Below are 57,434 nucleotides of genomic sequence, written 5' to 3'. Positions count from 1 at the left end.
CGCCCAGGCGCACCAGTTCACCGCTTTCCCGAGCCAGGCGATCGAGCACCGGCTGCACGATATCGGCACCGCTGCGCGACAGGTAGCGAAAGCCCAGGGCGACCAGGCGGGTCGACAAGTGATAACGCAGGTTCTCGGGGTTCTGGCGCACGTAACCCAGGCGCGTCAGTTCGGCAAGCAGGCGGTGCGTGGCGCTCTTGGGAATCTGTAAGTGTTCGGCCAACCCTTGCAGAGCCCAGCCGTGGGGATCGCTGGCAAGACATTCCAGCACATTGAACACCCGTTCGATTTGACTGCCGGCCATGAAAAATCCAGATGAGAGACGTCGATTCCAAAATATGCGAAGTGTAATGCAAATTCTGGAACCCGACATTCAATGTTGACCGATGAACCAAAACCCGTGGCGATTGCCTGAGAGCTCAGGCGTACACCCTGCGCCTTCAAAAGCTAGACTCACTGCGAATGTCTGTCCGTTAACTGGCGGCAACCCCACTCAGCAGCAACACTCTTCACACGGTCAATCAGAGGATTTCCCACATGTTATGGAAAAAAGGTCGCCGCAGTGACAACGTGGTGGACGCCCGCGGGGACGGTGGGGGCGGCGGCGGGATGCGTTTCGGCGGCGGCAAGGGGCTGAGCCTGACGGCCATTGTCCTGATCGTCGGCATCGGCTGGATCACCGGCCAGGACCCCATGCAGATTCTCGGGCAACTGGCCGGGCAGATGGACCAGACTTCGGCCCCTGCCTCCTCCCAGACCCGGCAAGCGCCGCCCGCGAACGATGAACAGGCCGAGTTCGTGCGCTCAATCCTCGGTGATACCGAAGACACCTGGGGCCAGGTCTTCCAGCAGGCCGGGCGCCAGTACCAGCAACCCAAACTGGTGCTGTTCAGCGGCCGGGTCAACTCGGCTTGCGGCCTCGCTTCATCAGCCACCGGCCCGTTCTATTGCCCGGCCGATAAACAGGTCTACCTGGACATGAGTTTCTTCCAGGAAATGTCCCAACGGTTCGCCGCCGCCGGGGATTTCGCCCAGGCCTACGTCATCGCCCATGAAGTCGGACATCACGTCCAGACACTGCTCGGGGTGTCGGCAAAAATCCAGGAGGCTCGCCGTCAAGGTCGCCAGATGGAAGGCGATGGTGGCTTGCTGGTACGTCAGGAATTACAGGCCGACTGCCTGGCGGGCGTCTGGGCCAACCATGCGCAGAAGCGCCTGAACTGGCTGGAGCCGGGGGACGTCGAAGAGGCCTTGACCGCCGCCAACGCCATCGGTGATGACCGCCTCCAGCAGCAGGGCCAGGGCCGGGTGGTGCCGGACTCCTTTACCCACGGCACCTCGGCGCAACGGGTTCGCTGGTTCAAGACCGGGTTTGCCCAGGGTCAAGTCAGCCAATGCGACACCTTCGCGGCGAAAAATCTGTAATGAAGTGGGGTGCCCTCCTCAGCCTGCTGCTGTGCTGCACCTTTACCCAGGCAAACGAACAGGGCGTGGGCGTGGTCGCTCAAGGGCGACTGCAGCTCAAGGGCGGCGCCATGGTGGTCGGCGTGAGTCCGCCCCCGGCGTCTATCCAGCGCGTGTTGATCATCCTCCATGGCCGGCTGCGCAACGCCCAGACGTATCTGCACAGCGCCGAAAAAGCCGCCGCACACGCCGGTCAACTGACCACGACCCTGATCATCGCCCCGCAGTTTCTCAACGAACATGACGTTGCCCGCCATCAGTTGTCCAATGACCTCTTGCGCTGGCAGGGCAACGACTGGATGGCCGGCGGCTTATCCACGGGCCCCAAGGCGGTCAGTTCCTTTCAGGTCCTCGACGACATCGTCGCCCGGGTCAGTGACCGGCAGCAGTTTCCCGAGGTGAAAGAGATCGTCATCGCGGGCCATTCCGGCGGTGCGCAGGTCGCGCAGCGCTACGCCTTGCTCGCTCGCGGCCAAACCCGGATCACACCCAGATTCGTCATCGCCAACCCGTCCTCCTATGCCTATTTCGACGCGCAGCGCCCCATGGCCTTCGACCCGGCCGGTTGTCCCGGCTTCAACCATTGGAAGTACGGCCTGCAGAACCTGCCCGCCTATGCCGCCGGGCAAACGCCCGCTCAACTGGAAGATAACTACATCAAACGCGACATCGTTTATCTGCTTGGGCAACAGGACATCGACCCTGAGCACCCAGCGCTGGATAAAGGCTGCGAAGCGCAGACCCAAGGGGCGTATCGGTTACTGCGCGGGCAGTTCTTTTTCGACTACCTGACCCGGCGTCATCCTGAAGGGCTGAACCAGCGGCTGATCGAAGTCCCCGGGGTAGGGCATGATGGGGATGGCATGTTCAATTCGGCGCAGGGGCAGAGGGTTCTGTTCGGTCAGTGAGTCCTGCAGTGGTAGACAGGGCCTCATCGCGAGCAGGCTCGCTCCCACAATAGATCTGCGGTGGGCACAAATTTTTGATCGACACAGATTCCCTTGTGGGAGCGAGCCTGCTCGCGATAGCTATCTATCAGCCAACATAACTTTCAAGCCGACAGCATCCGCCGCAACTCCCCACAGTCGCGCGCATGCCAGTCCGCCAGCTCCGGCCACGGATTGTCCGGCAGGTTCACCAATACCGTCCGCGTGCCCGCCGCACGGCCGCAGTCCAGGTCGAAACGGTAGTCGCCCACCATCACCATCGCTTCGGGCGCCACACTCCAGGCCTCGGCCAGTTTCAACAGACCGCCTGGATGAGGTTTGGGCGGCGCTTCGTCACGGCCCAGCACATCCTCCACGGCGAAACAGTCGGCCAAACCGATAGCCTGCAGGGTTACATGGGCCAACTCGCGGGCGTTACGGGTCAGAATCCCCAGGCGATAGCCGCGCCCCGCCAGTTCGCGCACCAGCTCGACCGCCCCCGGCGCAGGCCTGGAGCCCAGCGCCAGGTCCCGCTCGTGTTCCAGCAGCCAGGCATGCTTGGCGGCGGCTTCGTCAGCCGGCAACGCCGCCAAGTGGGTCAGAATGTCGTCTTCGGCCGGGATCGCCAGCGCCACGCGGATCGCCGCAAAATCATGCACGGCGATAGTCAGCGTACCGTCCATGTCGAACACCCAGTGGCGCACATCGGCCAGGCTCATGCCCAGTCCTTGCGGTGACGGATCAGGCCTTCCTGGGTCACCGACGCCACCAACTGTCCGGCGCGATTGAACACGCTGCCACGGGAGAACCCACGGGAATTGCCGGCCCACGGACTGTCCATCGCATAGAGCAACCAGTCATCGGCGCGCAGGTCGGCGTGGAACCACAAGGCATGGTCGAGGCTGGCAACCTGCATGTCCTTTTGCCAGACCGACTTGCCGTGGGGCAGCATCGAGGTGGTCAGCAGACCGAAGTCCGAGGCGTAGGCCAGCAGGTATTTATGCAGGGCCGGCGAGTCCGCCAGGGCACCATCGGCCCGGAACCATACGTACTTGACCGGATCGGCCGGCTGCGGATTGTAGGGATCTTTCTCGGTGACCGGGCGCACCTCGATCGGTTTGGGGCACAGCAGTTTTTCCCGCATGTGTTCGGGCAGCAGGTGCGCCCGCTGCTGGGTCAGTTCCAGCTCCGAAGGTAGGTTCTCCGGCCCTACCACCTGGGGCATGGAGTTCTGGTGCTCGAAACCCTGCTCGTCGTATTGAAACGAAGCGCTGCATGTGAAAATCGGGTGGCCTTTCTGGATCGCCGTGACCCGGCGAGTGCTGAAACTGCCACCGTCACGCACCCGGTCCACCTGGTAGACCACCGGCAAGGCCGCATCGCCTGGGCGCAGGAAATAACCGTGCATCGAATGCACATGACGGGCCTCTTCAACGGTCTGGCTGGCCGCCGACAGTGACTGGCCCAGCACCTGGCCGCCGAACAACTGGCGGAACCCCAGGTCCTGGCTGCGACCGCGAAACAGGTTCTCTTCGATGGGTTCCAGGGTCAGCAGGTCGACCAGATCTTCCAACACGTGGCTCATTCAGACTTTCCTCACACAGCTCAACCGCGCAGCCGGTGCTGCGACGGTGGATCGATTGTTGGCCCGGGCCATTGTGGCGGGCATTGTAAACGTCCGTGTCGGCTAACCGTGCAGGGTCTGTAGCCACTGTTCACGGTTGATGCGATAGAGCACATGTTGACGCAATGGATGACCGACGGCGAGCTTTGGGTGTTCGAAGTCATCGGCCGGGTCATGCTGCATGCCGATCGCTTGCATGACTTTCTGCGATGGCAGGTTATCGACGGCGGTGAACGCCACCACCTCCTCCAGCCCGAGGCGATCGAACGCACACCGCAGGGCCGTCCATGCGGCTTCGCTGGCATAACCCAAGCCCCAATGCTCCCGGGCCAGACGCCAGCCGATCTCGACTGCCGGAGTGAAGTGCGCGTCGAACCCGACCACGCCCAAGCCGGTAAAGCCAATGAAGGCCCCGGTGTCCTTGCGCTGCAGGGCCCACAAACCAAAACCATGCTCGGCAAAATGGCCCCGCACGCGCCCGATCAGCGCGGCGCTTTCCAGGCGGCTCAGGGGCGCCGGAAAATAACGCATCACCTGCGCATCGGCAGACATGGCGGCAAACTCCGGCAAGTCCGCGTCGCGCCACTGGCGCAGTATCAGCCGCGCGCTTTGCAGTTCCAGTATCGGCTCCATTTCCTTCCTCTCCATGCCCCAACGCCTACTCAAGCGAAATCGCCACGCCCAAATAAACGGCCCACGGCCGCTGCCGGAATCAAGGTGGAGACACCGACGATGTGTCCACCATGATCGAATGAGCCACGCGGCCGCGCCAGGTATCAATTATCGACAGGCTTGCCTTTGCTGGCGAGGCGTTCGTCGCGCTCGTGGGGCGCTACCGGTTCAGACTGCGCTCGTAAGCGGCCAGGACGGTACGCTCCGACTGCACCAGATAGGCTTCGAGCAACCGGGTTGCCTCCGCTGATTGCCCCTCTTCGATACAGCGCAGGATTGAAACGTTCATATCGACATAGGGCATATGCAGGAACTCCGGATCTTTGAGCAGGCCGAACGCCAGCCGCAGCTCGGCAGATATCTGACCGTAGAACACCACCAATCGCGGGCTGTCGGCGAGTTCGACGATCGCCTTGTGGAACATCATGTTGGCGGTGCCGACAGCCTTCCAGTCCTTGACTTCACGGGCGCGCATGCCCGCCTCCACCGCCTCACGCATATGCAGTGTTCCCGGATGCAGCGGGTAACCCTGGGCAATGGCCTTGCATTCGATAAAGCGGCGGACACGATAGATGTCGATGATCGACGCCATATCGGGCACCGCCACGCTCACCCCGCGATTGGGTTCATGCTTGAGCAACCCCTCACGGGTAAGGACCCTGAACGCTTCCCTCAAGGTGTTGCGGGAAATCTGCAGGCTTTCGGCCAGGGCCGCTTCGGACAGTCGTTGACCCGGAACCAGTTCACCTTCGACCAGCATTCTGCGGACTTCCTGGGTGATGGACTCTCCCAGCGAGCGAGGAAGGGAAGGTGAAACGTCGTTCATGTGCAATCCAGGATAAGAGAAAGCCACGATGTTCCACGAGAGCTTGGTGCAAGGCAAGAAGCCAGGGGCCTGCGTGCATCATTAAGTAACACGCACGAGTGACAAGGTTACAATTCGGTGCAGATTGTAGCCTTCCACGATCATGATTGTTCAACGATCCAATAGGTATGGATCAACACTTTCAACCAGATTCCTGGGTTTTGGCATGTTCGTTGCTCAACACTCATCATCTCCCACCGTAGGAATGATGCCGTGACACAGATCGCTCATGAGTTCACAAAGGCGCGACGCTCTTCCCTGATCGCCGCAATCTTCATGATGGCGACCTCCGCCATCGGCCCTGGCTTCATTACCCAGACCGCGACCTTTACGGCAAACATCGGCGCGGCGTTCGCCTTCGGTATCCTGGCCTCGATCCTGATCGACTTCGTCGTTCAACTGAATGTCTGGCGAATTGTTTCGCTGACCCGGATGCGCGCGGCCGACCTGGCCAACCGGGCGATTCCGGGGAGCGGCTACCTGCTGGCAGTCCTGGTGATCTTCGGCGGCCTGGTCTTCAACGTCGGCAACATCGCCGGTGCCGGACTGGGGCTCAATGCCCTGATGGGCCTGGATGCAAAATGGGGCGGTGGTCTGAGCGCCCTGCTGGCCATCGGCATTTTCTCCTCCCACCGTGCAGGGATTGCCGTCGACCGGCTGATCGTCGTGCTGGGCCTGGTGATGATCACCCTGACCCTGTTCGTCGCCTTCGCCTCCAACCCGCCACTGGGCGAAGCCCTGTACCAGACCGTGCTTCCAGACCAGATCAACTTCGCCACCATCACCACCATTGTCGGGGGCACGGTCGGCGGTTACATCACCTACGCAGGGGCTCACCGCCTGCTGGATCGAGGCACCACCGGGGAAGAGAATCTTCAGGCCGTGTCCAAGGCCGCCTTGAGCGGCATCATGGTCACCGGCGTCATGCGCTACATCCTGTTTCTGGCCATCCTCGGCGTTGTGGCCAGTGGCGTCGTCATCGACACCTCCGGTCAAGGCGCAAATCCCGCGGCGCAAGCCTTCCAGGCCGCGGCAGGGCAGTTCGGCCTGCGCGTGTTCGGCCTGATTCTCTGGGCCGCCAGTATTACCAGCGTGATCGGTGCCGCCTACACCTCCATGTCCTTCATCACCGTGTTCAAGCCGAACATCACTGAAAAAGGCCGAAACCGCGCCACCACTGTGTTCATCGCCCTGTCGCTGCTGATCTTCACCCTGATGGGCACCGCCCCCGCCGCGCTGTTACTTTTTGCGGGTGGGTTCAACGGCCTGATACTGCCCATCGGCCTGAGCATCTTCATCTACGTTGGCTGGCGCCGGTCGGACTTGATGGGCGGCTACCATTATCCACGTTGGCTGCTGGTGCTCGGCGCGCTGACCAGCGTGTTGACCTGGTACATGGCGTTCAAATCCGTTGGGCCGATCTTCGCCTTCCTCAACGTGGTCTGAGCCCGATAGAAACAAAGGAGCCACTCTCATGCCAAATATTGATCTCAACAGTGACCTGGGCGAAAGCTTTGGCGCATGGAGCATGGGCGACGATGCCGCGATGCTCGATGTCGTGACCAGCGCCAATGTCGCCTGCGGTTTCCACGCCGGCGACCCGGCCGGCATCTTGCGGACACTGAAAGCGGCGGCGGCAAAAAATGTCACCATCGGTGCCCATGTCGCTTACCCGGACAAAGTGGGCTTTGGTCGACGCAACATGGACGTGGCCAGCGATGAGCTGACTGCCGACGTGATCTACCAGATCGGCGCGCTGCAGGGCCTGGCCAAGGCCGCCGGCACGTCGGTGCGCTACGTAAAACCCCACGGAGCCTTGTACAACACCATTGCCCACGATCGCCGGCAGGCGCTGGCGGTGATCGAAGCCATCCGCGCTGTCGACCCGACTCTGATACTGGTGGCCCTGGCCGGTTCCAGCCTGATCGAACTGGCCCGTAACGAGGGCTTGCAGTGTGTCGCCGAAGCCTTCGCTGACCGCGCCTACACACCCCAGGGCACGTTGGTCTCGCGACGCGAACCCGGGGCCGTGCTGCACGATCCCAAGCTCGTGGCCCAACGCATGCTGCGCCTGGTGGAAGACGGCACTGTCGAAGCCATCGATGGCAGCCTGACCCGAATCCAAGCCGATTCGATCTGCGTCCATGGCGACAGTCCCGCTGCTGTGGAAATGGCCCGCGAGCTGCGCCGGGTATTGGAACAGGCGCACATGTCCTTGCTGCCCTTTGCCGGAGCACACTCATGAATGCCCTGGATCTCGCCCGCCAGGCGGCGATTGCCGCTGCCCGGGATGCACGCGCGACTTACCGTAACGGCCTGATCGCCCCCACGGCGGGTATCGCGCCGGGCATGACCCAGGCCAACCTGATCGCCCTGCCGCGCGCCTGGGCGTACGACTTCCTGCTGTACGCCCAGCGCAATCCCAAAGCCTGCCCGATCCTTGACGTCAGCGACGCCGGCAGCCCGAGTACGCTGCTGGCTGAAGGGGCCGACCTGCGCACTGACATCCCGCTGTACCGCATCTGGCGTGATGGAAAGCTGGCCGAGGAAGTCAGCGATGCCACTCAGGCCTGGGCTGAACACGACGATATGGTGGCCTTTTTGATCGGTTGCAGCTTCACCTTTGAAACCGCCCTGCAAGAGGCCGGTATCGACGTGCGGCATATCACCGATGGCTGCAATGTGCCGATGTACCGGACCAACCGTGCCTGCCGCCCGGCCGGACGTCTGCACGGTGAAATGGTGGTGTCCATGCGCCCGATCCCGGCCGATCGTGTAGCGCAGGCAGCGAGTATTTCCGGGCGTTATCCTTCGGTCCATGGCGCCCCAGTGCACATCGGCGAACCGGCGCTGCTCGGCATCCAGGACCTGGCGCGCCCCGATTTCGGCGACGCCGTACGCATCGAACCCGGTGAGATTCCGGTGTTCTGGGCCTGCGGCGTGACTCCCCAGGCAGCGGTCATGGCGTCGGGCGTGCCCTTCGCCATCACCCATTCGCCGGGCCATATGTTCATCACCGATGTGCCTGACAGCACCTACCACGTCTAGGAGTCTCCCGTGCGTTTTCTACCGGTCAACCTGGACGCCCTGCTCGTCGAATTGAAAGACCTCGACGAGACCCTGGCGTTGTACGACACCCTGATGGCCGAGCCCATTGCCGGTGTGGAGCACATCATTCCCGCCGCTCGAACGTTGCTGATCGAGTTCCGCCCCAGCGCCATCGAACGCCAAGCGCTGGTTAACCGTATCGCTGTCCAGGATTTGAGCCAGCGCCGCGCGCACGAACATCGTCGAGTGGAAATCCCTGTGCACTACACGGGTGAAGACCTCGACGAAGTCGCCACTTTGCTGGGCCTGAGCCGCGACGAGGTGGTCCGCCGCCACACCGCCCATGACTACACCGTGGCCTTCTGCGGTTTTGCCCCAGGCTTCGCCTACCTCACCGACGGTGCCGGCTTCCAGGTGCCGCGCCGGCAAACCCCGCGCACCCGCATCCCCGCCGGCGCCGTGGCCCTGGCCGGTGAGTTCAGCGGCGTCTATCCGCAAGCCAGCCCCGGCGGCTGGCAGATCATCGGGGTTACGCCCTCACGCATGTGGGACCTGAACCGCGATGAACCGGCGTTGTTACGCCCCGGTTACAAGGTTCGCTTTACCGATGCCGGCCCTCTTCCGGCCGGCGGTTTGCCTGCGCCCACCCCGCCGACACGCGCCGCCCCACACAGCGGCGCCTGCCTGGAAATCATCACCCCCGGACTGCACAGCGTCCTGCAGGACTTGGGGCGTCCCGGCCAGACCAGCCAAGGCGTGTCCAAATCCGGGGCGCTGGACCTGAGTGCCCTGCGAGCGGCCAACCGCGCCGTGGGCAACCGCTCGGACATGGCCTGCATCGAAGCGCTACTCGGCGGTTTGAGTGTTGTCTGCCATGGCCGCACCGTGATCGCTGTCACCGGCGCCCAGACCCCGGTCAGTATCACCACGGCCGGCGGCCTGCAATGGCAAGCACCCAACTATCAGCCCATCGAATTGGACGAGGGCGATCGCGTCAGCCTCGGTTCACCCAAGGCGGGGCTGCGCAGCTACCTGGCGATTCGCGGCGGGTTTGACGTCACGCCCGTGCTCGGCAGCCTGTCCACGGACACCCTGGCCCAAGTCGGCCCCCCTGCCCTGGCCGCCGGCGACCGCCTGGGTTTTGCAACACTCGGCACGGGCACCAGCGTATCGCTGAACGAAGCGCCGGCCTTTGAACTGCCAACGGCAAGCGACATCGTCACCCTCGACGTGGTCATGGGCCCCCGCACCGACTGGTTTACCGAGGACGCCATCGAGCGCCTGAGCAGCCAACTCTGGCGGGTCAGCGCGCAATCCAATCGGGTCGGCATTCGTCTGGCCGGGGAAACGCCGCTGACGCGCAGCAATCACCAGGAGTTGCCCAGCGAAGGCACCTGCGTGGGCGCCATCCAGGTTCCGGCCAGCGGCCAACCCGTGCTGTTCCTGGCGGACCACCCATTGACCGGCGGCTATCCGGTGATCGCCGTGGTGGCCAGCCATCATCTGGATCTGGCCGGACAAATACCGGTCAACGCGCAGATTCGCTTCAACCCACTGGATGAATTCCACGAGATTCAACCCAGCACAGCTGCTTCTTTTCCAACTGCCGATGCGAAGAAAATCCCATGAAAAAATTATTGATCGCCAACCGTGGTGAAATTGCCGTACGCATCGCCCGCGCCTGCCGCGACTACGGCGTGCAATCTGTCGCCGTCTACGCCGACGCAGACATCGATGCCCTGCACGTGCGCCAGGCTGACGAAGCCTATTCACTGAACGGTCAGCGTCCGGCCGAAACCTATCTCGATATCGGCAAACTGCTTGCTGTCGCCAAACGCAGCGGCGCCGACGCCGTGCACCCGGGTTATGGTTTTCTGTCGGAGCGGGCCGATTTCGCCCGGGCAGTAATCGACGCGGGGCTGATCTGGGTCGGCCCCAACCCGGAAACCATCGATGTGCTGGGGGATAAGGTCCAGGCGCGAAAACTGGCCCAACAGGTCGGCGCCCCCCTGGTAGCCGGTACGCCAGGACCGGTCGAAGGCGCAGCCCAGGTGCTGGCCTTTGCCGAGCAACATGGCCTGCCGATTGCCATCAAGGCCGCCTTCGGCGGCGGCGGGCGCGGGATGAAAGTCGCCTGGCGCATGGACGAGGTCGCCGAGCTGTTCGCCTCGGCCGTGCGCGAAGCCGAAGCGGCCTTTGGTCGTGGCGAATGTTTCGTCGAACAGTTCCTCGACCGCCCTCGGCATATCGAAGCGCAGATCCTGGCTGACAAACACGGCAAGGTGGTCGTGGTAGGGACCCGGGATTGTTCGCTGCAACGACGCAACCAGAAACTGGTGGAGGAAGCGCCAGCGCCTTTTATCAGCGAAGAACAGCGCCAGCGCATTCATCAGGCCGCCCACGATATCTGCGCCAAGGCCGGTTACGTCGGTGCCGGCACGGTGGAGTTCCTGCTCAGTCAGGATGGCACGCTGTCGTTTCTGGAGGTCAACACGCGGTTGCAGGTCGAGCATCCGGTAACCGAAGAAACCACCGGCGTCGACCTGGTGATCGAGCAACTGCGCATCGCCGATGGTTTGCCGTTGTCCTTCAGCCAAACGCCCACACCGCGCGGCCACAGCTTCGAATTTCGCATCAACGCCGAAGACGCAGGCAAGGGTTTCATGCCGACCCCCGGACACATCACCGCCTTCCAGCCACCCTCCGGCCCGGGCGTACGCCTGGACAGCGGCGTGACCAGCGGTTCGCAAGTGCCCAGCACCTTCGATTCGATGATGGCCAAACTGATTGTCACGGGCGCCACCCGCGAGCAGGCGATCGTGCGCGCCCGGCGCGCCCTGGCCGAATTCAATATCGAGGGTATCGCCTCGGTACTGCCATTTCACCGGGCCGTGATGGACCATGACGACTTCACGGGCGCGGGTCGATTTGCCGTGCATACGCGCTGGATCGAAACTGACTTCGCTGACCAGATCACCCTCGCACCACGCAACGCCATGTCGGCCGACCCTGGGGTGCTGCGCACGTTCGTCGAAATCGACGGCAAGCGCCACGAACTGGGCCTGCCGGCCGAGCTGTTGCGCGGCTTGAGCCTGAACGCCCCGGCCACGGCGGGCGAACGCACGGCCCCAAGCGAGTGGGATGATCCACACGCGCTACGCACCTCGGTCGCGGGCAATCTGCATACCTGGGTCGTCGAAGACGGCGAAGCGGTGAACGCCGGTCAAGTGGTCGCCGTTATCGAAGCGATGAAAATGGAAACATCGATCCTGGCCCCTGCTGACGGCAAGGTGCGGATTGCTGAACAGGCAGGCGCCTATTTCGAAGCCGGCTCGATCATCGGCCGCATCGAAACCGCTCACTGATCCAAACGTTTTTCTTACGCAGATAACACGCGCAACGGGTGAATAACCCGGTTGCCGCGTGCTGCCCGCAAAAAATGTTCGATGTCATGTTGCATAGACACTAACGATAAAACACACACCCTCAATCTGGCGTTATCTGGAGCATAAAGAGCATGTTGATCAACAAGGCTTTTGCGGTGGCGGGTACCTGCGCGTTGGTTTTTCCATTGGCGGCATCTGCCGATTTTATTGCCGACAGTAAGGCCAGTGTAGAACTGCGCAACTTCTACTTTGATCGCGACTTTCGCAACGGCCCACCCACGGCCCAGCGTGACGCGGCAAAAGAATGGGCGCAGGGCATCATGATGCGCCTGGAGTCGGGGTATACCGCCGGCACCGTGGGCCTGGGCATCGACGCCGTTGGCATGCTCGGCCTCAAGCTTGACGGCGGTGATGGGTCCGGTGGCACGGGCCTGTTGCCGGCTGACCTGGGTTCGAAAAACGGCCGCGGCTCACAGGACGAATATTCCAAACTCGAACTCACCGCCAAGGCGAAAGTTTCGCAAACTGTTTTGAAAGTCGGCTCTCTCGCCTTCCGCACGCCCGTGGTATCGAGCAATGACACGCGCCTGTTGCCGTCGACTTTCGAAGGCGCGCTACTGACGTCCAGCGACATTGATCAGTGGGTCCTGCAAGGGGGCAAGCTGGAACAAATAAAATTCAACAGTTCCTCCAACTATCAGGACTTCACCGGTAACCGCATCGGCGGTGTCAGTGATGACTTCCGCTTTGCCGGTGGTACTTACAGTTTCAACAAAACCCTCAGCACAAGTTTATTCTATGGCAACCTGGAAAATGTCTATCGGCAGTTCTTTGGCGGCGTCGTCTATGAAATTCCCCTCGCCGAACAACAGTCGCTGAAGTTCGATCTGCGCTATTCGAAGAGTACCGACGATGGTCACTTCCGCCCCCTCGATAACCGGGCAGCGAACGGGCTGGTTTCCTACACCCTGGGCGCCAACGTGTTCACGGCCGCCTATCAGCGCATGAGCGGAGACGATCCGTTCCCCTACATCGCCAACAGTGACCCCTACCTCGTCAACTTCGTACAGATCAACGATTTCGCCAACACCCAGGAGCGCTCATGGCAACTGCGCTATGACTACAACTTCGCCGCGCTGGGCATCCCCGGGCTCACCTTCATGACGCGTTATGTCAACGGCGACAATGCCCAAGTCGCAGGCAGTAACACGGGTAAAGAGTGGGAGCGCGATACCGACATCGGTTACGTGATCCAAAGTGGTTCATTGAAGAATCTCGGGGTCAAACTCAGGAACGCGACGGTTCGTTCGAACTTTGGCAATGACCTGGATGAGACCCGTCTGATCGTGAGTTACACATTAGCGCTCTAAGAATCACCGCCCTCCCTGTGGGAGCGAGCCTGCTCGCGATAGCCGCGGATCAGCTTGCATGGATGTTGGCTGACAGATCGCTATCGCGAGCAGGCTCGCTCCCACAGGGATCTGTGCTGATAGAATGCCCCGCTTATTCCCGTCCTCCGTAGCTCACGCCATGACCCCAACCGCCCGCCCCCATACCCCGAACATCGCCATCATCGGCGGCGGCCCTGCCGGCCTGATGGCGGCCGAGGTGTTGAGCCAGGCCGGGATACAGGTCAACCTGTACGACGGCATGCCCTCAGTGGGCAGAAAATTCCTGCTGGCCGGTGTCGGCGGCATGAACATCACCCACTCGGAGGACTTCTCACCGTTCCTGTCCCGCTACGGCGAGCGCGCGCCCAATATCGCCCCGCTGCTGCGGGCATTCGGTGCGCAGGAGTTATGCGAATGGATTCACGGATTGGGCATCGATACCTTTGTCGGCAGTTCCGGACGAGTATTTCCGACCGACATGAAAGCCGCCCCGCTGCTGCGCGCTTGGCTCAAGCGGCTGCGCGATGCCGGCGTGGTGATCCACACCCGCCATCGCTGGCTTGGCTGGAACCCGGACGGCAGCTTGAAAATGGCCTCCCCCGACGGTGAAAAGGCGTTGCAGCCCAACGCGACGCTGCTGGCCCTGGGCGGCGGTAGCTGGTCACGCCTGGGGTCGGACGGTGCCTGGATGCTGCCCCTGGAACAGCGCGGCGTAGCCCTGGCGCCACTGCAGTCGAGCAATTGTGGATTCGACGTGCAGGCCTGGAGCGATCTGATGGTCAACAAATTCGCCGGTGCCCCGCTGAAAAATGTCGCCATCGGCCTGAACGATGACAAGCCGCGCCTCGGCGAATGCGTGATCACCGCTACCGGTATCGAAGGCAGTCTGATCTATGCCCTGTCGGCGCCGATTCGCGAAGCCATCAACCAGCACGGTAGCGCGACGATCCATCTGGACCTGCTGCCGGGCCGGCCGCTGGACAAGATCCAGCAAGCGTTGAGCAAGCCTCGCGGTTCACGCTCGGTGGCCAAGCACCTGCACAGTCAATTGGGGATCGATGGGGTCAAGGCTGCGCTGTTGCGCGAGCAAACACCTGCCGATTGCTTCGCCGACCCGGCGCGGCTGGCCAAGGCAATCAAGGCCTTGCCCATCACCCTGGTAAAAACCCGCCCGCTGGACGAAGCCATCAGCAGTGCCGGTGGCGTGACCTTCCAAGCCCTCGACGAACGCCTGATGCTCAAGCAGATACCTGGCGTGTTCTGTGCCGGGGAAATGCTCGACTGGGAAGCACCGACCGGCGGCTATTTGCTCACGGCCTGCTTTGCCAGCGGCCGGGCGGCTGGCCTAGGGATGTTGGAATTCTTGAATGGTTGATTCGTAGGAGCTGACGAGTGCAACGAGGCTGCGATCTTTTGATCTTTCGCTCATGACTCAATGGTCTGGGAAAAGATCGCAGCCTCGTTGCACTCGTCAGCTCCTACAGGTCTCAGGAGACCTTTGAGATCAAGGCTTACGCTTACGCGGCCCGGTATTGAACACCGGGACTTTGCGCACAGGCTTGACCGAAGGCTCCATGGGCGAGGCGTCGCCGCTGTCGACCCACTTGCCCAGGTTGCGCTTGCCGCCACCGCCCGAGGCTTTCGGTTTCTTCGGCTTTTTCGGCTTCTTGATGACCTGGCCGCTGGCATCGGTGTCCGGCACCCGATGCTCAGGCTCGAAGTCCTGTTCCATCTGCCGTGGCAACGTCTGACGGGTCAGGGTTTCGATGGCTGACAGCAGATTCACTTCATCGGCGCAGACCAGGGAAATCGCTTCCCCGGTGGAACCCGCCCGGCCAGTACGACCGATACGGTGGATGTAATCCTCAGCGACTATCGGCAAATCGAAATTCACCACCAGCGGCAAGTCTTCGATATCCAGTCCACGCGCGGCGACGTCGGTGGCCACCAGGATCTGGATCTCACTGGCCTTGAAACGGTCCAGCGCCCGCTGGCGGGTGGCCTGGGGTTTATCGCCGTGGATGCCGTCGGCATTGACGCCCATGCCCTGGAGTTTGTCCACCAGCGCATCGACACCGTTGCGGGTCTTGGCAAAGACCAGCACCTGTTTCCACTTGTTCTTGCGCATCAGGTGCACAAACAACTCTGGCTTGCGCTTCTTGTCCACCGTCACCACCCATTGCTTGACGGTGTTGGCGGCCACATTGCGCGGGCTCACTTCGATGCTCAGCGGATCGTTGAGCATTTGCCCGGCCAGCAAGCGGATCGCGTCGGAGAACGTTGCCGAGAACAGCAGCGTCTGGTGCTTCTTCGGCAGCGCTTTGTAGATATTCGCCAGCTCCTCGGAGAAGCCCAGGTCGAGCATGCGGTCGGCTTCGTCCAGCACCAGGGTCTGCAGCTGGTTGAACTTCAGCGCGTTCTGGCGGAACAGGTCGAGCAAGCGTCCCGGCGTGGCGACCAGCAGATCAACCCCTTTGCGCAGCTTCATCATCTGCGGGTTGATGCTGACGCCGCCGTACACTGCATAGGTGCTCAACGGCAGGTTTTGCGCGTATTGGCGCACGCTTTCGTGAACCTGCTCGGCCAGTTCACGGGTCGGCACCAGAATCAGCGCCCGTACCGAGTTGGCACTGACCTTGGGCCCTTCGGTGGTCAGCAACTGCAACAGCGGCACGGCGAAACCGGCGGTTTTGCCGGTGCCGGTCTGGGCCGCGGCCATCAGGTCGCGACCGGCCAGCACCGCCGGCATGGCTTGAGCCTGCACCGGGGTCGGGGTCTGGTAGCCGAGCGTCTCAAGGGCGCGCAGCAAGGGTTCGATCAGGCCAAGGGTGGCGAAAGTCATGGAAGTACCGTAGGAAAAATCAGCGCAAGGTGTGCAATGCGCGGCAGTTTACCCTAAATCAGGATTCGGCCGGCGCAGGCTTGGGTTTGCGCCATTGGGGCAAACCGATCAACACCACGGCACTGATGATCACCAACATCGCCAGGGCCTCCTCGATGCCAATGGTTTCACCCGCGAACACAATGCCCAGCAACACCGCTACCGCCGGGTTGACGTAGGCATAGCTGGTGGCCGCCGCCGGACGTACGTGCTTGAGCAGGTACATGTAGGCGTTGAAGGCAATGATCGAACCGAAGCAGGTCAGGTAGGCCAGGGCGATCCAGCCTTCCAGCGGCGGAATGCTGTCCAGGTGTTCGCCACTGGCCACGCTGCCGATCAACAGCACCACACCGCCCACCAGCATTTCCACGGCACTGGCCATCGCCCCCGCCGGCAGCGGCAGGTGCTTGCTCAATACAGAGCCGAAGGCCCAGGACGCCGCCGCGAACAGCAGCAAGGTCGCGCCCAGCGGGCTCGATTGCAGGTTGGAACCCAGGTTGAGCATGGCAATGCCGATCAACCCCAGCACAATCCCCGCCCACTCCAGACGGGTGTTACGGGCGCCCCAGAAATATCCGCAGAGCAAGGTAAACAACGGCACCGTCGCCACGGCCAGCGCCGCCACCCCGGACGCCACGCCCGTGTGCTCGGCGACACTGACCGCGCCATTGCCGAAGCTGAGCAACAACACGCCGATCACAGCCCCCGCCTTCCACTGCGCCCAGGTCGGTGCCGGCGCCCCGCGCCAGCGCAGGAAACCGTACATCAGCGAGCCGGCGATCACGAAACGAATCCCGGCCAGCAGCAGCGGCGGCCAATGCTCCACACCGATGCGAATCACCAGGTAGGTCGACCCCCAGATGACGTACAGGGCAAAAAAGGCAGCGATCAATGGCAAGGGGAAACGGCGTGGGCCAGGCATGGTCAGCTCGAAGTCAGGACAATGAGAGACGCTATTCTAGAAAGGCGACAGGCGGAAAATAAGTTACAAAACCTGTTTATCCGAACCGTACACTTTTCAAAACACGGAGATCAGCGCTATAAACCGTACTTTCGAAAGTCAGCCCCCTGGGAGCCCGAACCGTGGATAAGTACGACCGCATGCTGCTCAGTGCCCTGCTGGAAAACGGTCGTGCGTCCTACGCCGAACTGGCCCGCAAAGTGAACCTGTCGGCCCCGGCCGTGGCCGAGCGGGTCAGCAAGCTGGAAGCCAGCGGCGTGATCACCGGCTATCAAGCAAAAGTCGACATGGCGAAAATCGGCCTGCCGGTGCAGTGCGTCATCGAACTGCGGATGAACCAGCACGGTAACCAGAAGACCTACGACGAACTGTGCAAAATCCCGCAACTGACCGAATGCCATCGAGTGACAGGCGACCCGTGCGTGATCATGCAAGCGGCCGTCGGCTCGATGCCGGAATTGGAAGAGCTGATCAACCGCATCGCCAAGTTTGGCTTCAGCAAGACCTCGATCGTGCTGTCCAGCGCGATTGAAAAGCGCGTGCCGCTGGGGCAGTTGGAAGGCAACGGAAAATAACCTGCTTCACACAGATCAACCTGTGGGAGCGAGCCTGCTCGCGATAGCGTTGGATCTGCCAACATCAATGTCGACTGACACGCCGCAATCGCGAGCAGGCTCGCTCCCACATTTTTTTTCGGTGGTGTGGTCAGAACCCGCGATGGCGCTTGAGGTGCTCGTTGATTTTCGCCGCCGGCACTTTCTGCAAACTGCACAGCAGATCGTGGGACAACTCCCGCAGCCCGTGCTGTTGCCGCAGCTGCGTCGCCAGGTGCGCGGTGAGGTTGGCGGCCATTTCGGCGTCGGCCATGGCCCGGTGAGCCTGGCCCGTGTGAGGCAGGCCGGCGAAGGTGTTGAGCGTGCCGAGCTTGTGGTTCGGCGCCGTCGGCATCAGGCGCCGGGCCAGCAGCAGTGAGCAGGCAAAATTCTGCAGGCGGGTGCGCTTGATCCGGCCCAGTTCGAAGTCCCAGAACTTCTGGTCGAACGCGGCGTTGTGGGCCAGCAGCGGCGTGATGCCGACGAACTCGTTGACCTCGTTCATCACCTTTTCCGCGGACGGGGCGCTGCGCAGCATGGCGTTGCTGATGCCGGTCAGTTGCTCGATGAACGCAGGCACGCGCACACCGGCGTTCATCAGGCTCTGATAGCGATCCACAATCCGGCCTTGTTCGAGGATCACCACGGCGATTTCGGTGGCCCGGCAACTGCTGCTCGGCGTGATGCCGGTGGTTTCAAAGTCGATGACTGCGATGCGTTCCAAACCTGTCTGAACTCCGTAAAAATCAATTCTTGAGCAGCAACGCGCCTTCGATCGGCACGTAGCGGCTGGCGGCGCGAATCAGCGAGTTGGCCGTCAGCCCCGGCACACCATAAGCCACCGCCTGGACCCCGTGTTTGCTGATGATGCGTTCCAGCAGCATGTCGAAATCGCCATCACCGGACGCCAACACCACTTCGTCAACGTGATCGGCTGCGTCCATGATGTCCAGGGTGATGCCCACGTCCCAGTCGCCCTTGGCCGAGCCGTCGCTGCGCTGGATGTAAGGCTTGAGCTTCACGACAAACCCCAGGTTGCGCAGGATCTGCTGGAATTGCTGCTGCTTGCTGTCACCGCGATCGATCGCATACGCGTAGGCCTCGACGATCTGCCCCTGTTTGCTGACATCGGCCCACAAGGCCGCGTAGTTGAAATGGCAACCATAAGCCTGGCGCACGGTGTAGTAGAGGTTCTGGACATCGGCGAACACTGCGATTTTTTTCACCGCGTTTCCTCTTGAATGCACAAGCCAGCAGAGCGGGCCCGAAAAGTTGCCCAGTATGCCAGCCCAGAGGAATGTTCCGCGAATAATCGGTCCGAGGCACCAGGGCGCCCCGGACGAATGGCAGGTCAGACGAAGGAGTCGTCATCGCCGAAGAAAGATGAATCGTCGCCGTAGTCGGCGTCGGCGAAACCGCCCTGGTCGTTGCCATAGGCATCGTTACCCGCGACGCTTGAGTCATCGCCCCAGCCGCTGTCACTGCTTGCCGTGTCGTTGACCGGTTGGGCCGGCTCTTGCTCGATGACCTCGACCACTTCCTGAGGCTGCTGGGCACCGTGGAACAGACTGCTGATGCCCTGGGCCAGCATCACGCCCCCGGCCACGCCAGCCGCGGTTTTCAGCGCGCCGCTCATGAAGCTGCCGGCCCCTGGAGCCTGCTGTGGCGCGGCGCCGTAGTTAGCGGGCGGCGCGGCGTAGTTCTGCTGGGGTGGCGCATTGAAGCCAGGCCGCGCCGGTTCGCGCCAGCCGCCACCGCTGGCGGGCGAAGCGCCTGGAGTTGACGCGGGACGTGAGTCGCGCGAGCTGCCACCGAAAATACTCGAGAGAAAGCCACCACCGCTGGACGCTGGAGGCTGTTGGCGGGCCTGTTGCAGGTCCGCCTGCAACTGCTCGATCTGCTGGCTCAACTGCTTGTTCTGCTCGTCGAGGCTTTTGAGCGCCGTCTCTTGCACCAGAATCGCCTGGGTCATGAAATAGCCCGCTGCGGGCTGGCGGGTCATATGTTCCTTGATCCGCGCCTCGGCCTGGGCATCGCGGGGGGCTGAATCCTTTTCGGCCTGTTGCAGCCGTGAAAACAGTCCATCGATCAGGGTTTGTTCTTCGCTGTTCATGGCGACCTCATCAGATTGCCGGGTAGAAAAACCATGCCGGCCCTACAGGACCGGTGCCAGCCAGTAATGGGGCTGGGCTCAGAGCTTTCAATGGTCTTTACCTGATGTTTACGTTTGCTTGTGCAGGCGCCTGATCGGTTAAAGTGTCGGACCGCTTTTTGACCTGCGATACCGACTCATGAATCCGTTTGACGTGCTGCGCGACTCTTTGTATTTCTTCAAGCGCCATCTTGGCCGGATCGCCCAGCTGTGCCTGCCGCTGGTGATCCTCGAGGCCGTGCTGCAACAAGGCGTGGACAGCGTCGTGGGCCCCGAAGGTTTTACCGGCTACAGCCTGATCGTCGGGCTGCTGATATACCCGCTCTACACTGCCGCGCTGATTCTGTTTCTCGACGCCCGCAGTCGCGGCGAATCGCCCCGTCCCCGTGACCTTCTCGCGACGGCCCTGACCCTGTGGCCACGCTTTGCCCTGCTGACCGCACTCAATACGTTGCTGATTCTGGTGGGCATTTCGTTGTACTTCCTGCCGGGCCTCTGGCTGATGGTGGTTCTGGCCTTTGGCGAGTACCTGCTGGTGCTGCGCGGCCTGACTCCGCTGGCAGCAATGAAGGAAAGCCTGCGCCTGAGCCGCGGCAGTTTCTGGCGCATCCTGTTGTGCATTCTTTGCGTGATGGTCCCGCTCTGGCTGCTCAAAGGCGCCAGCCTGTCGGTGTACCCGCCGCCGCAGAACCCGCTGATCGCCTTGCTGATCGACAGCGTTCACAGCTTCCTGCAGCTGTTCACCACCGTGGTGCTGTTCCGAATGTTCATGCTGGTCGCGGAAAAACCTGACAACCGTTGACGACTGCTGCGCAGGTGACGGGCTTGGGCTCGGCAACTGCTCTCGGTTATGCTCGGGATCACTTTTGCGTAACGCCCATTTAAGTCGAGCCATGACCCGTCTATTGCGCAACACCTTGCTGGGCCTGTTGTTGATTCTCGGCCTGGCCGCCCTGTCGATCTACAGCCTGACCTGGCGCCCACAGCCCCGGGAAGCACTGCCGGTCAGTTGCCCCGCCAACACCGCAACGCTCGTGCCTGGCCAGGCCTTGAAGGTGATGACCTGGAACGTCCAGTTCCTGGCCGGCAAGCGCTACGTGTTCTGGCACGACCTGGCCCACGGTGACGATGAAAGCCCGACCCTCGAAGACATGGCCTTCAGCCTCGACGAAGTGGCAAGGGTCATTCGCGACGAGCAACCGGACATCGTGTTGCTTCAAGAACTGGACGACGGCGCCAAGGCCAGCGACTACCAGAATCAGCTCAAGTTGTTGCAGGAACGCTTGACCGACCTGTATCCGTGCAGCACCAGCGCCTTTGACTGGAAAGCCGATTTCATCCCCGACCCGCATATCTTCGGCAGCGTTGGCCGGCAGTTGGCGACGTTGAGCCGTTACCGCATCGATCAAGCGGAACGGGTGCAGTTGCCAGTGGCCGGGGCCAATTTCATCAGCCGCCAGTTCCAGCCGAAAAACGCTTTGTTGGTCAGTCACCTGCCGCTGAGCAGTGGCGGCCACCTGGTCGTGCTCAACACGCATCTGGAACGGGCCACGCAACCGGATGAAACCCTGCCAAATCAGGTCAGGGCCGTGAGCAAGGTCCTGGACAAACTTGAATCGCGAGGCACGCCCTGGCTGATCGGCGGCGACTTCAACCTGCTCCCCCTGGGCCAATACCGGCGCCTGCCTGCCGAGCAACGCACGCCCTACTCCGCCGACAGCCCGTTGCACCTGCTGTGGGACAAATACCCGATGATCCCCACCAACAACGAGGCCAGCGGCATCGACCGCGCCCACTGGCTGACCCACTACCCTAACGACCCCGGCCTCAACGGCCCTGACCGCACTGTCGACTACCTGTTCTACAGCCCTCGGATCAAGCGGGTCGAGGCTCGGGTGCGGCAGGACGATACCTTGCGGATCTCCGATCATTTGCCGGTGATTGCCCGGTTCCTGTTGCCGGCCACGCCGTGACGGCAAGCCACATTCGTCGCCAGACGAGTGTGGCGCTGGCCCGCATCACCCACACATGATCAGGGTCGAGTCCCTGTCTCAGCTGCCTGGACCGTCCAGGGTTTGACCTGTTCGCTCAGCGTCAGGCCCAAACCGGGACGAGTGGGTACCAACATCCGACCGTCGCGGGTTTCCAGACGCTCGTTGAACAGCGGCTCAAGCCATTCGAAATGCTCGACCCAGGGCTCGGTTGGATAGGCGGCTGCCAGGTGAACGTGCAGTTCCATGGCGAAATGAGGGGCCAACATCAGGCCCGCCTGCTCGGCCATTGATGCAACCTTCAGGTAAGGGGTGATGCCGCCTACTCGTGGTGCGTCGGGCATCAGGAAATCAGCGCCGCGCTGCTTGATGAACTCGGCGTGTTCAGCAACGCTGGTGAGCATTTCACCCGTGGCAATCGGTGTATCGAACTGCTGCGCCAACGCGGCATGGCCTTCAGCGTCATAGCAGTCCAGCGGCTCTTCAATCCAGATCAGGTTGTACGCTTCAAACTGCCGACACATGCGCTGGGCCGTCGGGCGATCCCATTGCTGGTTGGCATCCACCATCAGCGGGAAGTTGTCGCCCAAGTGCTTGCGCACCGCACTGACCCGTTCAATGTCGATGGCGCAATCCGGTTGCCCGACTTTCAATTTGATGCCGCCGATACCTTTTTCACGCGAGAGGTCGGTGTTCTTCATCAACTGATCGAGCGGGGTGTGCAGGAAGCCACCGGACGTGTTGTAGCAACGCACCGAATCACGTTGAGCACCGAGCAAGCGGGCCAGCGACAGGTTGGCGCGCTTGGCCTTCAGATCCCACAACGCCACGTCGAACGCACCGATGGCCTGGGTCGACATGCCGCTGCGGCCCACCGACGCGCCAGCCCAGCACAGCTTGGTCCAGAGTTTGGCAATGTCACTGGGGTTTTCGCCTATCAGCGCCGGGGCGATTTCCTTGGCATGCGCGAATTGTCCCGGCCCGCCGGCACGTTTGGAGTAACTGAAACCCAAGCCCTGATGCCCATCGACGGTCTCGATTTCGGCAAACAGGATGGCGATTTCAGTCATCGGCTTCTGTCGGCCGGTGAGCACCTTGGCATCACTGATGGGATTGGCCAGCGGCAGGATGACCGAAGCGACACGAACCCAGGCAATTCGGTCGTCGTCGGAGGACTTGAGTGTTTGTTGTTGTACGAGCATGGGGCTCTCCTTGGACAGGCTCTGAAGGCGACGATGATTGCGCAATCATCAAGAGACATAAAAAAGACCTTCGCCGGTGCTTCAGAAGGTCTCTTGCCTCGATACTACACTGATTGCGCAATCATTCAATCCCGCAAATCCCCGGAAAATCGCTGCCAGGTTCAGGTACTGGCGCGGTCGATGAACGTGAAGCCGGTGTCGATCCGCACGGGTTCGAGGTGGGCGCCGGGATTTTCGAAGCGCTCAAGCAGCGCCTCAGCCACGTGCAGGCCAATCCTGGCGCCGTCAACGCTGACGGTCGACAGCGCCGGGTAAACCTGTGCCGCGCTGCTGAGATCCCCGAAGCCCATGACGGCCAGCTCAGCGGGCACCTTCAGGCCAAGGCTGGCGGCTTGCGCCAACACACCTTGAGCCACGGTATCGGAGCTGCACACCACGATGTCGGGGCGCACCGGCAGATCCAGCAGCCGCCGAAGCCCCTCTCGGCCCACCTCCAGCGTGGCGGGGGGCGCCAGGACTTCCATGGGCACCTCTTCAATGCCCTGGCGCTTCAGCTCGGCGATAAGACTGTTGCAACGACGCAGGCCACGGGGGTCGCTGATGGTCACCACAGAAAAGCGCTTGTAACCTTTTTTGATCAAATGCCGCGCCGTCTCTTGCCCCACCTTTTCATGTGAGAAGCCCACCAGCATGTCCAAAGGGTCTTCACTCAGATCCCAGGCCTCGACCACGGGAATTCCCGCCTGGGAGAGCCGCAAGCGGCTTGACTCGGTATGCAGCGTACCGGTCAACACGATGCCGTCCGGGCGCCGACCGAGTACGGCTTCAAGCAGTTTTTCTTCCTGCTCCGCGCTGTAGCCTGTCAGACCGAGCAGGGTTTGATAGCCCGCGTGGGTCAGGCGGTCCATCAGCGATTGCACGGTGTCCGCAAAAATGGAGTTAGCGATGGTGGGCAGGAAAATCGCCACCAGACGACTTTTGTTGCTCGCCAGGCTACCCGCCAGCATGTTCGGTACATAGCCCGATTGGCGCACCGCTTCGCGGACCTTCTCCCGCGTGTTCTCGCTCACCAGTTCCGGGCGATGCAATGCTCTGGAAACGGTCATTGGCGAAACGCCTGCAATCTTTGCCACATCGATCAACGTCAGGCTCGAACCCCTGGTGGCTACGGTCATCGGTGCCTGGGAGGTGGGCGCTGCTGGTTTCTTTGCCATGAACTGTTCCGAATCTGAAGCCAACTAACCGGGACTGCGTATAAAGCAGTTGATGGGGCGGTGAATCTACCATTTGCGCCGCCGTGCTGGCGGGCCAAACCGGCGGTTTTTCACTTGCGGGGTTTGATCCGTGCCGTGGCTTCGGCCACCAGCGGATCGTCCGGCCAGTAATGCTTGGGATAACGTCCCTTTAGGTCTTTCTTCACTTCGGCATAGGTGCTGCGCCAGAAATTCGCCAGATCCTGGGTCACCTGCACCGGTCGCCGCGCCGGTGACAGCAGGTGCAGTTTGACGACCTGTCGGCCGCCGGCAATGCGTGGGGTGTCGGCCAGGCCGAACAGTTCCTGCAAGCGTACCGCCAGAATCGGCGGATGCTCGCTATAGTCCAGGCGAATCGACGAGCCCGAAGGCACGCTCAGATGATGGGGTGCCCATTCATCCAGGCGTTGCGGCAAGGGCCAGGGCAGCAGGTTGTGGACGATACTGGGCAGGTCAAGGTTGGCAAAATGGCTGAGGCGTGACACACGCCCCAGGTACGGCATCAACCACTGCTCAAGATTGTTCAGTAGCGCCCCATCGCTGACATCTGGCCAATCGCTCTCACCCGTGGCCTCCAGGTCGAGCCGGCGCAACAGTGCCACCCGCGCCTGCCATTGCCGCAGCTCCGGCGTCCAGGGCAGCAACTCCAGGCCCTTACGCCGTACCAGGTTCACCAGCGCCTGGCTGCGGGCCGACTCATCCAGGCCGGTCAGTGGCTCACGGCTGAGCACCAGTTCGCCGACCTTGCGCTGGCGCTCGGCCCGCAGCACGCCTTCACGCTCGTCCCAATCCAGTTGGTCCACCGTGCGCACCTGTTCGGCCAGCACCGAATCAAACAGCGCCGGATCGAAGTCCGTCGCCAGGTAGATCCGCTCTTCGCGCTGCCCCTGACGGCTGCCCAGGTCGGCGATCACCAGCCACGCTTGTTTCATCAGGCTGTCCGCTTCGGCAAACAACGCCGCGCGGCCGTTGGCCAGGCGATACTCTGCCCCGCCGGGCCGCCGCTGTTGAGCGACGCGGTCCGGGTAGGCCAACGCCAGTAAAGCGCCCAACCAGCGCGGGTGTTCGGGGTCGGCGACGGCTTCTTCGGCCTTGCCCCGCAGGTAACCGCGATATTGCCGGGCCAGCTGCCGCGCCCGTTGAACCCCGCCCTGAGCACCACGGGCTGCCCGCTCTTCACCAGACAGCAACGCCAGGCGCGTGTGCAGGTCCGCCCCGGCGCCGCGCAGAATATCTCGCTCCCCCAACAACGCCGCGACGTTACACGCCATGTCCGCCAGCCCCAGCGACTGCCCACGCAGCAACAAATGGGCGATGCGTGGGTGAGCCGGCAGTTCGGCCATGGCTTGGCCATGCCGGGTCAGTTGCTCGCCGTCCAGCGCGCCCAGGCGTTGCAGCAGATCCTGCGCCTGGGCATAAGCGGCGGCGGGCGGAATGTCGAGCCAGACCAATTGCTGCGGCGTCACGCCCCAACGTCCCAATTGCAGGGCCAGCCCGGCCAGGTCCGCCGAAAGAATCTCGGCGCTGCCATAGGCGGCCAGTTGTTCGTGCTGGTCTTCGGACCACAACCGGTAACACACCCCCGGCTCCAGACGTCCGGCCCGCCCGGCCCGCTGAGTGGCGCTGGCCCGGGAAATACGCTGGGTGTCGAGGCGGGTCATGCCACTGCCCGGATCGAAACGCGGCACTCGCGCCAATCCGGCATCGATCACCACCCGCACGCCATTGATGGTCAGGCTGGTTTCGGCGATGTTGGTGGCCAGCACCACTTTGCGCTGGCCGGGCGGCGCCGGGTCGATGGCCGCACGTTGGGCGGCGAGGTCCAGCTCGCCATGCAACGGACAGAGCAGCACATTGCCGCCCTCACCCAAGGCATCGGCCAGTTGCTGATGAACCCGGCGGATCTCCGCTTGCCCAGGCAAGAACACCAGCACGCTGCCGGTTTCATCGTGCAGCGCTTCGAGCACGGTCTGCACCAGGCGCGGCTCGATGAACTCGCCGGGCTGGAACGGCCGGCCCCAGCGTACTGCCACCGGGAACATGCGGCCCTCGCTGCGCAGAATCGGCGCGTCGTCCAACAACCCGGCCAGGCGCTCGCCTTCCAGAGTCGCGGACATCAGCAGGATTTTCAGCGGCTGGTCGTCGCGAAACAGCTTCCGGCCATTGAGGCTCAAGGCCAGGGCCAGGTCGGCGTCGAGACTGCGTTCGTGGAATTCATCAAAAATCAGCAGCCCCACGCCCTCCAGCGCCGGGTCGTCCTGCAAGCGGCGGGTGAGGATGCCTTCGGTGACGACTTCAATGCGGGTCTTGGGGCCGACCTTGCTGTCGAGCCGAATCCGGTAGCCGACGGTTTCACCGACCTTTTCCCCCAGCTCGCTGGCCAGTCGCTCAGCCGCCGCCCGTGCCGCCAGACGCCGGGGCTCAAGCATCAGAATGGTCTGCCCGGCCAGCCAGGTCTCATTCAACAGGGCCAAGGGGACGCGGGTGGTTTTACCGGCGCCGGGCGGTGCTTCGAGCACGGCTTCGTGGCGCGATGCCAAGGCTTGACGCAGGGCGGGTAAAACTTCATCAATCGGCAAAGAAATCATGCTGGCTCCAAAACAGAGGGCCGAGTATAACGGCGAACTGTTTAGCGTGGTCTGGACTCCAACCAGCAACGCCTTTACCTGCTCAGGAGATTGCTATGCGTATTCCCTTTCGCGTGATCGGCGGCGTTCTGGTCGCCTCTCTGCTGACCCAGATCAGCGCCTGCGGCTCGATCTTCTACCCCGACCGTCGCGGCCAGATCGACGGCAAGATCGACCCGGCGATTGCTGCGCTGGACGCCGTCGGCCTGCTGTTCTACATCATTCCCGGCTTGATCGCGTTCGCCGTGGACTTCGCCACCGGGGCGATTTATTTCGAACCCGGCCGCAGCGTCCAGATCGAGCCAGAAAAACTCAAGCCGGCCATCAACGCCGACGGCAGCGTCAATAACCTCAAGCTGCAAGCGATCCTGGAAAGCGAACTGGGGCGCAGTTTCCCCTTGGACGACCCACGCTTGATCCAAAGCAAGGGCAACGCCCAGCAACTGGCCGCCCTCGGGCTTAAACCGGCCGCGTGATGGGCGCTATTGAAGGAACGACCGCGCCATGACCACCAGCACCGAACATGCCCGTCTGCTGCGCCTGGCCACGCGCGCTTCGGTGGCCGTGGCGCTCATTCTGGTCGTTGCCAAGGCACTGGCCTGGTGGCTGAGCGGCTCGGTGAGCATGCTCGCCGGCCTGACCGACTCGGCGCTGGACGGCGTCACGTCGCTGCTCAATCTGCTGGCGGTACATTACGCCTTGCGCCCTGCCGACGAAGACCATCGTTACGGCCACGGCAAAGCCGAGTCCCTGGCCGGCATGGCCCAGGCATTGTTCATCGGCGGCAGTGCCGTGTTGATTGCGTTGCAGGCAGTTGAGCGCCTGAAAAACCCGGTCCCGGTGGAGGCGGCCTGGCTCAGTGTCGGCGTGATCGTCTTCGCCCTGGGGCTGACCCTGGCCTTGTTGGCGCTGCAACATCAGGTCGTCCGCGCCACCGGCTCCACCGCCGTGCGCGCTGACTCGCTGCACTATCGTTCGGATCTGTTGCTCAATGGCAGCATCCTGGTCGCTTTGGTACTGGCCGGGCTGGGTTGGGATCGGCTCGACGCCTGGTTCGGCCTGGGCATCGCCGCCTACATCCTGTGGAGCGCCATCCAGATCGCCCGGGAAAGTTTCGCGGTACTGATGGATGAGGAACTGCCACCTGACGTCAGCCAGCGCATGCTGGAACTGGCCTGCGCAGTGCCCGGCGTACTGGGTGCCCACGACCTGCGCACACGTATCTCGGGTAACCACTGGTTCGTGCAGCTGCATCTGGAGCTGCCGGGCGAGCTGACCCTGTCAGTGGCCCACGGCATCAGCGACCAGGCCGCCGATGCCATACACCGCGCCTATCCGAAGGCGGAAGTGTTGGTGCATGCCGATCCGTCGGAAGTGGTGAAAGGCGCCGGCGCTTGACGCTGAACACAGAACCCGTGGCGAGGGAGCTTGCTCCCGCTGGCCTGCGCAACAGGCCCAGGTTTTGCGGTCGCTGCGCAACCGAGCGGGAGCAAGCTCCCTCGCCACAGGGGAGTGTTTTTCTTTCGCGTGATCAGTACGTTACCTGATATCCCCGACTGCTCAAGCAACTCCCCTGGGCCTGACGATAGGTCTGCACCACTTGCGGCGCGGGTGGGTAGGTGTAGTTGCGTGGATCGAAACCGCTCTGTTGCACCGCCCAGCGATAGCATTCGTAGCCGTCCTGATTGACCTGCTCGGGAGACTGGCCGTTGGCTGGATAAGCCACCACATCGAAGCTGTTGCCTTGGGGCTGGGGCTGCGGGTTGCTCATCGGCGCGTCGACAACGACGTAGTCCCGGGTGTTGGCTTCATAGATGTAATAGGCGCCAGCGGCAAGGAAAAACAGCGAGCCGCCGATCCAAACTTCCCGGGCGTAATCGGGCAGATAACGGGTACGGATTCCGCGCGGTGGCTCAACCACGATATAGCGCGGCCCTTGGGGGCGATACCAGTAACCGCCCGAATAAAAATAGTCATGGCCACGGTAAGGCACGCGGTAGTTGCGATCCGGAAAACGATCGATGACATACCCGGGACGATATTGCGGCCCCGGCCCCCAGCCGTTGCCATGACCGTCCGGCCGGCCGGGCCAGTGCTGGTCCGGGCGAGGGTCATGGCCAGGGCGTGGCCCACCGCTCGGATAGCCATCGCTGCGGCGCGGGATATCGCGGTAGTAACCCGGCTTCGGTTCCTGGGTCTGGGTCACGCTGTCGGGGCGGCCCTGGATCGGCAGGCTGTTACCAGGTTGCTGCGGCGGACGACCATTGGGGTCTTGCGGCGGGCGGTTGTAGGGCTGCCCGCCTTGAGCGTGAGGCTGGACCTCAAACTGGCGGCTGTTGTCGCCGCGAATGATCTCGTTGCTCTGTGGCCGGGGTTGGCCTGAATAACCCTGGCCGTTACCACCTCGCCCTTCCGGCCCGCCACGATTTTGCTGATCGTCGGCCACGCCCTGCGCACTGACACTTGCCCACAACAGACCAACACCTGCCAAACGCCAGATGCGCGACTTCATGAAATTCCTCACAACGGTTCAGGGCCTGATGAATGAGACTGGAAAAGCCTAGGCCGGTTCTGCGACAGGTTATCAGTCGTCGCCATTATTTAGGCATTAAAAAAGGGAGGCCCGTCGGCCTCCCCTTGAGAACTTCGTCCGTGCGCGACGCTTTTGACGTCGGCTCACCTCACGCCGTCTTCTGGACAGTGTGCAGCTCGGGGGTCTGCCAACACCGGTGGGTGCTGCGACCGCAGCCGGCCGGATTGGGCGGGCCGCACTGGACTGTTTGTCCGAGCAGTGATCTTGGTGATAAGAATAGGCCCGGAGTACCGACGAATGATTGCGAAGATTGCGTAAATAAACATTACTTGCGCAATTTTTTACCCGCGACAGATAATATCCAGCAATTATCACGACAAAGGCCCGACCAATGAGCAAACTCGACCGTTACGACCTGAGCATTCTGGCGGAATTGCAGCGCGACGCGCGCATCTCCAATCAGGAGCTGGCCGAACGCATCGGCCTGTCGCCGTCCCCCTGCTCGCGGCGGGTCAAGCAATTGGAAGACGACGGCTACATTACCCGTCAGGTCGCCCTGCTCGACCGTAAAATGCTCGGCCTGAGCCTGACGGCCTACGTGCTCATCGGCATGGACCGCCACACCCCTGAACGTTTCGAGAACTTCGAAGCCGCCATCCGCAACCTGCCCCAGGTGTTGGAATGCAGCCTGGTGACCGGCATGGATGCCGATTACCAGCTCAAGGTCGTGGTGCCGGACATGGACCACTATCAGAAACTGCTGCTGGGGCACCTGACCCGGATTGACGGGGTCACCAGTGTGCGCTCCAGCTTTGTGTTGAACCAGGTGCTCAACAGCACCGAACTGCCGCTGACTCATCTGCGCGGCTGACGACAAACGAGCGCCGATTCACAGCCTCGCACCGACGTACGCTCGGGCATCGGCCAGCCCTCGAACCCAAACCACACTCGCCTTGAAGCCACGAATCAGCCTTTGAAGTCCCGCGAGGCGTATTCGGCGAGCTTGCCCTGGATGAAGTCCAGAAAGCACTGGATCCTCAGGGCCAGTTGGGAGTTGCGGTAATACACCGCGTTGATCGGTTGGCGATAGCCGCTGTTGGCATCGGCCAGCAGCACCTTGAGCCGGCCGGCACGGATATCTTCGCGAGTCATGAAGTCCGACAGACACGCTATGCCCTGCCCTTGCAGCACCAAGTGGCGCACGGTCTCGCCACTGGACGCGCTGATGGCTGACTGGATCGGCCAACGATCACCGTGCTCGTGACGCAGCGGCCACTGATTGAGGCCCTCGTTCTGGGCAAACCCCAGCAGCGCATGCCGGGCCAACTCGGCGACTGTGGCAGGTGTTCCGTGCCGCTTCAGATAGGTCGGACTGGCCAGTATGTGCAGCGGGCTGCAACCCAGGGATCGGGCGTGAAGCGTCGAGTCGCTGAGAGTGCCGATGCGAATGGCGATGTCGGTACTTTGCTCGAGCAAATCGATAATCAGGTCGTTGCTGTTGAGTTCGAGCTGGATGTCCGGGTAGAGCCCGCGGAACTCTTCGATGTGCGGCACGATAGCATGCAACATGAAAGGCGCCGCCGCATTGATCCGCAACCGCCCGGCCGGGTTTTTCTGGCGGGACGACAGGCGTTCCTCCAGCTCATCCATCTGGTCGAGAATGCCCTTGGCCTGCTCGAAGAAATACTTGCCCTCTTCGGTCAGGTCCATGCGCCGCGTGGTGCGGTTGATCAGCGTGGTATCGAGCTTGGCTTCCAGGCGCGACAAGGTACGACTGACCGCAGACGGCGTCTGCCCGACCTGCTCGGCGGCGGCGGAAATCGACCCGCATTCGATCACGCAGACGAAAATCTGCAATTCGTCGGATCTGGCTTTCACATATCCCCCTGTCGACTGCGCGCGCTTGTGGCGAGGGAGTCTATCCCCGTTGTGCCGCAAAACGGACCTGAGCCACAGGATAGTATCGGGATACGTGACAAAAGAAAGTCAGGCCTTCAGGCCGAACACCTCAATCAAGTGCTGCTCATAGCGCGCCACATCGGCCTCGATATTCGGGCGTTTCATCACGTCCACGCTCAGAAAGGTTGGCAATCCACTCATGCCCAGGAACTGGTTGGCCTTGTGGAACGGGAAGTACACAGCATCCACACCCTTGGCTTCAAAGAAGTCGGTCGGGTCATCGAAGGCTTGCTGCGGGGCGTTCCAGGTCAGCGACAACATGTATTGCTTGCCCTGTAACAAGCCACCGCTGCCGTATTTCTGCGAAGCATCGGAACGGGTGCGGCCGTCGCTGGCGTAGAGGCTGCCATGGCCTTCGGTGAAGACCTCATCGACGTATTTCTTGACGGTCCACGGTGCGCCCATCCACCAGCCTGGCATCTGGTAAATGATCACGTCGGCCCAAAGGAACTTGGCGACTTCCTCTTTGATGTCGTAACCACCGTCGATGAACGTGGTTTTCACATCAAACCCGCCACGATCCAACACGCTGACCGCCGCATCATGGAGGGTGGCGTTATAGCGACCGTCGGAGTGAGCGAATTGTTTACCACCGTTGAGCAGCAGGACTTTTTTCATGGAGAGCCTCATCGGATTCCAGGGGACACGGTTGAGCGGTCACCCAATGGAAAGATTGAAAATGATGGCGGCAGAGTACCGATGAGCTTGCGGCGGAGTAAGCGCTGCAACGGCAAAACTGATTTGACCTATACGCACGAATAGGCAGCCAATTCTTGCCGTAGCATTCGCATACTTTTATTCAGGAGCCACTCCGATGAGCCAATTGCACGGTTTCATCTTGCACGCCAAGACCCGTCCGGAAAAAGCCGAAGCCTTCGAAACGCTGTTTCGTGCCTACGTGGAACCGAGCCGTGCCGAACCCGGTTGCATCGAATATCACATGCTGCGAGACCGGCAAGACCCGACACTGTTTATCTTCTATGAAATCTGGCAATCCCAGGCTCATCTGGACGTGCACTCGAACCTGCCGCACATGAAGCAGTTTTTTGAGCAGCGCATGGAGTACCTGGAGCGCGATTTCGAAATCCGCCGCGTCGACATGCTCAGCCCGTCCTCGGCTAGCCGCTGATCAGCAAATGGCCGCCGAGCACACCCAGGCCAATGAAAAACGCCCGCTTGAACAGCACGGCGCTGATGCGCTGACGCAGCCATTGCCCCAGCCACATCCCCAGCAGCGCCGGCGCCAAGGCCAGCAACGAAGCGCTTAATTCGCCCCCGCCCAAGGCGCCGTGCCATAGCAGGCCGGCCGCCAGGGCCAGTGTCGACACCGTGAATGACAAGCCCAACGCCTGCACCAGTTCGTCCTTGCTCAAGCCCAACGCTTGCAGGTACGGCACCGCCGGAATAACGAACACACCCGTCGCGCAGGTGATGAGGCCAGTGAGCAGACCGCACAACGGCGCTGCCCACCGCTCAACACTGGCAGCGACCCGCAATGTCGGCAGCAACAGCCCACTCAGCGCGTACAGCAACAACGCGCCACCCAAAGCTCGAACCGCCCAAGGTCCACCCACCGTATCGAACCACAACGTGCCCAGTCCGGTGCCAATGCAAATCGCCAGCAACAGTGGCCACAAACGCCAGATCAGGGTTTGCAGATGACCGCCAAAGGTCAGTTGCCAGATATTGGTCAGCGTGGCCGGGATGACGAGCAACGCCGCAGCCTGTGTCGGAGCCATAGCCAGGCCGAGCAAGCCCATGGAAATGGTCGGCAGGCCGAGGCCGATCATGCCCTTGATAGTGCCGGCCAGCAGGAAGGTGCCGACGACCAGCAAAGAAAGGACAGGGCCAAGATTTTGATAGAAAGCCATGAGTGTGTTCATGGGCGTATCGTGGGCCCTGGCGGTCAGGTTTTAAATCTGCCATATACTGAGACAGCCTCTGGCCGAGCAAGAGGCTGAAGAATTTGCTGAGGCTGTAGACGCCATCGCGAGCAGGCTCGCTCCCACCTTGGATCCTGCATTGTTTTTGTGGGAGCGAGCCTGCTCGCGATGACAATGTTCCAGGCACCCCAGAACCCGGCACAGGATCACATCACTCATGCACTTCGACCTCATCGACCTGCGCCTCTATCTACATATCCTCGACACCGGCAACATCACTGCCGGCGCTGCCCGCAGCCATTTGTCCCTGGCGGCGGCCAGTGCCCGGGTCCGCGCCATGGAGGCCTCCTTGGGGATCGAATTGCTCGAACGCGGGCGGCGCGGTGTAACACCCACGTCGGCCGGCCAGGCGCTGGCGCAACATGCCCGGGTGTTGCTGCAACATGCCGAACACCTGCAACAGGACCTGGGCGAATACGCCCGGGGCGTCAAGGGCCGGGTGCGGTTGTTGTGCAATACCAGCGCCATGACCGAATACCTGCCGGAATTGCTGGCCGACTTTCTCAAGGCCCATTCCAACCTCGACATCGACCTGCAGGAACTGCCCAGCTCAAGGATCACCCATGCACTGCGTCAGGGCGCGGCGGACCTGGGTATCATCTCCGACGCGGTCGACACCGCCGGCCTTGAAACCCACCCTTTTCGCGATGATCCGCTGGTCTTGATCATGCCCTCGGAACATCCCTTGGCTGACGGTCGCCCGCTAAGTTTCAATGAGACCCTCAGCTATGATTATGTAGGCCTGAACGCTTCCAGTGCTCTGGCGATTTACCTCGAAGAACAGGCGCTGCACACCGGACGACGCATGCACATTCGCATTCGCGCCGACGGTTTTGATGGGGTGATTCGCATGGTCGCTCATGGTGCGGGCATTGCCATCGTGCCAAAGGCCGCTATCGCGCGGCGCCCGCCCGAGCCTTCCTGGCGATGGGTCTCGCTGCAAGAGGCCTGGGCTCAACGCTCACTGCGCCTGTGCGCCCGCCGCTTCGACACCTTGCCCGCCTACGCCAAAGCCCTGTCCACGCACCTGACCACTCGCTGACGCGCGCTTCTGGATAGGCCGGTGTCGAGCACAGGCATCTGCCCGATCATGTCACGCGTTAGGGTGCCTGCTCTCTTCTGTCCCTTTCGGAGTTCACATGACCGCCCCCATCACCGTCCTGCGCGATACCCATCCGCTGCCCGTACTCGATGCCTGCAAATGGGAAAAACTCGAAGGCGATCCGCACACCGTCAACCTCAACGCCTACACCAGCGAAGACGGCAGCAAGATCATGGGCACCTGGATCTGTACGCCGGGCAAGTGGCGCGTGGACTATGTGAAGTGGGAGTACTGCCATTTCCAGGAAGGCTACTGCATCATCACCCCCGATGGCATGGAGCCGATCCATCTGCGGGCCGGTGACATCTTCGTCGTCGAGCCGGGCATGAAAGGCACGTGGGAAGTGGTCGAGACCGTGCGTAAATATTTCGTCTTTGCCTGAAACAAAAAACCGAGAGACCACCCGACATGGTCTCTCGGAAAACAGCTTTTCGGGATCTGCATGTTGCTTGTATATGCCCCTGTGGCGAGGGGATTTATCCCCGCTGGGTTGCGCAGCAGCCCCAAAACCTGACACTCGGTATGTCAGGCAGTTTGAAGGGGGGCGCTTCGCACCCCAGCGGGGATAAATCCCCTCGCCACAAAAAACCGCCGATGCCCCAGCGCTTATTGCGGTTTGCGATAGCTGTTAACAATCGCCGAAAAATCCTTGCCGCCCTCGCCCCGCTGACTCATCGCCTGGTACAACTGCTGCGCCACCGCGCCCAGCACCACCGGTTGATGAACCTGCCGCGCCGCTTCAGTCGCCAGGCCCAAATCCTTGAGCATCAGCTCGGCTCCAAAGCCCCCGGTATAGCCACGGGACGCCGGTGCTGTTTCGATCACGCCCGGCCACGGGTTGTAGGTGTCCGAACTCCAGCAACGGCCTGTTGAGCTGTTGATGATCCCGGCCAGTACCTGCGTATCGATCCCCAGGGCATCGCCCAGGGCCATGGCTTCGCTGACGCCCACCATGGAAATCCCCAACAGCAGGTTATTGCAGATCTTGGCAATCTGCCCGGTGCCGACGTCGCCGCAATGCACGATATTACGGCCCATCTGCGCCAATACCGGTTGCAAGGTGGCGAACAATTCAGCAGTGGCACCGACCATGAAGGTCAACGTGCCAGCCGCCGCGCCACCGGTGCCGCCGGAGACAGGCGCGTCGGCCATCGCTACGCCTTGTTTGGCGGCCGCGGCCGCAACATCGCGTGCGGTCTGCGGGTCGATGGTGCTGCAGTCCACCGCAGGCGTACCGGCGGCGATGCCGGCCAGTACACCGTCTTCACCGAGCCAGACACTGCGTACATGGGCAGCAGCCGGCAACATGGTGATCACCAGGTCAACGCCCTGGGCCGCATCGCGAGGCGAGGCGCTGATGGTGCCGCCCAATGAGGCCAATTCGGCCAGCACCGTCTGGTTCAGGTCGAACAGGTTCAGCGAATGGCCGGCCTTGAGCAGATTGCGCGCCATGGGGGCGCCCATGTTGCCCAGACCGATAAATGCGATCTTCATGTCCGGCTCCTTAACGCAGATTGATGGTGGTGTTCACACCGTCATTGACGCTGTCGTCATCGAACCAGCGCGCAGTAACGGTCTTGGTCTGAGTGTAGAACTGCACCACTTGTTTGCCGTAGGGCCCCAGGTCACCGAGTTTCGAACCACGGGAGCCAGTGAAGCTGAAAAACGGCACCGGCACCGGAATCGGGATGTTGATCCCCACCTGGCCAACGTCGATTTCGCTCTGGAATTTACGCGCCGCTGCCCCGCTCTGGGTGAACAGACCGGTGCCGTTGCCAAACGGGTTGGCATTGACCAGGGCGATTGCCTGATCAAGGGTGTCGACTTCCAGCACCACCAACACTGGGCCGAAGATTTCTTCGGTGTAAATACGCATCTTGGTCGTCACGCCGGAAAACAGGGTCGGGCCGACGAAGTTGCCTTGCTCGAAACCCGGCACGCTGATGTCACGGCCATCGAGTTCCAGCTTCGCCCCTTCCTGCACGCCACTCTCGATCAACTCAAGAATCCGCGCCTTGGCCCGCTTGGAAATGACCGGACCGACATCGGTGCCGGGCTCACTGCCGGCGTTGACCTTGAGCTTCTGCGCCAGGGCCTTGAGCTCGGGCAGCCATTGCTTGGCCGCGCCCACCATGACCACCACCGAAGTGGCCATGCAACGCTGGCCCGCCGCACCGAAACCGGCGCCGACCAAAGCATTGAGGGTCTGTTCGCGATTGGCATCAGGCAACACCACCGCATGGTTCTTGGCGCCCATCATCGATTGCACGCGCTTGCCATGGCGACCCGCCAGGTCATACACGTGAGTGCCGACCGCCGTCGAGCCGACGAAGGAAACCGCCTTGATGTCCTTGTGAGTGCAGAGGGCATCCACCACATCCTTGCCGCCATGCACCACATTGAGCACGCCCGCCGGCACACCGGCCTCAATGGCCAGCTCCACCAGCAGCATCGTCGACAGCGGGTCCTGCTCCGACGGTTTGAGCACGAAGGTGTTACCGCAGGCGATGGCCATCGGGAACATCCACAGCGGAATCATCGCCGGGAAGTTGAACGGGGTAATGCCTGCGCACACACCAATCGGTTGGCGCAGCGTGTAGGTATCGACACCGCCGGCAACGTTCTCGGCAAACTCGCCCATCTGCAGGGTGCCGATGGAGCAAGCGTGTTCCACCACTTCCAGGCCACGAAAAATGTCGCCCTCGGCATCAGCGATGGTCTTGCCCTGCTCGGCGCTCAGTACGGCGGCGATGCGTTTGAAGTGCTCGCGGATCAACGCCTGGAGCTTGAGCATGATGCGCATCCGCGCGCCAATGGGGGTCAGCTTCCAGGTCTGGAAAGCATGCTGGGCGGCGGCAACGGCGGCATCGACTTCCGACGCCGTGGCGAACGGAACTTTCGCCAGTACCTGCTGGGTGGCCGGGTTGACGATGTCGTGCCATTCGCTGGACTGGGATTCAACCCACTCGCCGTTGATCAACAACTTTACGGTTTGCAGGGCAGTGTCGCTGGGCGTAAGGGAAACGTTCATGCTGGCCTCCGGGACTTGTTCTTATAGAGAGCGCTGGTTCAGCACAGATCAAGGTGCCTAGACAGACACCTTGGTGATGAGACGGTTTTTGGAGTATAGATGTGCAAACTTCTAATAAGAACGCACATAAAAACCGGTCCATCATGCAAAAAAACATCACCTCCCTGGGGTCGCTGAATTGGGACGACCTCAAGTTTTTCCTCGAAGTGGCCCGCACCCGCAAGGCCAGCACGGCGGCCAAGCGCCTGGCCGTCGACTACACCACGGTGTCGCGGCGCATCAGCTCGCTGGAAGCTTCGTTGGGTACGCTGCTGTTCGAAAAATCCCGGACCAACGGTTTTGTCCTGACAGCCGAAGGCCAGCGCCTGCTGGGTTACGCCGAATCGATCGAAAGCACCCTGCACATGGCCTGCGAACAGGTTTCAGGCTCTGGGGTGGCGTTGTCCGGCCACGTGCGCATGGGCTGTACCGAGGGCTTCGGCAGCTTCTTCATCACGCCGCAGCTGAGTCATTTCGTCGATGCCTACCCGGCCATTTCCGTGGACATCCTGCCGCTGCCGCATTTCATCAGCCTTTCCAAGCGCGAAGCCGACATCGTCATCGCCCTCGAACGCCCCGAACATGGCCCGTATGTGTGCTGCAAACTGTGCGACTACCGACTGCAGCTCTACGCCACCCAGCAATACCTGGACAGCCATCCTCCCATCCACCGACCGGCGGACCTGAGCAAGCACTCGTTCATCAGCTATGTGGATGATCTGGCGTTCAGTTCCGAGCTGCTCTATCTGGCGAATGTATTGCCAGGCGCCCATGCTCACCTGCGCAGCACCAGCGTGATTGCGCAGTTCGTGGCAGCGCAGCAAGGACGATCATTGGCTATCCTGCCGTGCTTCCTCGCCGCCCAGGATCCCCGCCTGCTGCCGGTGCTGCCGGAGGAAATCACCGTCACCCGACAGTTCTGGATGTACTGCCGGGAGGATCTGCGCAAGCTCAAGCGCATCACCCTGTTGTGGGATTACATCCGCGAAGTGACTGAGCTAAACCGCCTATTATTGCTGGGCGAAACGCGAGACCTCCGGTTTACAGACTGAGCGTCTGCGAGTCGTGAGGGAATCTTATCCTAACGATGTCAGAGAGGTCTTGGCAACGTGTTGTGACAGGGGTTGTAACGCTACTTGTGACAGCACGACGAGTTATCGAAGGGAACCACGAGGCACTCGATTCAACAATCCGATAGGCATCTGAGTGGGCACACGGGAGGAAATCGCGGGGCCTGTATCAATGAGGTGGTCTTTCAGATTTTTCTTCCAGATTCTCATTGAGGATCTTGAGGTGCCCATACAGCCAGAAGACCAGATGGACAGCCACGCAGACCCAGTAGGCAGCGCGTAGCTTGTCCATTAGGTTCCTCCTAGAAGATCGCGTAATGGTACTGATGTCGTTTACGTATATATTGTATCTCGAGCGCTAGTGCTACTTTAAACGGGGATAGATTAGCCATGAAACATTTTGAAATAACACAAAAGGGCGCGGGGTTGCATATCGAAGGTTTCCCCGATGCCGTCAAAGTCGTTCATATAGAAAGCCCCGATGCCGTCCGGCTGTCGGACTTGGCTCTACATAAGCAAGATCTGGAGTTTGCTGACAGTTGTTTGGAAGCCATAAACACAGTGCCAGAGGATCCGCGTGTGATCCGTGAAGCTCTCTGGCGATCTGCGATTATTCATTTTCTAAAGTGCTTTGGAAAGTCAAAGGCGCGATTCAAGCTCACCACTGACGAAGCGTTACGAGGGGAGCCATCAGAGGCTATGGAAGCTTTCAATTATTTCAAAGCCCTGCGTGACAAGTACTTCGTTCACGATGAAAACTCCTACAGCCAAAGCATTCCCGGAGCAGTTCTAAACGACGGGAGTAAGGATTACAAGATTGAGAAAATCGTATGCCTATCGTTTGGTTCGGTAACGATGGAGCAAGGAAATTACAGCAACTTAAAGCTGCTTATTGGCAGGACGCTTTTGTGGGTAGTTCAGGAATTTGACAAGCTATGCGAGAGTCTTACTGAAGAGCTGGAAAAAAAATCCTATGCAGACTTGACGACTAGAGCGGATGTGACTTACCAATTTCCGACAATCGATGAAGTGCACAAGAATAGGCGTTAGGTAAGTAATCACCTCTCGCCCCCATCTAGTGTCAGGCGGTCAACTTGATATTGGTAATCATAGGAAAGGCCACCGTCTCGGTCTGAAGACCATCCGCAGTCAGCTTCACTTTGACCTTGCCGCTAGCCACGATGTCCACGACTGTCATGATCTCAATGTCCCAGCACTGATGGGCGCCGTTACGAGTCGCTTGGATCTTCCAGATGTCTCCGTTACGACCTTCGCGATAACTCAGCGAGGTGAACATCTTAGGCAGCAGGAACAGACCGTAGTCAGTGCCGCTATAAGGCTGCACAGAGGCACCAATCAAAGACTCAATGTCTTCCACGCCTGCACGCTGAGCCGCACGCTCCAGAACAGCGAGCAACGACACCGGCAGCAGAACCACAAAGTCCGACAGCGAGCTGCCTACGGTCTGATTGATGTTCATCGTCAAGATGTCGATCAGATCCTCAGCGACCTCCACAGGCTTACCGGTTGGCTTAGTCGCTGACACGCTTTCAGTCGATGGAGCGCTAGAGAGGATACCGGCGATCTTGCCAGCGGCATCATGTTCGATGTCCCGTAAGAGCTTCTCACCGGTCTGGTGCATTGAGCCTTCAGTGAAGCCCGCCATCAGGTTATGGTCGAGGATGGTGAAGCGCTTGCTAATGACCGATGCTGTATCGGTTGGCTCGGTGAAGATCACAGACCCGGCCAGGACTTCGCCCTTCGAGACGGTCTGGTTATCCCAGTTCTTACGAGGATCGAAAGTGACGGAGCGATCAGCCATCGTGATGATTTGCTGACCAGTTGCTTCAGAGCCAGCCGGACGGAATTCACAAGGGGTGTGTTCGATTGCCGCTTGGCGCCACTCATCACCGTTGAGGTAATCGTCGAGGGCCTCTGTAAGGGCTTCCACATAGACGGACACATCGGTGGCCGCTTGGGTCTCCACACGGACATCAGCCGTATTGAAGCGGATCGACCCATTTTGACTATCGGTGAGAGCAGTACTGTAAGTCGATGGCTTGACGTATTGGTTAGGCTGTTTCATTGGAATGGGTCTCCTGAAGAATAAGTAGGGAAGTGATTGGTGCATGTCTGGAGCTATCAGCCGTTATTACGGGAGCGTGCTGCCAAAACCTTTTGAGCTTGTTCACGGATGGCAGCAGCACGGGCTTCTCTTTCAGCTTTCGCTTGGGCAAGTTCGCGTGGAGTCCGCTCGCGCAAACGCTCAGCACGCTCGTCAGCTTCCCGCTGAAGTTGCTCACGGGTCTCTTTCTGCTCCCGCTTGGTCATGAAGTAGACCTGAGCGTCCTCTTGGATGGCCTTGAGGGACAAACCGGCCTCCTCGAAAGCTTTGATAACGCCGAACTTGGTGCCGTTGTTCCGGCCACACTGGGCCATCAACAAGGGCAACATGACGCTTTCGACGTACTCACGATTGAGGGTCTGCCCCGACACAGTTACTTCGTTCTTCAGGACTTTGGTGATGGTGATAATCATGGGTTTGGATCTCCTGTGAGGTGACCCTTTGATCGACCTTGGCGCCATAGACGCGCACGACAAGACGGCAAGGAGGGAGCCGCATGGGCATCTTCCAAGGTCGATCAAAAGGTTCTTGGTTTGGGTTATGTGGCTAATGCTGGATCAGGACATGGCAAGCCTGAAGGCATCTGAAGGGACAACCGTGGCGACGGCTGGGAGCTACTGCTATCGAAGAGAATTATTTTTGAGAATATTTCTACCGGGTAGCCATAGTGAGGGGTTTTAAACGTCACTGGACAGACTGCTCATTACCTGAGTGAGATTCGCTCTGTTCCAACCATGGGAATCTTCAAGGGTGTCGTTGCGACAGCTTGGAGCAGCCCCCTCGATCTATTAGGAGGGAAACCCGGTCAGCGGTCTTCAGGGAACACTTCAAAGAGACTTCAGTGAGCATTGCTTCTTCGTCGATAGAGACCAGACCATGAGCGTAGGTTCTCCAAGATTCCTTTCTATTGCTCAGGACACCACGAAGCGCTATCAGGTGAGACCGAGTTGATTTGGGAAAGAGGTCAGAAAGGATCTTAGCGTCCGCTTCGGTAAGCTTGGAGATGGCTGAATAAGACAGGATGGGCATGATTGATGAGCCTCCTTTGCTTTGCTCTTTAAGATTCCTTTCGAGGAGGGGTGATTATTATCACTACCCCTCTCCTCAATGAGCGGGTCGATAAGGGGTCTGATTTCTGGTCGATTGCTATGGTCGATTGGGTGTCTTAATGGTTCTTATAAGTATGCGGCATTTAATCAAGCTGCCTCTTTGCCGAGGGTCCTCAGGTCATATTGCAGCTTTGCGAGGGCTTCAGGACTCGGTGGCTCAAGCTGGTCTTCCCAGTCATTGACGCGGGTGTCGGGCCTCAGGAAGCCGTAGCGCATCTCGTGGCTGAGGTCATCGGGGCGACTCTTAAGAAGGTAGGGCATCGCCAATTCAATGGCCTTCACGTAGCGCTGAGCCTGTCGGAGACCCAGTCTGTATTGAGCCATGAGGATGGCCGCTGAGACGACCTCAAGTTCCGCAAGGATGGCTACGAGGCGCTTCACGGACAGAGGCTTGGATGAGCCACCAGACCCGATAGACCGGTCATGCCAGTCGAGCCGGGCGATGCCCTCAAGGATGTCCATGGCGAAGGTAGGATATTGCCCGTAGTCGGTGGTCGGCCCAATGAAGCCGTAGAACAGGTTGGTGATGATCTTGGTGGGTCGGCCTCGGCCACGCTTGGCGGTGGTGATGGCTTCGTGTTGCGCGGGAGAGTAGCTGGTCAATGGGATGGTCCTCATGTGGTGGGTTAGCCACAGTGAGGGTTTTTAACGACATCCAACCTGAATTTTACAGGGCATGTCCGAAACACCTAAATTCATTCGGGAAGTCCGTTTAGAAGTATAGTTAGTGGCAGCTAATCAATCATAAAATCACTATTCGGAGCCTATTAGTAGAGCTATAAGCCGAGCATACACTGGCAAGGCGGGGCCAATGCATGCTCGTTTTTCACCTCAGAACGGGATGTCGTCATCCGCATTCATAGCAACCCGAGTTACTGTCTCATAACTAAGCCCTTCAAACTGCTCAAACAGCTCGCCGAGCTTTGATGACTCATCTTTGTATCTCTTTGAAATGTATCGTATCGAACGAGCCATCTCCTTAAGTGCGTCTAACGACTCCTCATAACCCCCAATCATTTGCGCATCAATATCGTGGGCGCGGATAAACGATTCCAATAACTCCTCGATTGCTTTAGGAGAAAATTGAGTAGTCTGCCGGGCAGCTGACCGAGACAGGAGCAAAATCTCATCTAAGATTTCTCTATCAGCACGCACAGGGCCATCAACGATAGTAATTGACGTCAGGATTTCATTGATTTTTTCTTCAAGATCCGGCCACCACTTTTCGAAAACAGTGTCCAGCGTCTTTGCAGGTAGTTTCTGATCACCAAGCCTACCGTTAATCACAGTGATTAGTTTGTGGAAATCCGCCTTCGTAAACTCAGTTGTTTGGAACTGTTTTAACGGACCGGAGAGATCAGCATTGTTTATTCCAAACAGAATAGGGCAGACATAGCTTTTATCGAGACTCTTTGATAGTGCTCCTGCCTCAAAAAGAATCCAGTCACTGTGAATATTGTCTCTTGTGATACAAAGAATCCCGAGCTCAGCGCTTGAAAGCTCCTTCGCAATGTCGTTAGCCCATCGACCTCCCTTCTCAATATCAGAAGGTGTGAAATACGGACTCACAAGCTGCAACACTCCGGGGAGCCAATCCCGGATGGACTCTGCTAATCGTTTACTGACTGAACCTGACCAACTAATGAAAACTTTCATAAAGAGCTCTGCCGAGATCAAAACTGCAGATGATAGCAGTGCGATACTGTTTTGCCATCCACCTTAGAAATCCTGAATAGCCCCTTCACTACCTGGCCCATAGAAGTCATCGCTGATCGCCCCCCCCCCCCGACGAATGCCTCAAGATCGACTCAGCGGCTCCCAATGCACCCACAAAGCAAACCATTGAGCATCTCAGCGATGACCGCCACGGGGACACCTGAGCCATAAATATCAAAGGTTACCGTTCCCGTGGCGTGCCCCATGACAGCTTGAGCATGAGTCGTAGGAACCCCTTTGGCCTGCATGAGGGAAGCCAATGAGTGGCGCAATGAGTGGAACACCAAGCCCCTTTCATAGGACTCCCCAAGAGCCTGAGGGATTGCCTGCTGGTTGACCCATTCGCCTGCTGGTCTGTAGCCGATCTGTGCCAACGAATCGTTCCCGCTCTGTTTGCAGGTCTCGACATACCGCAGGAAGGCTTGAAGGTCGAACCCATAGGCACCATCAGTCAATGGCACCAGCCTCTCACTACGCTTGTTCTTGATGGATTTACCCTCACCAACCTCATTGATGTGGATAACGACGATGCCTGATTTGAGGGTCTGAATGTCGCTGACGCTCAACTGAGAGATTTCATTGAGTCGGCCACCAGTGATGATGCCAAGGCTCAGCAGCCAGCGTTTCCATGACGCCTCAGGGAGCTTATTCGCATAGGCCATGAGGCTGCCTATCTGGTCCTGAGAGAACGCCTTACGGGTGGACTCAGTGCCTTTAGTGAACTTGAATTTCTTGTCGAATGACTTTTCGAGATGACCATTCTCAACCGACCAGTTTAGTACAGCAGAGAGCTTCATCAGCATCTGGTTTACCGTTGATGGTTTCCGCGTGGTCGCAAGCCTATCCCTCAGGGCCACAAGATCCGCCCTTGTGTGCTTCCTCAGGTCCAAAGCTCCTAACTCGGCACATAGGACGCCATGAGTGAACTTGGTTGAGCTGAGGGTGCTGGCTTTCTGTTCTCCTGCCCGGTCAGCCATGTAGAGCCCAGAGAGGACCTCAAAGGTTAGTGGAGGAGCTAAAACAGATAGGGACAGAGGCACGTCATTGGCGTGCTTCAATGCATCCTGAGAGCCTCCTTCGAGATCCCTAATGATCTTGACCAACGGCACTGAGTCACCTTGTAGTCGAACCTGAGCAGCAGCCATCACATCCTTAGCTTAGACACATGCTCATGCTGATCGACGTTAAGCGGCATCGTTGCGGCGATCTCCGTCAGGTTCGTCCTAACGTCCTCATACAGGTCGCCCCAGTCACGCAGCGAGTGAACATCATGGGAACAGGACAAGAGACCCTCAGCGACCCACAGCAAATGCTCGCGAAGCTCACTCCAAGTGGCCTCAGGGTGATCCAGATGGAAAGACTTGATGGTCTCGGCAAGTCGTCTTGAAGCGTCCATAGCGGCCTTTCTATCGGTGGTCTTAAGGGATACGGAGGTAGCCTGCGTGGTGCTGCCGGTCTCTCTGAGGCGTAGATAGTAGATGCCGTTGCGCCTGTAGTGATAGGGCTTAGCGAGCCTCGTGGTCGGCCTGAGAGTTAGAGCAGAGTTTGTGACAGCACTTGTAACAGGATAGGGCTTGGAAGTGGTCATCATGGCGTTAGGGTCCCGTAATCATTGGGTGGAACCCTTACGTCCTGTAGTTCTGGATGTACTGCCGGGAGGATCTGCGCAAGCTCAAGCGCATCACCCTGTTGTGGGATTACATCCGCGAAGTGACTGAGCAGAATCAGCCACTGCTGATGGGCGATAGCCGGGAGATGGTGTTCGCCGACTAGTCGGCGATGACCACGATGGCGACGCGACGGTTTTCGGTACGCCCCTCCACCGTGTCGTTGGAGGCGACTGGCCTGCTACTGCCCAGCCCCCGTGTTTGAACGTTTTCTTCGCGCATGCCCACGTCAATCAATACCTTGCTCACGCTGCTGGCCCGACGTATCGACAGTTGCTCGTTATAGGCTTGCGAGCCTGATGCGTCGGTATGACCATCGATCCGCACCCGTTCGATTCCAGCCCCCAGCAGAGCTTTACCAATTCGTTCGACGATCTCGGTGCTGGCCGCGTTGAGGTTTTCCACATCGCTGCCAAACAGCACCTTGCCCGATAGACCGAAGGCCCAGCCTTCGTCAGTCAATTCGAACCCTTGTTGTTTGAGCACGGCGACTTGCGCCGGGGTAAGACCTTTTGGGGGCGGCGTCTGGCAGCCGGTCAGGGCCAGAACGGTGATGAACAAAAGCGCGGCTAAGCGCTGCAGGGAGAGTTGAGGATAGAGGCGCACGAGTCAGCTCCTGGCTTGAAGATCAGCAACCGGGTGCTCCGCCCCGGCCGTGTGTTGACCGCCTCTGGCGAGGCGTTTGGCCTGATACATCGCCGCATCGGCGGCATTGAGCAAGGCGCCTGGTGTAGCGCCATGATCAGGATAAACGGCGATGCCGACACTCAGAGAAGTCAGCACCGAGGCATTGCCGGGCAATTGAATGGGCATTTCCATGCTGGCTATGATTTTTTCGGCAATCAGCTCGGCATCCTCGGCCCGGTGCAAGGGCGCAAGCAGCACGGCAAATTCGTCCCCGCCCAGGCGCGCCACCAGGTCACCTTCACGCAACTGCGCCCGAACCCGTGTCGCCACCGCCGTCAGCACCGCATCACCGGCAGCATGGCCGAAGTTATCGTTGATACCCTTGAACCGGTCACTGTCCAGATAGAGCACGGCGACCTGCTCGTCGAGTTTGTTGGCATTGCGCAGTGCACGGATCAGCCGGCCTTCGAAAAATGCGCGATTCGGCAATCCGGTCAGGCTGTCATGACTGGCCTGGTGAGCCAGGGTTTCGTTCTCGCTTTGCAGGTGGGTTTGCCAAGACTCCAGTTCATCAAGCAGCGCGTTGAAGTCATTGCCCAGGTTATCCAGTTCGGCGATAGCGGCCGGCGGTACGCGTCGGTCGAGGGCGCGTTCGCTGCGCGCGGCATGGGCCACCTCGGCAAGGCTGCGCAGCGGCCCGGTGATTGCGCGTAACTGACGCCGCGCCAGATACAACGCCACCCAGGCGCTCACCGCCGTGCACAGGACAATTCCCGCCAGGCCGCTGAGCAAAAACCGCAAAAGACTGCCGCCATGCCCCGACAGTAGAACTGCGCCTATATTCTGGCCCTGATGGATGATGGGCAGGCTGATGGGCTTTTCCAGGAAGGTTTTGGCGATGTGCCTTTCCAACTCCGACAACAAGCCTGTTTCCGGCCGCTGCCAGCGAGCCAGCAGACGCCCGTGCTCGTTGAACACCTCGGCATCGGCGACTTCTTCGGTGGAGGCAATCACAGCCAGCGCCTCAGTCGCCGCCACTGAGTCATCGAACACCACGGCCGCTTCAACGGTATAGCTGATCGAACGGGCGATCAGGTGCAGGTTGTGATCGGCATAGACTCGCAGCGCAAGTACACCGAGCAACGTCAGGGAGACACTGGCCATGGTGATCGCCACCAACGCGACAATCAGGTGACCGCGACCGATGACCGAGCCCAGTGTGGGACGAATCCGTGCCATGGGCAGATTCATGGTGCTGCTGGCCTGCGACGTGAAAGCTGCAAAACGCTGGGGTGAATGCGCACGCCACTGCGCGCCACCGAATCCAGGTTGACCTCGAACGAGACCTGTTCGTCAGCGACCCGCAGACAGAACAGGCTGCCGACGGTGCACTGATCGCCGCCTTCACTGATGCTCAACACAGGTTTGCCGATCAAGGACGCAAACAGACGGGTGCGCTCGTCAAGGGTCAATCTGCCGATGTAGATCGCGTTGCAATCAGTGGCGATGCTGGGGTGATCGGCCAGCACCCGCTGCACAGTCACGGGCCGGCCAGTGGCCTGCGTCGTACCCTTGACCAGATCGTCGGTGTATTGAGTCGGCCCGACAATGCACAACTGCAATTGCGCTGGTTCCACGGGCCAGCGGGCGTAGCTGAGAATTCCCAACACAACCTGGGTGACGGATTCGGCCCGCTGTTCAGCCCGGGTCGTGGTGGCCTGCTCCTGGCCGACAACCACAGGCGCCAGTAAGCACAGAAGGCTGGCGAGCAAATATTGCCTCCAGCCCTTGCGGCGCACTGTCTCCTGAACAGCCACACTCATGGAAAGTCTCTTGGTCGATGCAATAAGTGCCGGAAAGATAGCACAGTGCCAAAAAGCCAGCGAGGCAGCGTTCTGCGACGCTTGCGATATCCGCCGGCAGAACAGCTTCCCAGGACATTGACCGTGAAAGTCGGTCGCTCAGACAGTTCCTTCCAGCTCCAGCATCAACCCACTCAAGCGCTTGACCTTGCGCCGAACCGCCTCTTCAAAGACTCCCGCTCGCGGCTCTATCAGGCTGAACCACTGCTTGCCCCGAGTAATGGCGGTGTACACCAACTCTTTAGTCAGCACGGGGTTCAGCGCATCCGGGAGAATCAAAGCCGTATGGGCGAACTCCGACCCCTGGGATTTGTGCACCGTCATGGCAAAGACAGTTTCTACATCATTCAGGCGACTGGGCAGGACGAAACGCACACCGCCCTGGCCATCGTTACGAGGGAACGCGACCCGCAGAACCTGCTTGCCCGCGTCCGGTCCATCTCGTTCGGGCAGCTTGAGCGCGATACCGATATCGCCATTCATCAAGCCCAACCCGTAGTCGTTGCGGGTCATCAGAACCGGGCGCCCTTCGTACCATTGGTGATCGCTGTCGATAAGCTGGGCCTTGAGCAGTGCGGCGGTGATGCGCTGGTTCAACCCCTCGACGCCCCACGGGCCTCTGCGTACGGCACAAAGCAGCTGGAACTCGTCGAAAGCCGACAGGACCTCTCGAGCCCAATCTGTCCAGCAGCCGTCCTCAAGCGGTCGGGAAATGGCCGGGCGGCGCTGACGCAACAGGCTCAAGTAATGCCGATAACCCTTCGGCCCTTCTGCCTTGCCATCGAGTAACAAGCGCTCCAGCGCTCCATCGTGTTCGCCCCTCAGCGCCAGGGAAAACAGGTCGGGGAATTCACCTTCGAGCAGCAGTTGACGGGCCTGTTCCGGTTGTTGCTGGTTGACCCGACGCGCCAGTTGACCGATCCCACTGCCCTCACCGAAGCGCCGCGAATGCCTGAGCATGACCACTTGCTGGGCCAGGGCATGAGTACCATCGAGGTCTTGCCGCAGATCACTGGCCGCCAGGTTTTCGCCGCTGACCGACTCCAGCCAGGCCAGGGTCCGGCGGCTGTACCAACCCTCCTCGGCGTCCCGACACAAGTCCCCCAATACGGCCCCCGCCTCAACAGAGGCCAATTGGTCCTTGTCGCCCAGCAATACCAGTCGCGCATGAGTCGGCAGCGCATCCAGCAGATTGGCCATCATCTCCAGATCGATCATCGAAGCTTCATCGATCACCAACACATCCAGTGGCAAGCGATTGCCCCTGTGATGGCGAAAATGTCGGGTACCAGGCCGACTGCCCAACAAACGATGGACCGTGGTCACATCGCAGGGAATGCGTTCACGCACGGCGTCAACCACATCGAGAGTGCGAACCTGCTGGCTGATGGACTCGGTCAGACGTGCCGCCGCCTTGCCTGTGGGCGCGGCCAGGCGGATCCGCAGCGGTTTGCCTGCCTCGACAGCGGGCGCCTGAAGCAAGGCGAGCAAGCGCACAACCGTGGTGGTCTTGCCGGTACCCGGGCCGCCGGTGATGATGCTGAAGGCTCCGCGGGTCGCCAGCGCACAGGCCAGTTTTTGCCAATCGATCGGGCCCGCGGCTTTGGCCGGCCCGAACAATCCGCTCAAACGCTCGCGAAGATCGCCAGGTGCGGCTTCATGTTCGGCAAGCCGTTGCCGCAACGCCTCATCGATCCGCCGCTCATAAGCCCAATAACGACGCAGATAAAGACGCTTACCTGATAACACCAAAGGGCGCTGCCGCGCCTCTTCATGCTCATCGACGGCCAAGGCCACCAGCGCACTGGAGGCGAGGACCTTGCACCAGTGAGCCCCATCGAGGGTCCGTAGTATTTGCGAGGGCAACAGCTCCACGCCGGTTTGCGAGTCGCCTTCAGGCGGCAGTGACAGGGCGAAATCCGGCTCCTTGAGCGTTTCGAACAAATCCAGGCAGACATGCCCGTGTCCCAACTGATGGCTGGTGAGCGCCGCAGCAAGCAGCACCAATGGATCATCTTCAGGCGCGAGTTCATGGAGGAAGGCGACGAATGCCTTGTCCAGGGCGCGCAGCCATCCTCGTTCGACCCAGCGGGTGAGCAACAGCAGCAAGTCATCCGCACGGCTCAGAGGAGCCAGATCCATCAGGCTCTCGTCATCAGACGGCTTGGGTAACAGATCGGCAAAAGAACGTTTCATAGCAGCTCCCCCTGTTCCCATGCCGGTTCAGCCTTTGGCTCGCACCTCCCCTGGAACATGCGGTCCAGGTGCTCGATCAGCGCCCGTGGAGGCTTGGTGAAGTAAACGCCCTGACTGGCTGAGCGGGTACCGCGCAGGAACAGATACAACGCCCCACCGACATGCCGGTCGTAGTCATAGCCAGGCAGGCGCGCCTTGAGCTGACGGTGCAGGGCCAACAGGTACAACACGTATTGCAGGTCGTAGCGATTGTCGAGGATTGACTGTTCCATGGCCGGCGCGGTGTAGGCCATGTCATCGACACCCAGCCAGTTGGACTTGTAATCGGCCACGTAATATCGGCCATCGTGCTCGAACGTCAAATCGATGAAACCCTTGAACATCCCGTTGAGTAACACCGGCTCAGCGGCCACGCGAGCGACACCGCCATGGGTGAATTGGCAAACCAGTTGGTCGAGCTTGAGCACATCGACCTTGTGGCTGGCAAACCAGAATTCCATTTCGACCTGGAACTGGGACAGGTTTTCGAGCACCACCGGCGCCTGACCGTCCCCTATGTGCATAGGCAGTTTGATCAGGTGTTGCAGCCAGTCACCCAGGGTAGCGATCCAGCCTTTCCAACCTCGACGATTGCAGCGCCGGGCTATGGCATCCTCGATGGCGCTTGGCGTCGCTTCAAATCCTTCGCCAGCAGCCCATTCCAGTAGACCATGAAGAAAAGTGCCGGGGCCGGGGCCACGAGGGAAGCGGTGAATATCGCCACCCACGGCAACAATTTCCCTTGGGGCATCGGGGTCAAGCCGCTCATCGTCGAACAGCTTCTGAGCCTGCGGGTTCTCCGGTGCATCATTGCTGGCCGCACTCAGGCTTTCCCCGATACGCAAAGCGCTGTAGGAGGCGATCCACCAGTTTTCGCTGGCTTTGCGTACGGGAATCAAAGGTTCAAGCAATACCGCTTCGTTGCGTGGCGGCCGGTAATGCTCATCGGTGGCCTGGGGCATCTCCTGATAGCTGATCACTGCGCTGCCTTGTTGCAGGTCCTCCAGCCAGCGCCTCAACTCCACCGACTCGACCAACGGCATACCACCGCCCAACAGATAGCCCAATGCGGACAAGTGCAGGATCGAACTATTGCTGTTGCCCCGTTTAAGATCAGCCACACCCAACCAGCAAGCGTGTTGTGCGCGGGTCAGGGCCACGTAGAGCAGCCGCAGATCCTCGGCCAGACGCTCGTCATCGGCCTTGGCAATCAACTCGGCGGTAGGCTTGAGACTAATCTGTGCCTTGCAGGCTTCATCGTGGTAATGCAAAGGCAACCGACTGCCATCCACCGGTTTCGTTGAACAGATGAAGGGCAAAAAGACCAGTGGATATTCAAGTCCCTTGGACTTGTGAATCGTGACCACCTTGACCAGTTGCTCATCGCTTTCCAGGCGCAGGATCTGTTCTTCGCCAGCCTGTCCGGACAGCGCCAGGTGCTCGGACAGATGCCGAATCAAAGCTTGCTCGCCATCCAGCTCGCCGGCGGCCTGTTGCAACAGCTCGCAAAGATGCAGCAAATTGGTCAGCACCCGCTCGCCGTCGCTGCGCGTCATCAAGGCTTGGGGTAGCTCGAAATCATGTAGCAGGCGACGCAACATGGGCAACACGCCCTGGGTACGCCAGACCGTACGATAACCTCGGAACTGCATGACCCGACGCTCCCAGGCCAGCTCATCCTGATTGAGACGTTCCAGCTCCGTCAGCGCAAGATTCAGCGTGATGCTGGCCAGCGCTGCCCGCAGTGGCCGCTCGACATCCGGTTCAGCGCAGGCCTTGAGCCAGATCAGCAGGTCCCGCGCTTCCTGGGAAGCGAAGACCGAGTCTTTATCGGACAGATAGACACTGCGCACTCCCCGTGCGGACAGCTCGTCGCGCACTGCCTGAGCTTCTTTACCGTCACGCACCAGGATAGCGATATCCGACGGGCGTAATCCCTGGAGCGTCCTCTCATCGACCGTAAAGCCATCGCGCCCCGATTGGCCGCCATTGAGCAACGCCGTGATCTCACTGGCACAAGCCGCCGCCATGTGCTTGCGATACACCGCCCCGGAAAGCGGCTGATCAGAAGACAGGTGCCAGATATTCAGTGCGGCAACGGGTAGCCCGTCGACCTGCAAGGACTCCTTGCGCCCTTGGGACTCAACGGGCAGGAACGGCACCGGGTTCTTGCCCGACGGTTCACGAAACAGAAAAGCACCGCGCCCTTCAGGGCGGGATTCGGCATTCTGGAAAATATGGTTCACCGCACTGACCATGGCGTGGCTGGAACGGAAGTTTGTTCCCAGCGTATGCAGCCTGCCGGCGGTGGCTTCGCGGGCGCGCAGGTAGGTATAGATGTCAGCGCCGCGAAAAGCGTAAATGGCCTGCTTCGGGTCACCGATCAGGAACAACCCGGTGTCGGGGTTGCTTTCTGCGATGTGGTAGATGCTTTCGAAGATGCGATATTGAATCGGGTCGGTGTCCTGGAACTCATCGATCAGCGCCACCGGAAACTGTTCGCGGATCAAGCTTGCCAGACGTGCTCCACCTTCGGCTTGAAGGGCTGCGTCCAGACGCAGCAGCATATCGTCGAACCCCATCTCCGCACGGCGCCGTTTCTCCGCCTCAAAACGTGCCCCTACCCATTGCGCGGCATGTTGCAGCACCGCGGCATCGGGGGTGGGCAAGGCTTCCAGGTTGGCCTTGAGACCGGACATGGCGTCCAGCCCGGGATGACTGGGCACTTCGCCTTTCCAGGCCTCGGCCATACCCTCGGGGGTCAGGCGTGTGAAGCCGCTGCCGATGTCCAACAGTTCAAGGCTTTCGTCCTCCACCCAGGCATTGATTTTCTGAAACCACGGCTCGAAGTAGCGGGCCTGCATCTTGCGCCCGTCGACGCTTTTGTTGGCAACGCCTTGCTGGCAGATCTCCAGCAACTCCACGGCCCATTGCCGCCACGGCGCCTTGAGATCGAGCAAGGCGGCGCTGCGCTCCTGAAGCGATGCGGCGATCAGTTCGGCCGGTTCAAGCCCCTCAGCAGCATCGCGTTCGCTGGAAAACAGGCCTCTGACTCGCGGCAGCAGCGCAGCGGGCCCGCCCCAATGTGTCCGCACCCAGTTCAGCGCCTCACCTTGCATCGAGTAGCAGAACAGCCGCCAATAGTCGCGGAGCACTTCGCCAAGCAAGTCGCTGTGATCGGTTTCCAAGGTCTGTGTAAACAGGCTACCACTGTCAAAAGCATGTTCACGCAGCATGCGCTGACACCAGCTATGGATGGTCGACACTGCTGCTTCATCCATCCATTGCGCAGCGATGTCCAAACGGTTCGCACAGCCAGGCCACTGCGTTGCATCGAACTCATCCCGCAACTCGGCGATCAGCGAATCCGGGGCGGCAATTTCATCACGAAAGAAACGCGCCGCCTCAGCCAGACGCGTGCGGATACGCTCACGCAACTCCTTGGTAGCAGCGTCCGTAAAGGTCACCACCAGGATCTGCGGAGGAAGCAGTTCGCGACCAAAACCGGTAGCCGGGCCGCCATGCCCCAGTACCAGACGCAGGTACAACGCCGAAATGGTAAAGGTCTTGCCGGTACCGGCGCTGGCCTCGATCAATTGACTGCCACGTAGCGGGAAGGCCAGGGCGAGTGGAGGCTGGCGAGTCATGAGCTTACCTCCTCGCCGGCCAATGAACGCCATGGTGCGTCGAGCAGTGGCCGGTAAAGTGCATCGCACCAGTCGGAGAATGTCTCGTCGGCCGTCAAGGCATCGAAGTCAGCAAACTGCCGGGCCAACGCCGGACTTTCCCGCCGCTCGCCTTCAGAGTTCTGCCCGTCGCCTTCGTAGGCTTTTCGAGCTGCCGCATCGGCTTTGGCAGGATCACTCTGGCCGAGCCAGGCGAAGGCGGTCTTCACCGCGACGGGAAGCGGCTGACGCATACCCGCCTGCCAGGCTTGCAAAAGATCACCGAGCAACCGTCGTGCTACGGGCTCTTCAAAAGGAGCCAGCAGCAAGCTGTCATCACTGGCCACCAGTGCCGTCGTCATCGAAAAGCCGTTAGCGCACGCAACAAGATGATTGACCCAAGGACGAATCAGACGATGCCATTTACGGGTCTTGGGGGAGCCAATACCGTTGGGTATGGCGCTGATGGTGAGAACCGCTCCATCGGCACGCTGGTGCAGGCCACTAAGCCAGCCCTCGACGCTCACGCCGTGCAACTGCAAGCTGACAGGCAAGGCACTGGTCAGCGGTGTGGGCCATAACGCCAGAAGCTGCTGGTAACGCTGGAGCAAATCAGGCAAAGGCTCGATCAGTTCACGTTGCATGCATTCACCGAAACCGGCCATCGGTAACAGGCCGCTGTTCTGCAGTCTTTTGGCATGAGTGGCCAGTGCCAGATCCGGTTGATCGAGGCGAACCAGGGCGGCCTCCAGCAAGCTGTCGCTCAGGCTGTAGCGTTGCAGCGCATCAAGAACGAAGGGTTCGTCATCTGCCAAAGGGGCCTCGATGGCCTCGAAGAATATTTTGAGTCGTTGACTGAAGAAGTGCCGGACGGGATTGCGCAGGAAGTCCTGCAGTTGCCCAAGGCCCAAGGGCTCTTCCTGAACATAGGGTTCCAGCACCTGGCTTTGGGCGGCGTGTTCGTGGGCACCATGAAGCATTCGCCATTCGCTGGCGTAACTGAACAACGCGCTGCCTTGATGAAAATAACGAGCACTGAACGGTTGCAAAGGATGGTCCTGGGTCAGCGCCTCAAGCAGATCCTTGCTGTCATCTGCCAACCGCCACCCACTGGCAAGATGATCCCGCAGTTGGCCGACCAATACTGACGCAGGACGGTCACTGTTGTCGCGGATGCTGCGTCCGACCCAACTGATATAGAGCTTTTCCCGGGCAGAGAGCAGCGCCTCCAATAACAGATATCGATCATCTTCGCGTCGGGAACGATCCCCGGGGCGATAGTCGCTGCCCATGAGATCGAAATCCAGGGGCGGTTGCGCTCGCGGATAATCACCGTCGTTCATTCCCAGCAGACACACCAGCTTGAAGGGGATGGCGCGCATCGGCATCAAGGTGCAGAAGTTGACCGCACCGGCCAGGAAGCGCTGGGACAGTCGGCCCTGATCCAACCCTGCCAACCAAGCCTCACGGACAACAGTCAGGGGCAACTCATCATGCAGGGCAACTGACTCACAGGTCTCCAGCCAGGTTTCACGCAGGTCTTCAAGTTGCGCCAGCAGATAATCGTCGTGTTCGTTGCTCGCCTGGAAAAACAATTGCATCAGATCCTGCAGACGCGAGCCCCATTCTTGCGGTGATGCGGGGAGGCTGAGTTCCTGATGAGCCACTTCCAAAGCATCCAGCAACGCAACCAGAGGACCGATCAACGCCGCATCCAGGCCACCAATTTCATCATAGGGTTCGATGCCGTCGTAGGCGCCCGCGCCGCCGACGGCATAGCCCAGCAGCATGCGCCGAAGACCGAAACGCCAGCTGTTCTGCTCGAGCTCCGCGGGCAATCCCAATCCGGCACGATGTTCGGCATTCATGCCCCAGCGGATACCGGCACCCTCGATCCAGCGGTGCAGCGTAGGCAAGTCAGCTTCATCGATACCGAACCGCTCACGCAACGCCGGAACATCGAGCAGATCGAGGATTTCGCTGACCGGAAAGCGGCTATCCGGCAGCTTGAGCAAGTGTTCGACAGCGATCAATAACGGATCACGTCCACGCTGGCCCTGATCAGTGAGGGTGAAAGGAATGAAACGGGGATCAGTTCTCTCAAGCTGACCGAACACAGCACGTATATGCGGTGCGTAGCTGTCGATGTCCGGGACCATGACGATGATATCCCGGGGGCGCAGGCTCGGATCCGCACTGAAGCGGGCCAGCAGTTGATCGTGGAGGATTTCAACCTCACGCTGGGCACTGTGGGCGATATGGAAACGGATAGACCCGTCCTGCTCCGTATCGACCGCAGGCCAGTGCTCCCGGGTTTCGTTCAGGGGGCGCAGCTCGAGAATGTCATCCTGCAGCTGACTGAGAAGGGTCGTGGGATTGCCCTCGCTGAACAGGTCGATCCGTCCATCGCGAAATACCGAGCGATAACTGTTGGGGTCGTCGTAGCTGTCGAGCAGGTTGATATAGTCACGCCCCTGCTTGCCCCACGCTGCCAATAATGGATGAGCGTGCTGATGCAAGGTCTGCGGGTCGAGGACGACAGGCATTCCGGCCTTGCGGGCCTGGCGCTTGTATTGGTGACGTAGCAGGTCCTTGTCGGCCACGATGTCCGCCCAATGGTGGCGACATGGGTTATGGACGCACAGCAGAATCTGGCTAAACCGGGACAGACCGGCAAGTGCTTCCAGGGCTTGGGCCGGCAGAGAGGAAATGCCGAACACAATCACCCGCGCGGGCAGGTTCCTGGGAGCCACTTCCAAACTGTTGATGCGCTCGATGTACCGTTGATGAACTCCGGCACGGCTTTGGGCCATGCCTTGCTCGCCCACATCCACCAGAAGGGCGCGCCACAGTTCGGCCTGCCAACAGTTTTCTGGCGCGAGCGGCTTGATTTCGCCCCGGACACTTCTTGTCTGATGCCGACCCTCCGCCCAGTCCTCCAGCCAATCAGCCCGGTACACCTGGTATTGGTCAAACAGATCGGCAAGGCGCTCGGATAACTGATAACGCTTGCGCAAGTCGGTATCGTGGGTAAGAAAACGCCGCAGGGGTTCGAAATGGGGCTGCTCGATCAATTGCGGCAGAAGGCGCATCAGCCGCCAGGTAAGGGGAGCCTTATCAAGCAACGACTTGGCCGGAATTTCGTCACGCCCCAGAACCGTTCGATAGAGTTGCCACATGAAACTGCCGGGCAATTGCACATCAATGGCGGCGGCAATACCGCAGCCACCGGTATCGTCGTCTTGCGGATCCTCAGCCAATGCCAGCTTCAACCACTGGGCGATGCCGTTGCTTTGAACCAGCGCGATTTCATTTTCAAGAGGCCCCAGCGGATAGCGCCGCATCAAGCTGATCACCAGGCTGCGCAACTCATCCAGGCGATTCCCGTGGACCACCATGAACGCAGGGCTTAAGGACGTCGCGTCCGGCATAAAGGCATCCTTGAAAATGCAAAAGCTAGGGCCGAACCTTAGCACTGTCGGGGGGCTGTGACAGCCGGGAGCTGTCCGTGCCTGTCGTAAGAAACTTTCCTGCGGGCAAAACAAAACCCCTACCTGCATCAGCAGATAGGGGTTTCGGAATTTAATCTTGACGATGACCTACTCTCACATGGGGAAACCCCACACTACCATCGGCGATGCATCGTTTCACTGCTGAGTTCGGGATGGGATCAGGTGGTTCCAATGCTCTATGGTCGTCAAGAAATTCGGTAGCC

The 57,434-nt window shown here is 60.3% G+C and carries 52 protein-coding genes, 1 rRNA gene and 1 pseudogene (1 of these 54 running past the window's edge); 21 read left to right on the top strand and 33 right to left on the bottom strand.

All coding sequences use genetic code 11. From position 1 onward, the window contains the following. Positions 1-304 carry the start of an IclR family transcriptional regulator gene (locus BMY45_RS23730; RefSeq protein WP_092402303.1) on the bottom strand. It extends 473 nt beyond the left edge of the window, so only the first 304 of its 777 coding nucleotides appear in the window; the start codon lies at positions 302-304; its stop codon lies beyond the left edge, outside the window. A 233-nt stretch (positions 305-537) separates the two neighbouring features. Here BMY45_RS23730 and BMY45_RS23725 point away from each other — a divergent pair, with 233 nt between their 5' ends. Beyond that, complete coding sequence (locus BMY45_RS23725) at positions 538-1,425, top strand: KPN_02809 family neutral zinc metallopeptidase (RefSeq protein ID WP_092402300.1); 888 nt, start codon at positions 538-540, stop codon at positions 1,423-1,425. Next, a complete protein-coding gene (locus tag BMY45_RS23720) occupies positions 1,425-2,372 on the top strand; it encodes an alpha/beta fold hydrolase (protein WP_092402297.1) in 948 nt (315 codons plus the stop codon). Before BMY45_RS23725 ends, BMY45_RS23720 begins: the two co-directional genes overlap by 1 nt. Before the next feature lie 143 nt (positions 2,373-2,515). Here BMY45_RS23720 and BMY45_RS23715 read toward each other — a convergent pair whose 3' ends face one another. From BMY45_RS23715 to BMY45_RS23700, 4 genes are all read right to left on the bottom strand, one after another. After that, entirely contained in the window at positions 2,516-3,109 is a 594-nt protein-coding gene (locus tag BMY45_RS23715) for an HAD family hydrolase (protein ID WP_092402294.1), read from the bottom strand. Further along, on the bottom strand, positions 3,106-3,975 hold the full coding sequence (gene tesB, locus BMY45_RS23710) for an acyl-CoA thioesterase II (RefSeq protein ID WP_092402291.1): 870 nt from the start codon (positions 3,973-3,975) through the stop codon (positions 3,106-3,108). The genes BMY45_RS23715 and tesB overlap by 4 nt, the downstream gene beginning before the upstream one ends. Before the next feature lie 102 nt (positions 3,976-4,077). Then, positions 4,078-4,647, bottom strand: a complete 570-nt coding sequence (locus tag BMY45_RS23705) for a GNAT family N-acetyltransferase (RefSeq protein ID WP_092402288.1) — start codon at positions 4,645-4,647, stop codon at positions 4,078-4,080. A 199-nt stretch (positions 4,648-4,846) separates the two neighbouring features. Further along, positions 4,847-5,512 (bottom strand): GntR family transcriptional regulator, encoded by a 666-nt coding sequence (locus BMY45_RS23700; RefSeq protein ID WP_092402285.1) that lies wholly within the window; start codon positions 5,510-5,512, stop codon positions 4,847-4,849. 252 nt (positions 5,513-5,764) lie between these two features. On the opposite strand from BMY45_RS23700, the gene BMY45_RS23695 reads away from it, so the two are divergent. From BMY45_RS23695 to BMY45_RS23665, 7 genes are all read left to right on the top strand, one after another. Continuing rightward, entirely contained in the window at positions 5,765-6,997 is a 1,233-nt protein-coding gene (locus tag BMY45_RS23695; protein WP_092402282.1) for an NRAMP family divalent metal transporter, read from the top strand. Positions 6,998-7,025: 28 nt separating this feature from the next. Next, a complete protein-coding gene (locus tag BMY45_RS23690) occupies positions 7,026-7,796 on the top strand; it encodes a LamB/YcsF family protein (RefSeq protein WP_092402279.1) in 771 nt (256 codons plus the stop codon). Next, positions 7,793-8,599, top strand: coding sequence for a putative hydro-lyase (locus BMY45_RS23685; RefSeq protein ID WP_092402276.1), 807 nt, complete (start codon positions 7,793-7,795; stop codon positions 8,597-8,599). The genes BMY45_RS23690 and BMY45_RS23685 overlap by 4 nt, the downstream gene beginning before the upstream one ends. A 9-nt stretch (positions 8,600-8,608) precedes the next feature. Beyond that, a complete protein-coding gene (locus BMY45_RS23680; protein ID WP_092402273.1) occupies positions 8,609-10,228 on the top strand; it encodes a 5-oxoprolinase subunit B/C family protein in 1,620 nt (539 codons plus the stop codon). Beyond that, a complete protein-coding gene (locus tag BMY45_RS23675; RefSeq protein WP_092402270.1) occupies positions 10,225-11,964 on the top strand; it encodes an acetyl/propionyl/methylcrotonyl-CoA carboxylase subunit alpha in 1,740 nt (579 codons plus the stop codon). Before BMY45_RS23680 ends, BMY45_RS23675 begins: the two co-directional genes overlap by 4 nt. 152 nt (positions 11,965-12,116) lie before the next feature. Beyond that, positions 12,117-13,355, top strand: a complete 1,239-nt coding sequence (locus tag BMY45_RS23670) for an OprD family porin (protein ID WP_092402267.1) — start codon at positions 12,117-12,119, stop codon at positions 13,353-13,355. Between the two features lie 160 nt (positions 13,356-13,515). Continuing rightward, positions 13,516-14,751 carry a TIGR03862 family flavoprotein gene (locus tag BMY45_RS23665; protein ID WP_092402264.1) on the top strand — a complete coding sequence of 412 codons (1,236 nt, stop codon included), beginning with the start codon at positions 13,516-13,518 and terminating at the stop codon, positions 14,749-14,751. 129 nt (positions 14,752-14,880) lie between these two features. On the opposite strand, the gene BMY45_RS23660 is transcribed toward BMY45_RS23665, so the two are convergent. Both BMY45_RS23660 and yedA read right to left on the bottom strand, forming a co-directional pair. After that, on the bottom strand, positions 14,881-16,218 hold the full coding sequence (locus BMY45_RS23660) for an RNA helicase RhlE1 (protein ID WP_092402261.1): 1,338 nt from the start codon (positions 16,216-16,218) through the stop codon (positions 14,881-14,883). Positions 16,219-16,276: 58 nt separating this feature from the next. After that, a complete protein-coding gene (gene yedA / locus BMY45_RS23655) occupies positions 16,277-17,179 on the bottom strand; it encodes a drug/metabolite exporter YedA (protein WP_092402258.1) in 903 nt (300 codons plus the stop codon). Between the two features lie 161 nt (positions 17,180-17,340). On the opposite strand from yedA, the gene BMY45_RS23650 reads away from it, so the two are divergent. After that, positions 17,341-17,793 (top strand): Lrp/AsnC family transcriptional regulator, encoded by a 453-nt coding sequence (locus BMY45_RS23650; protein WP_003205835.1) that lies wholly within the window; start codon positions 17,341-17,343, stop codon positions 17,791-17,793. Between the two features lie 130 nt (positions 17,794-17,923). On the opposite strand, the gene BMY45_RS23645 is transcribed toward BMY45_RS23650, so the two are convergent. The 3 genes from BMY45_RS23645 to BMY45_RS23635 form a co-directional block, all read right to left on the bottom strand. Further along, on the bottom strand, positions 17,924-18,535 hold the full coding sequence (locus tag BMY45_RS23645; protein WP_092402255.1) for a 3'-5' exonuclease: 612 nt from the start codon (positions 18,533-18,535) through the stop codon (positions 17,924-17,926). Positions 18,536-18,557: 22 nt separating this feature from the next. After that, entirely contained in the window at positions 18,558-19,037 is a 480-nt protein-coding gene (locus BMY45_RS23640; protein WP_003185707.1) for a LabA-like NYN domain-containing protein, read from the bottom strand. Between the two features lie 125 nt (positions 19,038-19,162). Beyond that, positions 19,163-19,924 (bottom strand): DUF2076 domain-containing protein, encoded by a 762-nt coding sequence (locus tag BMY45_RS23635; RefSeq protein WP_092402252.1) that lies wholly within the window; start codon positions 19,922-19,924, stop codon positions 19,163-19,165. 178 nt (positions 19,925-20,102) lie between these two features. Here BMY45_RS23635 and BMY45_RS23630 point away from each other — a divergent pair, with 178 nt between their 5' ends. Continuing rightward, on the top strand, positions 20,103-20,765 hold the full coding sequence (locus tag BMY45_RS23630; RefSeq protein ID WP_092402249.1) for a hypothetical protein: 663 nt from the start codon (positions 20,103-20,105) through the stop codon (positions 20,763-20,765). A 91-nt stretch (positions 20,766-20,856) separates the two neighbouring features. Then, the gene (locus BMY45_RS23625) at positions 20,857-21,936 is read left to right on the top strand and encodes an endonuclease/exonuclease/phosphatase family protein (protein WP_092402246.1); all 1,080 of its coding nucleotides are present in this window, start codon (positions 20,857-20,859) and stop codon (positions 21,934-21,936) included. 59 nt (positions 21,937-21,995) lie between these two features. On the opposite strand, the gene BMY45_RS23620 is transcribed toward BMY45_RS23625, so the two are convergent. The 3 genes from BMY45_RS23620 to hrpB all read right to left on the bottom strand — a co-directional run bounded on the left by BMY45_RS23620 (position 21,996) and on the right by hrpB (position 26,997). Then, positions 21,996-23,156 carry an L-talarate/galactarate dehydratase gene (locus tag BMY45_RS23620; protein WP_092402243.1) on the bottom strand — a complete coding sequence of 387 codons (1,161 nt, stop codon included), beginning with the start codon at positions 23,154-23,156 and terminating at the stop codon, positions 21,996-21,998. Between the two features lie 161 nt (positions 23,157-23,317). Next, a complete protein-coding gene (locus tag BMY45_RS23615) occupies positions 23,318-24,370 on the bottom strand; it encodes a LacI family DNA-binding transcriptional regulator (RefSeq protein ID WP_092402240.1) in 1,053 nt (350 codons plus the stop codon). A 110-nt stretch (positions 24,371-24,480) separates the two neighbouring features. Further along, positions 24,481-26,997 carry an ATP-dependent helicase HrpB gene (gene hrpB, locus BMY45_RS23610; RefSeq protein ID WP_092402237.1) on the bottom strand — a complete coding sequence of 839 codons (2,517 nt, stop codon included), beginning with the start codon at positions 26,995-26,997 and terminating at the stop codon, positions 24,481-24,483. A 95-nt stretch (positions 26,998-27,092) separates the two neighbouring features. Here hrpB and BMY45_RS23605 point away from each other — a divergent pair, with 95 nt between their 5' ends. Next, positions 27,093-27,512 (top strand): polyribonucleotide nucleotidyltransferase, encoded by a 420-nt coding sequence (locus tag BMY45_RS23605; RefSeq protein ID WP_092402234.1) that lies wholly within the window; start codon positions 27,093-27,095, stop codon positions 27,510-27,512. 28 nt (positions 27,513-27,540) lie between these two features. Beyond that, the gene (locus BMY45_RS23600) at positions 27,541-28,434 is read left to right on the top strand and encodes a cation diffusion facilitator family transporter (RefSeq protein WP_092402231.1); all 894 of its coding nucleotides are present in this window, start codon (positions 27,541-27,543) and stop codon (positions 28,432-28,434) included. Between the two features lie 133 nt (positions 28,435-28,567). Here the strand turns inward: BMY45_RS23600 and BMY45_RS23595 are convergent, their stop codons facing one another. Continuing rightward, positions 28,568-29,548 (bottom strand): DUF6515 family protein, encoded by a 981-nt coding sequence (locus BMY45_RS23595; protein ID WP_092402228.1) that lies wholly within the window; start codon positions 29,546-29,548, stop codon positions 28,568-28,570. Between the two features lie 412 nt (positions 29,549-29,960). Here BMY45_RS23595 and BMY45_RS23590 point away from each other — a divergent pair, with 412 nt between their 5' ends. Continuing rightward, a complete protein-coding gene (locus BMY45_RS23590; protein WP_047229533.1) occupies positions 29,961-30,440 on the top strand; it encodes an Lrp/AsnC family transcriptional regulator in 480 nt (159 codons plus the stop codon). Positions 30,441-30,535: 95 nt separating this feature from the next. Here the strand turns inward: BMY45_RS23590 and BMY45_RS23585 are convergent, their stop codons facing one another. Next, positions 30,536-31,447, bottom strand: coding sequence for a LysR family transcriptional regulator (locus BMY45_RS23585; RefSeq protein WP_092402225.1), 912 nt, complete (start codon positions 31,445-31,447; stop codon positions 30,536-30,538). Positions 31,448-31,555: 108 nt separating this feature from the next. Beyond that, complete coding sequence (locus tag BMY45_RS23580; RefSeq protein ID WP_047229531.1) at positions 31,556-32,146, bottom strand: NADPH:quinone oxidoreductase MdaB; 591 nt, start codon at positions 32,144-32,146, stop codon at positions 31,556-31,558. Positions 32,147-32,342: 196 nt separating this feature from the next. Here BMY45_RS23580 and BMY45_RS23575 point away from each other — a divergent pair, with 196 nt between their 5' ends. Continuing rightward, positions 32,343-32,657 carry a putative quinol monooxygenase gene (locus BMY45_RS23575; RefSeq protein WP_092402222.1) on the top strand — a complete coding sequence of 105 codons (315 nt, stop codon included), beginning with the start codon at positions 32,343-32,345 and terminating at the stop codon, positions 32,655-32,657. On the opposite strand, the gene BMY45_RS23570 is transcribed toward BMY45_RS23575, so the two are convergent. Next, positions 32,647-33,411 carry a sulfite exporter TauE/SafE family protein gene (locus BMY45_RS23570; RefSeq protein WP_092402219.1) on the bottom strand — a complete coding sequence of 255 codons (765 nt, stop codon included), beginning with the start codon at positions 33,409-33,411 and terminating at the stop codon, positions 32,647-32,649. The two genes, BMY45_RS23575 and BMY45_RS23570, sit on opposite strands and share 11 nt — an antisense overlap. 217 nt (positions 33,412-33,628) lie before the next feature. Here BMY45_RS23570 and BMY45_RS23565 point away from each other — a divergent pair, with 217 nt between their 5' ends. After that, complete coding sequence (locus BMY45_RS23565; RefSeq protein ID WP_092402216.1) at positions 33,629-34,513, top strand: LysR substrate-binding domain-containing protein; 885 nt, start codon at positions 33,629-33,631, stop codon at positions 34,511-34,513. Positions 34,514-34,610: 97 nt separating this feature from the next. After that, positions 34,611-34,955, top strand: coding sequence for a cupin domain-containing protein (locus tag BMY45_RS23560; RefSeq protein ID WP_085701337.1), 345 nt, complete (start codon positions 34,611-34,613; stop codon positions 34,953-34,955). A 224-nt stretch (positions 34,956-35,179) separates the two neighbouring features. Here the strand turns inward: BMY45_RS23560 and mmsB are convergent, their stop codons facing one another. Both mmsB and BMY45_RS23550 read right to left on the bottom strand, forming a co-directional pair. Next, positions 35,180-36,067, bottom strand: coding sequence for a 3-hydroxyisobutyrate dehydrogenase (mmsB, locus tag BMY45_RS23555; RefSeq protein WP_092402212.1), 888 nt, complete (start codon positions 36,065-36,067; stop codon positions 35,180-35,182). 10 nt (positions 36,068-36,077) lie between these two features. Further along, complete coding sequence (locus BMY45_RS23550; protein ID WP_092402209.1) at positions 36,078-37,604, bottom strand: CoA-acylating methylmalonate-semialdehyde dehydrogenase; 1,527 nt, start codon at positions 37,602-37,604, stop codon at positions 36,078-36,080. 143 nt (positions 37,605-37,747) lie between these two features. Between BMY45_RS23550 and BMY45_RS23545 the strand changes: the two genes are divergently transcribed. Beyond that, the gene (locus BMY45_RS23545; protein ID WP_092402207.1) at positions 37,748-38,695 is read left to right on the top strand and encodes a LysR family transcriptional regulator; all 948 of its coding nucleotides are present in this window, start codon (positions 37,748-37,750) and stop codon (positions 38,693-38,695) included. Between the two features lie 187 nt (positions 38,696-38,882). Here the strand turns inward: BMY45_RS23545 and BMY45_RS28470 are convergent, their stop codons facing one another. Continuing rightward, positions 38,883-39,005 (bottom strand): hypothetical protein, encoded by a 123-nt coding sequence (locus tag BMY45_RS28470; RefSeq protein ID WP_256573679.1) that lies wholly within the window; start codon positions 39,003-39,005, stop codon positions 38,883-38,885. A 98-nt stretch (positions 39,006-39,103) separates the two neighbouring features. Between BMY45_RS28470 and BMY45_RS23540 the strand changes: the two genes are divergently transcribed. After that, on the top strand, positions 39,104-39,763 hold the full coding sequence (locus tag BMY45_RS23540; RefSeq protein WP_092402204.1) for a hypothetical protein: 660 nt from the start codon (positions 39,104-39,106) through the stop codon (positions 39,761-39,763). A 31-nt stretch (positions 39,764-39,794) separates the two neighbouring features. Here the strand turns inward: BMY45_RS23540 and BMY45_RS23535 are convergent, their stop codons facing one another. The 6 genes from BMY45_RS23535 to BMY45_RS23505 all read right to left on the bottom strand — a co-directional run bounded on the left by BMY45_RS23535 (position 39,795) and on the right by BMY45_RS23505 (position 45,254). Beyond that, a complete protein-coding gene (locus BMY45_RS23535; protein ID WP_092402201.1) occupies positions 39,795-40,799 on the bottom strand; it encodes a hypothetical protein in 1,005 nt (334 codons plus the stop codon). Between the two features lie 56 nt (positions 40,800-40,855). Beyond that, a complete protein-coding gene (locus BMY45_RS23530; RefSeq protein ID WP_092402198.1) occupies positions 40,856-41,251 on the bottom strand; it encodes a hypothetical protein in 396 nt (131 codons plus the stop codon). 783 nt (positions 41,252-42,034) lie between these two features. After that, on the bottom strand, positions 42,035-42,550 hold the full coding sequence (locus tag BMY45_RS23520; RefSeq protein WP_092402192.1) for a hypothetical protein: 516 nt from the start codon (positions 42,548-42,550) through the stop codon (positions 42,035-42,037). A gap of 228 nt (positions 42,551-42,778) precedes the next feature. Then, positions 42,779-43,603 carry a TIR domain-containing protein gene (locus BMY45_RS23515; RefSeq protein WP_092402189.1) on the bottom strand — a complete coding sequence of 275 codons (825 nt, stop codon included), beginning with the start codon at positions 43,601-43,603 and terminating at the stop codon, positions 42,779-42,781. A 152-nt stretch (positions 43,604-43,755) separates the two neighbouring features. Beyond that, complete coding sequence (locus BMY45_RS23510; RefSeq protein ID WP_256573678.1) at positions 43,756-44,772, bottom strand: tyrosine-type recombinase/integrase; 1,017 nt, start codon at positions 44,770-44,772, stop codon at positions 43,756-43,758. 35 nt (positions 44,773-44,807) lie between these two features. Further along, entirely contained in the window at positions 44,808-45,254 is a 447-nt protein-coding gene (locus BMY45_RS23505; RefSeq protein ID WP_092402184.1) for a hypothetical protein, read from the bottom strand. A gap of 47 nt (positions 45,255-45,301) precedes the next feature. Here BMY45_RS23505 and BMY45_RS27940 point away from each other — a divergent pair. Next, positions 45,302-45,436, top strand: a pseudogene (locus BMY45_RS27940) (LysR family transcriptional regulator); the annotation flags it as partial. Here the strand turns inward: BMY45_RS27940 and BMY45_RS23500 are convergent. From BMY45_RS23500 to rrf, 7 genes are all read right to left on the bottom strand, one after another. Then, the gene (locus BMY45_RS23500; RefSeq protein ID WP_092402181.1) at positions 45,433-45,936 is read right to left on the bottom strand and encodes an outer membrane lipoprotein YfiB; all 504 of its coding nucleotides are present in this window, start codon (positions 45,934-45,936) and stop codon (positions 45,433-45,435) included. The pseudogene BMY45_RS27940 and the gene BMY45_RS23500 sit on opposite strands and share 4 nt — an antisense overlap. Before the next feature lie 3 nt (positions 45,937-45,939). Further along, on the bottom strand, positions 45,940-47,208 hold the full coding sequence (locus tag BMY45_RS23495; protein ID WP_092402178.1) for a diguanylate cyclase DgcN/YfiN: 1,269 nt from the start codon (positions 47,206-47,208) through the stop codon (positions 45,940-45,942). Next, the gene (locus tag BMY45_RS23490; RefSeq protein ID WP_092402175.1) at positions 47,205-47,780 is read right to left on the bottom strand and encodes a regulatory sequestration protein YfiR; all 576 of its coding nucleotides are present in this window, start codon (positions 47,778-47,780) and stop codon (positions 47,205-47,207) included. The genes BMY45_RS23495 and BMY45_RS23490 overlap by 4 nt, the downstream gene beginning before the upstream one ends. A gap of 138 nt (positions 47,781-47,918) precedes the next feature. Continuing rightward, a complete protein-coding gene (recD, locus tag BMY45_RS23485) occupies positions 47,919-50,015 on the bottom strand; it encodes an exodeoxyribonuclease V subunit alpha (RefSeq protein ID WP_092402172.1) in 2,097 nt (698 codons plus the stop codon). Beyond that, on the bottom strand, positions 50,012-53,701 hold the full coding sequence (gene recB / locus BMY45_RS23480; protein WP_092402169.1) for an exodeoxyribonuclease V subunit beta: 3,690 nt from the start codon (positions 53,699-53,701) through the stop codon (positions 50,012-50,014). Before recB ends, recD begins: the two co-directional genes overlap by 4 nt. Beyond that, positions 53,698-57,150, bottom strand: coding sequence for an exodeoxyribonuclease V subunit gamma (gene recC / locus BMY45_RS23475; RefSeq protein ID WP_092402166.1), 3,453 nt, complete (start codon positions 57,148-57,150; stop codon positions 53,698-53,700). The genes recB and recC overlap by 4 nt, the downstream gene beginning before the upstream one ends. A 155-nt stretch (positions 57,151-57,305) precedes the next feature. After that, a 5S ribosomal RNA gene (rrf, locus tag BMY45_RS23470) occupies positions 57,306-57,421 on the bottom strand. Between the last annotated feature and the right edge of the window lie 13 nt (positions 57,422-57,434).

It is taken from the genome of Pseudomonas sp. NFACC39-1, assembly GCF_900110355.1.
Lineage (GTDB): Bacteria > Pseudomonadota > Gammaproteobacteria > Pseudomonadales > Pseudomonadaceae > Aquipseudomonas > Aquipseudomonas tehranensis.
Note: the sequence above shows the minus strand (reverse complement) of the source record. Positions and strands in the feature narration are given on the sequence as shown.

Bases quoted from the DNA above. Each gene is read 5' to 3' on its own strand.
- BMY45_RS23725 (WP_092402300.1), top strand. From the start codon at position 538: ATGTTATGGAAAAAAGGTCGCCGCAGTGACAACGTGGTGGACGCCCGC.
- BMY45_RS23720 (WP_092402297.1), top strand. From the start codon at position 1,425: ATGAAGTGGGGTGCCCTCCTCAGCCTGCTGCTGTGCTGCACCTTTACC.
- BMY45_RS23715 (WP_092402294.1), bottom strand. From the start codon at position 3,109: ATGAGCCTGGCCGATGTGCGCCACTGGGTGTTCGACATGGACGGTACG.
- tesB (WP_092402291.1), bottom strand. From the start codon at position 3,975: ATGAGCCACGTGTTGGAAGATCTGGTCGACCTGCTGACCCTGGAACCC.
- BMY45_RS23705 (WP_092402288.1), bottom strand. From the start codon at position 4,647: ATGGAGCCGATACTGGAACTGCAAAGCGCGCGGCTGATACTGCGCCAG.
- BMY45_RS23700 (WP_092402285.1), bottom strand. From the start codon at position 5,512: ATGAACGACGTTTCACCTTCCCTTCCTCGCTCGCTGGGAGAGTCCATC.
- BMY45_RS23690 (WP_092402279.1), top strand. From the start codon at position 7,026: ATGCCAAATATTGATCTCAACAGTGACCTGGGCGAAAGCTTTGGCGCA.
- BMY45_RS23685 (WP_092402276.1), top strand. From the start codon at position 7,793: ATGAATGCCCTGGATCTCGCCCGCCAGGCGGCGATTGCCGCTGCCCGG.
- BMY45_RS23675 (WP_092402270.1), top strand. From the start codon at position 10,225: ATGAAAAAATTATTGATCGCCAACCGTGGTGAAATTGCCGTACGCATC.
- BMY45_RS23670 (WP_092402267.1), top strand. From the start codon at position 12,117: ATGTTGATCAACAAGGCTTTTGCGGTGGCGGGTACCTGCGCGTTGGTT.
- BMY45_RS23665 (WP_092402264.1), top strand. From the start codon at position 13,516: ATGACCCCAACCGCCCGCCCCCATACCCCGAACATCGCCATCATCGGC.
- BMY45_RS23660 (WP_092402261.1), bottom strand. From the start codon at position 16,218: ATGACTTTCGCCACCCTTGGCCTGATCGAACCCTTGCTGCGCGCCCTT.
- yedA (WP_092402258.1), bottom strand. From the start codon at position 17,179: ATGCCTGGCCCACGCCGTTTCCCCTTGCCATTGATCGCTGCCTTTTTT.
- BMY45_RS23635 (WP_092402252.1), bottom strand. From the start codon at position 19,924: ATGAACAGCGAAGAACAAACCCTGATCGATGGACTGTTTTCACGGCTG.
- BMY45_RS23630 (WP_092402249.1), top strand. From the start codon at position 20,103: ATGAATCCGTTTGACGTGCTGCGCGACTCTTTGTATTTCTTCAAGCGC.
- BMY45_RS23625 (WP_092402246.1), top strand. From the start codon at position 20,857: ATGACCCGTCTATTGCGCAACACCTTGCTGGGCCTGTTGTTGATTCTC.
- BMY45_RS23620 (WP_092402243.1), bottom strand. From the start codon at position 23,156: ATGCTCGTACAACAACAAACACTCAAGTCCTCCGACGACGACCGAATT.
- BMY45_RS23615 (WP_092402240.1), bottom strand. From the start codon at position 24,370: ATGGCAAAGAAACCAGCAGCGCCCACCTCCCAGGCACCGATGACCGTA.
- hrpB (WP_092402237.1), bottom strand. From the start codon at position 26,997: ATGATTTCTTTGCCGATTGATGAAGTTTTACCCGCCCTGCGTCAAGCC.
- BMY45_RS23605 (WP_092402234.1), top strand. From the start codon at position 27,093: ATGCGTATTCCCTTTCGCGTGATCGGCGGCGTTCTGGTCGCCTCTCTG.
- BMY45_RS23600 (WP_092402231.1), top strand. From the start codon at position 27,541: ATGACCACCAGCACCGAACATGCCCGTCTGCTGCGCCTGGCCACGCGC.
- BMY45_RS23595 (WP_092402228.1), bottom strand. From the start codon at position 29,548: ATGAAGTCGCGCATCTGGCGTTTGGCAGGTGTTGGTCTGTTGTGGGCA.
- BMY45_RS23590 (WP_047229533.1), top strand. From the start codon at position 29,961: ATGAGCAAACTCGACCGTTACGACCTGAGCATTCTGGCGGAATTGCAG.
- BMY45_RS23580 (WP_047229531.1), bottom strand. From the start codon at position 32,146: ATGAAAAAAGTCCTGCTGCTCAACGGTGGTAAACAATTCGCTCACTCC.
- BMY45_RS23575 (WP_092402222.1), top strand. From the start codon at position 32,343: ATGAGCCAATTGCACGGTTTCATCTTGCACGCCAAGACCCGTCCGGAA.
- BMY45_RS23570 (WP_092402219.1), bottom strand. From the start codon at position 33,411: ATGAACACACTCATGGCTTTCTATCAAAATCTTGGCCCTGTCCTTTCT.
- BMY45_RS23565 (WP_092402216.1), top strand. From the start codon at position 33,629: ATGCACTTCGACCTCATCGACCTGCGCCTCTATCTACATATCCTCGAC.
- BMY45_RS23560 (WP_085701337.1), top strand. From the start codon at position 34,611: ATGACCGCCCCCATCACCGTCCTGCGCGATACCCATCCGCTGCCCGTA.
- mmsB (WP_092402212.1), bottom strand. From the start codon at position 36,067: ATGAAGATCGCATTTATCGGTCTGGGCAACATGGGCGCCCCCATGGCG.
- BMY45_RS23550 (WP_092402209.1), bottom strand. From the start codon at position 37,604: ATGAACGTTTCCCTTACGCCCAGCGACACTGCCCTGCAAACCGTAAAG.
- BMY45_RS23545 (WP_092402207.1), top strand. From the start codon at position 37,748: ATGCAAAAAAACATCACCTCCCTGGGGTCGCTGAATTGGGACGACCTC.
- BMY45_RS28470 (WP_256573679.1), bottom strand. From the start codon at position 39,005: ATGGACAAGCTACGCGCTGCCTACTGGGTCTGCGTGGCTGTCCATCTG.
- BMY45_RS23540 (WP_092402204.1), top strand. From the start codon at position 39,104: ATGAAACATTTTGAAATAACACAAAAGGGCGCGGGGTTGCATATCGAA.
- BMY45_RS23535 (WP_092402201.1), bottom strand. From the start codon at position 40,799: ATGAAACAGCCTAACCAATACGTCAAGCCATCGACTTACAGTACTGCT.
- BMY45_RS23530 (WP_092402198.1), bottom strand. From the start codon at position 41,251: ATGATTATCACCATCACCAAAGTCCTGAAGAACGAAGTAACTGTGTCG.
- BMY45_RS23515 (WP_092402189.1), bottom strand. From the start codon at position 43,603: ATGAAAGTTTTCATTAGTTGGTCAGGTTCAGTCAGTAAACGATTAGCA.
- BMY45_RS23505 (WP_092402184.1), bottom strand. From the start codon at position 45,254: ATGATGACCACTTCCAAGCCCTATCCTGTTACAAGTGCTGTCACAAAC.
- BMY45_RS23495 (WP_092402178.1), bottom strand. From the start codon at position 47,208: ATGAATCTGCCCATGGCACGGATTCGTCCCACACTGGGCTCGGTCATC.
- BMY45_RS23490 (WP_092402175.1), bottom strand. From the start codon at position 47,780: ATGAGTGTGGCTGTTCAGGAGACAGTGCGCCGCAAGGGCTGGAGGCAA.
- recD (WP_092402172.1), bottom strand. From the start codon at position 50,015: ATGAAACGTTCTTTTGCCGATCTGTTACCCAAGCCGTCTGATGACGAG.
- recB (WP_092402169.1), bottom strand. From the start codon at position 53,701: ATGACTCGCCAGCCTCCACTCGCCCTGGCCTTCCCGCTACGTGGCAGT.
- recC (WP_092402166.1), bottom strand. From the start codon at position 57,150: ATGCCGGACGCGACGTCCTTAAGCCCTGCGTTCATGGTGGTCCACGGG.